This is a genomic window from Pedobacter folensis (genome assembly GCF_056490665.1).
Genome location: NZ_JBWJIF010000001.1, coordinates 576,715 through 634,385 on the forward strand (window position 1 = coordinate 576,715; position 57,671 = coordinate 634,385).

The following is a 57,671-nucleotide window of genomic DNA, read 5'->3' on the forward strand; positions in this document are numbered from 1 at the left end:
AAAATAAAACAGAACATGAGGTATATCAACCATAATGATATCCTAACCGATTTCAAAATTATTTGGTTAACGATTAACAGAATTGTCATCAACTAAAATAACATGTACGCTCCTCAAATAACTATAAAAGAAGAAGTTAATCTTAAAAAGAAGGTTTTCTTTGTACTTAGCTCATTAACTTCAGGAGGCTCAGAACGGGTGTTCTGGAACCTGGCTCAGGGATTTAATAAAGATAAGTTTGATGTGACCATTGTGATTTTAGATTCAACCGTGAATTGTTTCTCCATGGATTTGGCTGGCGTCCGTTTTATCGACCTGAAAACCAAAAAAGCATCAAAATCTTTTTTCGCGCTTTATAACTTGTTAAAAAAGGAAGCGCCTTATGCTGTTTTTTCCACTACCGATCACATTAATATTTTGGTCTCGCTGGTGGGGCGGTTTTTAAAAATTCCGATGCTTATTGCAAGGGCTTCCAATATTCCACACGAACAAAGATTGTTTGAAGGATTTAAATCGAGGTTTTACGAACTTTTTGCCAGCGCAAGTTACCGGGGTTACAAACAGATCGTTTGCCAGTCGGAAGAAATGAAACAATCGTTGATCGATACTTATAATGTCAATCATGAACTGATCAGGGTAATTGCCAATCCGGTATTGAAAACCAATAAGTTAAAGAAAGATAAAACACCTGATAAAATTTACCGGTTATTGGTTGTCGCCCGTTTTGCACTGGAAAAAGGCTTGGAAAGGCTGGTTGATATTATGGCACATTTGCCTGAAAATTATCACCTCGATTTTGTGGGCACGGGCGTACTGAAAGAACAGATAAATACCAAAATTAAAAACCTAGGACTCGATCACAGGCTTAAAATTTTAGGAGAAATTAAAAACATCCACGAAGTAATGGTTCAGCACGATTTAATGGTGCTGAGTTCTTACACCGAAGGTTTCCCGAATGTGGTTTTAGAAGCACTTACGGTAGGTTTACCGGTTGTAACCTTTAAAGTGAGCGGAATCCCCGGATTAATTATCGACGGTTTTAACGGTTTTGTTTTGGAGCAGGGTGATTTAGCAGGCTTTAGGCGCCGAATTATCCAGGCCTGCACCCAAGGCCAATGGAACCCGGCAGAAATCAGAAGAAATGTATATCAGAAATGTGCGCTCGATAAAATCAGTGCCCAATACGAAGAATTAATCAGTTAATCATCTAAAATATTATCGCTATGTGTGGAATATACGGCACAACCATACCTTACTCAGACGGAATTGTCCGCGAGAAAATGGCAAGAATCAGTTTTCGGGGTCCGGATTATACCGGCGTTCAACGTTACGATCAGATTATTTTTGCGCACAATAGATTGGCCATTATCGATCTCGATGCCCGTTCTAATCAACCCTTTTCGTATATGCACCTCCATATTGTTTTTAACGGAGAAATATACAATTACAAAGACATTAGAAGGGAGCTGGAACGGAAAAACTACCAGTTTAACACCAGTTCTGATACCGAAGTAATATGCGCGGCTTATCTGGAATATGGTGCCGGTTGCTTAACCCGTTTTAACGGGATGTTTGCTTTTGTAATTTATGATACCCGTAAAAATGAACTGTTTGGTGCAAGGGACCGCTTTGGCAAAAAACCTTTTTATTATGCACACGATCATTCATCGTTCGAATTTGCAAGTCAACCCTCACAAATCAATATAGATAGGAGCCTTAGTGTTAATGAGGAAGCCATTAATCAATATTTAATTTGGGGTTATGTGCCAGAGCCACAGTCTATTTATGCCGAGGTGAAACAGTTACCTGCAGCCCACTATTTTAAATACGATCTTAAATCCCATAAGCTTAAAATTACCGAATACTGGACTTTAGATTATGGCTGGAAGAATAAGTTTGAGGGCAGTTACGAAGAAGCTAAAGAAGCTTTGGCACTTATTTTAGCCGATGCGGTTAAAATCAGGATGAATGCCGATGTACCATTGGGCGTATTTTTGTCAGGTGGTATTGATTCTTCGTTAATTGCAGCTTTAGCCACAAAAGAAATCGACCATGTTAAAACGTTCTCCATAAAATTTAATGAGAAAGGTTTTGATGAAAGTGCTTATGCCAGTCAGGTAGCTAAACATTTGGGTACCGATCATTATACTATTGAGTGTAATTACAATGATGGTATTGAGTTGATTGAAAACTTTAACCGTTTTTATGATGAGCCCTTTGCCGATTCGAGCGCAATACCAACCATGTTACTCAGTAAAAATACCAGGAAACACGTAACTGTTGCATTGAGTGGTGATGCGGGCGACGAAGCTTTTTTAGGTTATCACCGTTACAAATGGATTAAACAGGTGAACAGTTTATTTTACGCGCCACATGGTGTTAGAAAAGCATTGGCAGGCTTAATTAACCAATCGCCAAGTTACCGCCATAAATTGATTGCCATGGGCATTTCTATGGAAGACGTAGAAAAATTATATGTCAAGATGTTTGGTAATATGGAAAACTCCTGGGTAAAACAACCCGATTTGGCGAAGTATAACCCATTGATGCATATTTTAACCAATCCATCTAAACCTTTGTTAGAACGCATTTCTGATTTTGATATCAAAACCTATTTAAATGGCGATATCAATACAAAGGTCGATCGCGCATCGATGGCCTTTTCGCTGGAATCGCGCTCGCCTTTAATGGATTATCGGGTAATGGAATTTTCGAGAAGCCTGCCCACAGCGTTTAAATATACCAACGGAAACCAAAAACGGATATTAAAAGATTTATTGTTCGATCACGTTCCGGCGCATATGTTCGACCGGCCAAAGGCTGGTTTTACCATGCCATTTCAGCATTGGTTCAGAAATGAGTTAAAAGATTATGTGATGGACAATTTATCTGCCGATAATCTGAAAAACATTCCAGGCATTCATTTGAAAAGAACACAGGAAATTATTAATGAGCATATGACCGGAAAGTGGAACAGGTATCCACAGATCTGGAAATTGCTGGTGCTCTCTCAATGGTTAATTAAAAATAAATCAACATCACATAAAGTTTCATTAGTAGCCTAACAGGATGAATGCAACAGTTAACCTCTTTAATAAAATATTCACCGCCGATAAATGGAACATTGGTTTCGTTTATCAAACACCTGAAGAGCTGATCAGTACAAAAAAACTTGGTGCGGCCATAAACTGGTTGCAGGAAGATAATATCGATTATGCAGCTGATCCTTTTGTGGTGAATGTAAATAATGCACCAAGAATTTATTACGAAGAACTGGATTTTTGGAAGGGGAAAGGCGAGATCATGATGATGGATGGATTCGACTTCAAAAATAAGAAGAAAGTGCAGGGCATTAAACCAGAAGCAATCCATTTATCTTATCCATATCTTATTGAAGAAAATGGCGGTTTGTACTGCATTCCGGAAACATCAGAAGCAAAAGAAATATCACTTTATCAGGTAGATCAGGAGTATCCAAGCCAATTAACCAAAATAAAAGTGCTGGTGAGCGGAAAGGCTTTTGTAGACAGTTCAATTATTTATCATCAAAATAAATACTGGCTTTTTACCAGTGTGTCCGGAGATCATGATCACCTCTACATTTACCATTCAAAAACTTTAGATGGTCAGTATACCGGGCATTATCAAAACCCGGTTCCTGTAGAAAAAGAATTTTGCAGGGCTGCAGGAAGTTTATTTAAAGTGGGCCAATCGCTGTATCGGCCAACACAAAACCCCATTAACCGTTATGGTGGTTCAATTATCATTAACGAAATTGAAACACTCAGCGAAAAAGAATTTAAAACCACCAATAAATTCGAAATATTACCCGATAAACCGTACAGCAGAGGACTCCATAACATCAGTTTCGCTAACAATATTATTGTAATAGATGGCAAGCGGAAAGTATTAAGCCTGATGATGCCATTCAAAAAAATAGTTCGAAATTTTAAACGATAAATCACCATTCGAAATGAGCATAACCAACAAAAGAATGATTTTCATTTCGTTAACCGATGCCCCCAATGGCGCTGAAAATGTGCTGCTGATGATGGCGACTGCTGTTAATGGCGAAATATACTTTTTAAAAAAACATGCTTTTACCGGACTTAAAATTTCTGAAGGCATTTATAAAAGATACCTGTCTAGGAAAACAATTTTCTGGGGTTTTGTAAAACTGATACCGCTACTCCGGAAATATAAAAAGGAAGATGTGGTCATGAGTACACACCCGTATCTAAATGCTTTTTTGGGCTTTTTGAAACGCATAGGTTACCTCAGATCTAAATTAATTGTACGCGAATGCACCTCTGTTTTTACCCGTTTCAGCGGAATTAAAAAACGCATTTATCAGATCATTTACCATTTGGGTTATCCGGCTGTAGATTTAGTGGTTTGCCAAACCGCCTTAATGAAATCACAGCTGTTTGATCATAACCGGTTTTTATCGGAGCAAAATATATTGGTTCAACCTAATCCCATTGATTTTAATAAGATCATTGCTAAATCCGCTCAGCCTTTAATTAATGGCGATGCCAAACTCGATTTTATCTGCTCCGCAGGAAGGTTAATCCCTGAAAAAGGATTTCCGGTTCTGATTAAAGCTTTTAAACTGCTTCAGCAGGAGCATCCAAAACTAAAATTGCTCGTGCTGGGAGAGGGAAAAGAAAGAGCATTATTGAGCAGTATGATTCAGGAGAACAATTTAAGCGATTCTGTTTTCTTAAAGGGACAGATAGATAACCCGGCTCCATATTTTAAACAGGCAAAACTTTGTGTGGTATCCTCGATAAAGGAGGGTTTCCCGAATGTACTGTTAGAAATGATGTCGGTAAACAACGCAGTAGTATCTACACTTTGCGCAGGTGGTATTAGCGAAATTCCGGCTATTGCCACAGTTGAAGTCAACAATGTAGAAGCCCTTGCCGAGGCGATGCGCAAAAAATTAAAGCAAAACCAGCATCAGGCTTCTGAAACTGCGATGCAATATTTATATAACCGCAGACCAGAAATATTTGCCCAATCTATTTTAAGCGCTTTACAGCGCCAAAACTAAGCCTAAAATATAAACAAACTTTTACCGCATAACTAATGGGATGCTTTGCTGTATCCTAAAAACAAACAAGCAAGCCTTTTCGGGGGGATTTTTAACTGTTTCTCAAACTTAAATTTTATGAAAATTTTAATTACCGGTACAGCCGGATTTATTGGTTTCCATTTAGCAAAACGCTTATTGGAAAGAGGAGATGTTGTTGTTGGCATTGATAACATCAACGATTACTACGATGTAAACCTAAAACACGCCCGTTTGGCTCAAACTGGTATTAACCATGCCGATTTGGTTTATGGTGTTCCTCAGGTAAGTGATAAATATGATAATTATACTTTCATTAAGTTGGATATCTGTGATAAAGAAAGTTTAGAAAATTGTTTCAAAACTTACCAGTTCGATGCGGTTTGCAATTTGGCTGCGCAGGCAGGGGTGCGATACAGCTTAACTAATCCAGATGCTTACATAGAAGCCAACATTAAAGGCTTTTTAAATATCCTGGAGTGCAGCCGTCATTTTAAAGTTGGCCATTTATTGTACGCCAGCTCCTCGAGTGTTTATGGATTAAATAAAAAAATGCCATTTTCTGCACACGATAATGTAGATCATCCGGTTTCATTATATGCTGCTTCGAAAAAAAGTAACGAATTAATGGCACATGCTTATAGCCATTTATTTAATTTACCAACTACTGGTTTACGTTTCTTTACAGTTTATGGTCCTTGGGGCCGCCCAGATATGGCTTTGTTCTTATTTACAAAAGCAATTTTAGAAGGCAAACCTATTGAAGTTTTTAATAACGGAGAAATGAAAAGAGATTTTACCTATGTAGATGATATTATTGAAGGTATTGTTAGGGTATTTGATCAGCCGGCACAGGCCAATCCAAACTGGAATAACCAAAATCCTGATCCTGCTACATCTGCAGCACCTTTTGCCGTGTTTAATATTGGCAGAGGCGCACCAGTAAATCTGTTGGATTTTGTAGAAGAAATTGAAAAAGAAACAGGATTAACGGCACAAAAAATATTTATGCCCATGCAAGATGGTGATGTAGCAGAAACATCAGCAGATATAGATGATTTAAAAAACCTGTTAAATTATGAACCTGCTGTTTCTGTGCAAAAAGGTGTAAAGAATTTTGTGAACTGGTTTACAACATTTTACCACCCAAATTTACAGTTGGTTTCTAAAACAGCTGATATTACCATTTAGTTTGTCATCACTGTGTAAACTAGTTGTATTATAAGTTTTATTTACCTGAATTATTAAACTGTCATTTTACTATCTGTAAGCAATTGGTTTACAGTATAAATAATACCGAATATTAAGCCTATTATTTAATTATCAGCGTTTTAACTGCATTTTATTAAATGTACTCATTTATCGCATATAGCGTTAAGTTGTAAATTTAAAAAAAATAAAAAATGCAGAGAACGACAAAATTGTTTAAAAAAGTGAGTTTAATTGGTTTAATGTTAACGACGATTATTTTCTTTAGTAATTGTAAAAAAAGTGTAAAGGCTGATGATGCATTGGCCGACAGTACAGAATTGTTTTCAGGCGATTCAACATCAGTATTAGCCGCCACCAGTGGCAGTACTGGTAAATTAAGCCTTTCAGGAGTAAAATCTGAGGGAGGTTATGCTTATAAAATTTCACAATCAATTTCAGGCGGTGACAATTCTACTTCAAAAGAGCAATCGATTTTAAGGTTATTTGAAAACGGAGTAGAAATTGGTCCTGCCCATAGTTTACACGATGATATCAGGAATTTAGGAAAAGGCAGGTTTAGCCATTGGGGTAGCACAGTAATATTTTCAGCATCTGACAATACCGATCCAAGAACTAATGGCCGTTCATATACTTATTTAATGGGCGGTACAAGTGCTGCTTTACCACCGGCAGAAACGGTAACTCCTCCTCCAACAAATACAACTATTAATGCAGCCTTAGTAGGTTATGCTTTGGTAAATGGTAAAACAACAGGTGGCCAGGGTGGTGTTGAAACTACGGTAACCACGCTTGATCAGTTAAAAGCTGCCGTTGGTGATAACGTTACACGTACTATTTATGTGAGCGGTACCATTAAAGGTGCTGGTAAGGATATCGTATATGTAAAATCAAACAAATCTATTATTGGCAGATCTGGCGCTGTTATCGAAGGTGTGAATTTATTCATTTACACAGTAAGTAACATCATCATCCAGAACATTACCTTTAAAAACTACGTAGAACAGGCAGCCGTGCAAATTAAAGATGCTGCTCACCACGTTTGGGTAGACCATTGCGATTTCTCTACAGACCGTAGCCATGGCTGGGAATATTGGGGTAAAGATATTTGCATTACCAGAGAATCTGATTATGTAACGGTTTCCTGGAGCAAATTTCACGATACCAATTTATCGGTGCTAATTAGTGGCGGTATTGAAGGTCACGAAGCTGATAAAGGTAAATTACACGTAACGATGCACCATAACATGTGGTACAACATTACAGAGAGAGAGCCATCAATGAACTATGGTAGTGTGCACATGTTTAACAACTATCACCTTAACAACTCTGGTTACTCTATCGGTACAAGAGCAGGTGGTATCGTAAGAACAGATAATGAGTATTTCTCAAATTGTGTTAAACCATTAACTACAAAAGTGGCAAGTGATCCGGAAGGATATTTTAGCGGTATTACCACCAATATTTACGATAAATGTGGTGCAAACAATATAACGACGGCAGTTTCTACCTGGGTTCCAGAGTATGATTACAAATCATTCCTTAACGATGCAGCAAGTGTGCCTGCTATCGTTACGGCAAATGCTGGTGCCAGATAGGTAAACCAAAACCTTCATATTTTTTCTGCAATAAGCCACCTGGATAGGTGGCTTTGCAGTTTAAATTAAAATTTTGACATGATGAATATAACTAGGAAAAAGATTTTTATCGTCTGCGACTCTTCCAGATCTCTGCTCGATTTCAGAGGGAAGCTGATCGAAAAGATGCAACAACATAACCAGGTTTATGTGTTTACACCAAAAATTGAACAAGAATCGGTTCGGAGTAAACTGAAAGCACTAAATGTAATTACCTACGAAAGTAAATTAGATGGTAGCAACGTTTCTATCTTATCCGATTTAAGGTTTATCTTTTCGCTGTATAAACTCATCAAACAAATTAAACCTGACATTTTTTTTCCTTATACCTTTAAACCCGTTATTTATGGTTCTTTCCTGGCTAAAATATGTAAGGTTAAATTAATCGCCCCCATGCTTACCGGATTAGGGTATAACTTTACCGACAACGCCTCCAGTAATAAACTCATTGTTAAAATAACGAGGCTATTATTAAAGCTGAGCCTGAAACCTAATCCGCATTTAAATATTATTTTTCAGAACAAAGACGATTCTCAACGTTTAGTTGATCTGAAAATCCTGAATAAAAAACACCAGGTTTATGTGGTCAACGGATCAGGAGTAGACCTAAGCCACTATCACTATTCCAAACCCAGTACTTCGCCCATAACTTTTTTAATGGTGTCGAGACTGATCAATGCAAAAGGCATTAAAGAATATTATGACGCAGCTAAACAGCTCAAACAGCGGTTTCCACAAGCCGTTTTTAAACTAATTGGACCATATGGTCCTAACATCGATGCTATAGCGCCCGATTTATATCAAAAAATTGCTGATGGCGATACCATTCAATATATGGGGCAGGTTGATGATGTGCGGCCAGATATAGAACGCTCTTCGGTCATGGTGCTTCCTTCTTATTACGGGGAAGGCGTTCCACGATGTGTACTCGAAGGAATGGCTATTGGAAGGGCAGTAATTACCTGCGACTCTGTAGGCTGCCGGGAAACCATTAATAACGATCCTGAGCAGGCCAATGGATTTCTTATTCCGGTAAAAGATGCGGGTGCGCTGGCCAATAAAATGGAATATTTTATTAATAACAGCGATGATATTATTGCTTTTGGAAACAAAGGACATGAATTTGCAAAAACAAAATTTGATGTGAATATCGTAAATGCAGAACTCTTTAAGATTATGCATTTACAGGCTTAACCACCCTTTGCACATCAAGAACTAACCAAATAAATAAATTAAACTAAACCTAAAATTGTGAACAATACATTTATTTACAAACGAGCCACTTTAGCCGACTTTAGGGAAGCTATAGAGGAGTATGGATGGGTTGTATATGAAAAGGCAATCAATCAGAAATTAATTTCAGAAATAACCACAGGTTTCGAAACTTCATACCTTTTAAGAAGGGAAATACAGGTTTTAAATGGAATTGATGAAAATATGGAAGGAACATTACATCATTTGCTGGAGAAAGATAATTTCGCTATCGAGCTTTTGAGTAAGTTGTACTGCCACAGGGAAATCCGCGATTTCTTGGGCGGAAACTATATCCTTAATGGAATAAACGGCGTAATTAACACCAAAAAGACCAAATCTTACATCCAGAATATCCATCGCGATGTACGTACATTTTCCGCTGAATCTAAATTTATGATCCAGATGATTATCGTGCTCGATGATTTTACCATATTTAATGGCGCCACGCATTTTTTGTCGGGCTCTCATAAACTGGATATCAAACCAGAAGAAAAACATTTTAAAGCTTTTGCTAAACAAGCCATTGCCAAAAAAGGAAGCATTATCTTATTCGATTCCAATATCTGGCATGCAGGTGGTATCAATTTCACCCGAAAACAGCGTAGGGCCTTAACCTTAGGTTTCACCAAACCTTACATTAAGCAACAATTCGATTATCCCAGATTTTTAGGATATGAATTCGGCGAAAAAATAGATAACGATTTAAGACAGATTATCGGTTATAATGCAAGGGTGCCGGCCAGTTTACAGGAATATTACAGGCCTGTGGAAAACAGGATGTATAAAGCGGATCAAGGCTAACAGATAAAACGATGGAAACAGGAACGCACTCAGCCAAAACCATTGGTGGCTATATACCGCTCGAATTATCAAAAGGAGAGCTTTATTATCCTGATTTAATTGCACTCAATACAGGCAGAAATGCACTGGAGTATGTGTTAAGGATAAGAAAATATACCACCATATATCTTCCATACTATACCTGCGAGGTTTTGTTAGAACCGCTCAGAAAACTAAATGTACATTATCACTTTTATCATATAGATGAGGATTTAGACCCAATTATAGATTTTGAAATAGGCGAACGTTGTTGCCTGCTTTACACCAATTACTTTGGCCTTAAAACAGAAACCGTTAAAAAATTAGCCAAAGAAATCAGGAATCTGATTGTCGATAATGCACAGGCATTTTTTTGTAAACCCATCAATAATTGCGACACATTCTATTCCTGCCGGAAATTTTTCGGTGTACCCGATGGTGCTTATCTTAATATCTCTACCACATTGGGTTTAAATTTAAAACAGGATCAATCAACAGATCGGTTCTCGCACCTGATTAAAAGTATCGATATCAATATTGAAGCAGGTTATACCGATTACATAGAAAACAATAAACAGCTGTGCAATAACGAAATCAAAAAGATGTCGGTATTAACAGAAAGCATTCTTTCAGGTATAAACTACGATGAGTGCGCCAATATCAGAAGAACAAACTTTGCTTACCTGGACGAACAATTGGGACAGGAAAATCTTTTGAGGTTAAACTTTTCGGCAGAAGATGTGCCAATGGTTTACCCACTTTTGGTGGAAGATCCATCTGTTAAACAACAGCTCATCAATCAAAAAATATTTGTGGCCACCTATTGGCCTAATGTTTACGAATGGGCGCATGCAGATAGTTATGAATACTTTCTGACTAAACATCTTGTTTCATTACCAATCGACCACCGCTATAACATAGCCGATATGAAAGTAATTGTTAAAGCTTTAAAACCGCTCATATGAATACTCAAATTTATTTAAGGCCATTAGAATTAAAGGATGCTGATGTGTCTTACAAGTGGAGAAACGATCCTGAAGTATGGTCGTATACTAAATTTGTGTTAAAAGATCCCATTACAGCCGAAATGGAAAAACAATGGCTGTTAAATAAACTCAATCTGGCTAATGAAAAACGTTTTGCCATCTGCGTAAAAAACACGAATGAATATATTGGCAATATTCAGCTGCTTGATATCGACAACGAAAGTGCAGAATTTCACCTCTTTATTGGGGAAAAGAAATACTGGGGAAAGGGGATAGGTTATAACGCCTCTTTAATGTTGTTAAAATATGCTTTTTATAACCTTAATCTGAAACACATCTTTTTAGAAGTACATTCAGATAACCTTGCTGCTTATTCCATTTATAAAAAAGTAGGCTTTCAACGCGTTTCGCAACAAGAGGATTTTATTAAAATGGTAATTAACTCTTCTGTTTTACTTGCTGCAAATTGACCTGTTTACTTTAAATCTACCCTAATTTAATAGCTCAAAATGAGAAAAATAATTACAATTGATGATAAACAAGAATGGTCTGCATATGTAAAGCGCGCTTTGCATTACGATTTTTATCACACCTGGTATTACCATTCACTAGATAAAAGTGGTTTACCCATGTTGTTTGTATATGAGGAAGGCGAAAATTACATTGCCTTTCCGCTTTTGAAGCGAAATATCCCCGGTTCCGACTTTTTCGATTTTACATCGGTTTATGGATATACAGGACCCATTTCAAACATGGATTTCAATGCATTGGATGATGCTTTTATGGAAAATTTTAAAAGTACATTCATTGCGTTTTTAGAAACCGGTCAAAATGTAACTGTGTTTTCCCGATTACATCCCTTTTTTAACCAGGAAAGGTTAATGGAGAAGTTTTCAGGCGTACATGCCAATGGAAAAACAGTAGCCATTGATTTAACCACAACCATTGAGAGCCAGCGGGCCGGTTACCGGAAAAGCGTAAAAGAAAAAATCAGGCGATTGCGAAAGCGCGATTATGAAGTCAGGATTTCTACTGATATTAATGATGCCAGTATATTTTCTGAAATATATACCGAAAACATGATTCGCATAGGTGCTAAAGACCATTATCTTTTTAATAATGCCTATTTCGTTGCGCTACTTTCTTCTGATGAATTTGATAGCAAACTTTTTTTGGTGTATAAAGATGGAATAGCTATATCAGGCGCCATTGTCGTTTGCACAAAAGAAATTATGCAGGTACATCTTTTGGCCACCAGGACCACCTACCTGTTCGAATCGCCAGCCAAATTATTAACTGATGAAATTACGGTAATTGGCAGGCAACTGGGGTATAAATATTTTAACCTCGGCGGTGGTGTTAATTTTAAAGAAGATAATCTTTTCGGCTGGAAAATGGGTTTCTCTAATTTATGCTTCGAATTTAATAGCTGGCGATACATTGCCAATGACGAATTATACCATACACTTTTAAACGAAAGATCACTCGATCCCTTTTCAAATATTGATTTTTTTCCACTCTACCGTAGTCCTGTAATTGCTTCATAATTAATTGTTATTTCTTTTTTAAAAAATGGATATGCTGATTGAAAATAATGCTACAGGCACTACTTTGCAATTAACTTTAAAACAAAAGGATGATTGGGTAAAGTACATTAGTCTGGCTGCCGATTATGATTTTTATCATACCTGGCATTACCATGCTATGGCAACCAATGGGACGCCTATTTTATTTGTGTATTGCGAAGGCCTTAATTTTATCGCTATACCTTTATTATCACGCGCAATACAGGATACCCCATATTACGATTTGCATTGCGTTTATGGTTATTCGGGCCCGGTTTCAAACCTGAAATTCACCGATATGAGCGACAGCTTGAAAAAGAATTTTCTAAATGCTTTTTCGGCCTTTTTACAAAAGGGGAGTTATGTTTCTGTTTTTTGCAGGCTTCATCCTTTTTTCGATCAGAATATACTGTTGCAAGAGGCCGATGGCATCTATGAAAATGGCAAAACGATTGCCATTAACTTACAGCAAAGTATAGAAGAACAACGGAAACAGTACAGGCAAACCACAAGAGATAGCATCAAAAAGTGTAGAAGGTTTGGTTATGTTGCTGTGGAAACCACTTCGCAGGAAGATATTGCTGCTTTTGCGAAGCTCTATCAATCGAATATGAACCGCATCAGTGCAACAGATTTCTATCTTTTTACTGAAGAATATTTTACAAAGCTGGTGCGGTCAACAGAATTCGATTGTAAGCTCATCCTGGTTTATTCAAATGATGATATTGTTTGTGGCAGTATCATAATGTGCACCAAAGGCATTATTCAGGGCCACCTGATTGCCACTAATGCAAATTACCTTAGAAATTCTCCAGCTAAATTTTTGGTTGATGAGATTAGTGAATTAGGCCGCAAATGGAACATGAAATACTATCATTTAGGAGGCGGACTTGGTTTTAAAGAAGATTCGCTTTTTGAATGGAAGCAGGGTTTTTCAAATATACTTTTAAACTATTACAGCTGGCGTTTTATTGCCAATAAACCTATTTACAATCAGTTAGTAGAAAAATCGGGCAACCAAATACATGAGGATGCAGATTTTTTCCCCCTTTATAGAATGCTACCACAATAAATTGTACACAATATTTAATGATTCTCAATTATGAAAAAGTTCTTTTTCCCAGATACAGCACACTCCAGGTGGTTAATTTTATTGATCGATCAGATGATCGTTGTTTGGACATTGTTCATATCCATCGTATTAACCAATACCTTAAGTTATACTGAAGTTTTTAACGCGGGCAATGCGGTTTATGTAGCGCTTTATTGTTTTATCGCAGCAGGTGTTTTCATTTCTTTAAGAATACACACCGGTATTATACGTTACTCCAATACCGAAGATATGCTGAGGGTTTTTCTTGCTGTTTTTGTAACCAGCTTACTCTTTGTCAGCGTAAACAAGATACTTTCGCAACGTTTTCAATTGCTTTGGCATCAGATGGATAAAGCGTTAATATTGAACTTTTTCATCTCCTCGTCGTTGCTTATTCTCATGCGTATTTTGGTAAAAGGGGTATTTTTCTTTTTTAAAGAACTCAAATCAGAAACCAAGGAGAATATTCTGATCTACGGATCGGAAAAAAAAGCAATCCTCATCAAAAAAGCAATAGAACAGAATGAAGATTCTAATCTCAGCATTGTTGGCTTTATTGATGATAACAGAGACCGCGTTGATAAATACCTCGAACAGAAAAAGGTATATCATTCTTGCTCAGTTGAACTGTTAAAAGAAAAACACAATATCAAAAAAATACTTTTTGCCGAAGATGCACTAAACACTTTAAACAAAAAGAAGATCATTGATATCTGTGTTAACGAAGGTATTAAGGTAATTATGGTGCCACCCTCAGATAAATGGCTGTACGGTAAGTTAGATTCGCACCAGTTACGCGATCTGAAAATTGAAGATTTATTGGAACGTGAACCTATTAAACTTAATAAAAAGAATATCCTGAAAGATTTAAGTGGTAAATGTATTTTAGTTACAGGTGCTGCGGGCTCCATCGGATCGGAGATTGTCAGGCAGGCCTTACAGTACAATCCCAAATCGGTAATTCTGTGCGACCAGGCGGAAACACCGCTTCACGATTTAAAACTCGAACTGGAAGATAATTTCCAGGCGGCGAACGTGAAGATATTTATGGCCAATGTGCAGAATGTGAACCGGATCAGGACACTATTCGAACTCTATAAACCTGAAATTGTTTTCCATGCTGCGGCTTACAAACATGTGCCCATGATGGAAAATAACCCCGCTGAAGCCATTTTAACAAATGTACTGGGGACTAAAAATATGGCCGATATCTCAATGGAGTTTGGCGTAGAAAAGTTTGTCATGATTTCTACCGATAAAGCCGTTAAGCCAACCAATGTAATGGGTGCATCTAAACGTTTGGCCGAAATTTATATTCAGTCGCTAAATAGCCCTGAGATTATTTCGACAGGTGAAATTACTACACAAGCTTCGCGTACCCGTTTTGTAACCACCCGTTTTGGAAATGTTTTGGGTTCAAATGGCTCTGTTATCCCAAGATTTAAAAGCCAGATTGAAAAAAGAGGCCCCATTACCGTCACCGATCCTGAAATAACCCGTTACTTTATGACTATTCCGGAAGCCGTACAATTGGTGATGGAAGCCGGTGCAATGGGAAAAGGAGGAGAAATATATCTTTTCGATATGGGCAAACCGGTTAAGATTGTTGACCTGGCTGTAAATATGATCAAATTAGCGGGTTTAACCCCTTATGTGGATGTCGATATCGTTTTCACTGGTTTGAGGCCGGGAGAGAAGCTGTATGAAGAACTCTTGCTCATGGAAGAAGAGATTATCCCTACACATCATCCAAAAATTAAAATATCACAAAAAGTAGCCTACAATTATTTGTACGTTAATCAGATTATTAAAGACCTGATTGTATTGAACAACGATGGCAATGATTTGAATATGGTGAAGAAAATGAAAGAAATTATACCCGATTATATCAGTAATAACTCAAGGTTTGAAGAGTTAGATCTGTTGGTTGCCAATTAATTACCGTAAAAATACCCTAATACAATTATTTTACTTTTGTTCCCGAAATAATTGTTAAATTGCATTAAATAGTAGAAGTCGTCCCAGATTGTTGATCGAATTTAAATGTTTTATTTTAAATTAAATTAACTGCTATGAGTTTAAATGTAGGCCAGGTTCTCGAGCGTGTTGTACGCAGAGACAGAATGGGGATAAGTGAGTTATCCCGGAAATTAAATGTAAGTAGAAGAACTATTTACAATTGGTTTGATCAGAAAAGTCTAAATCCCGAAATTATCTGGAAAGTAGGTACCGTAATTGGTCACGATTTTTCTGTTGAGTTACCCGAAACTTTTTCTAAAAACAGTCACTATATTCATGAAGCTTTTGATGCACATACCGAGGATCAAACCAAAGGTGATGCGAATTCGGTATACTTCTGGATGAATAAATACATCAAGTTACTTGAAAAATACAACGAAATATTAAGCCATAACAATATAGAAAAGAGTGTTTCTGAAACCGTTGCACATCATACTATGCCAAGAAATAACAACAGGTCTATTTCTTAAGCCATTGCTGGTATTTTAATTTATTTTAAACCAATATCTTCTTAGGGTTTACCATTCCGGTGAACGCTCCCTTTTTTTATAGTATCTCTCTAAATAATTCGCCATAAGCACAATTTATGGTGATGGATTTCTATTCACTAATTTTTTGAAATCATGAAAATAATTAACGCATTAACTCTACTGTTACCATTGTTTGTTTTTCAAGGCGCCAAAGCACAATCGCAGGTGTATGGTGGTACAGGCATTCGGTATTCAGTTGGTATCGAAACAGGTTTAGCGACTGGTTACTTAGCTAAAAAGTACGAAGCCCCGCTTGGTGTATCCGTTCAGGCCGAATTTCCCATTACCGAAAGCATTTTATATGCCTCGGTAAATACAGGGTTCAACAACATTTTTGTATCGGGCAATTACTCCCGTTTGGTTGACGACTTACAGCTTGTACCAGTTAAAGCAGGTTTAAAATATTTCTACAGAAGTAATCTTTACCTGCAGTCGGAAATCGGTTTTTCCTTTCTTTTAAACAAAACAAACTGTGTTGAGGGGAAAAAAGCCGCATTTGTATACGCACCGCAGGCGGGAATGATCTTTTATCTGCACAACAATAATTACATCGATGCCGGATTACGCTATGAAAGCAATGGCAAATTCTATCACTGCGATCATACAAACAACTTTGTAGGCTTCAGAATCGCCTGGGGCTTTAGTTTATAAAACGGGTATTCCTTAGTAGTCATCTTTAATAGCTTCATAAATGAAAGCAAGTATACAATACAATACGATGAACGGATTGTGGATCCTTTTTATTGATTGTAAATATGAGGATTCTCCGAAATACATCAGGATGATTACGAAAATTATAATCAAAATGTTATCTGGAACGATCATTCCCGGTAATCGCCGGAGGGTTAGATCGGGCAGGCACTACCTCATCCATGAGCATGTTGTAGAATTACATACTGACGAATGGTTTCCATTGGTACTGGCAAGCGAGCGAAAAGAACTTCTGGAAGGAATTAAATCCATTTTTATGGATATGAGCGGGAAAAAATAAGTCGCTCAATCAGCTAATCAGCCAAAAATTACGGGAAGGTTGCTCCGAAAGGAGTGGCCTTTTCTTGTTTTGTGACTGTTGCAAATGGTAATACGGCAAGAGCAGATCAGCCGTATTACCATTAACTACTTAGTATTCGATTACTACCTTACCAATCGTTTTTCCGCTTTCTAATAAGCGGTGTGCTTCTTTGAGGTTTTCAGCTGTGAAGCCTTTCAGCGTGGTATTTAAAGTGGTTTTAAGCATACCATCATCAAAAAGTCCGGCAAGTTTATTTAAAATATGATGCTGTTCTTCCATGTCGTCGGTTTGGTACATCGAGCGGGTGTACATGAATTCCCACGAAAAGGTAACACTTTTATTTTTTAACTTATTCAACGCAATTGGAGTGGCTGAACCCGTAATCGAAACGATATGGCCTTGCGGTTTGATCAGTTCTGCAATGGCATCCCAATAAACATTTAAATCAACAAAATCGAGTATAAAATCTACTTCCTGGTAACCTGCTGCACGTATTTCTTCCACCAGGTTTTTATGGTCTACCACCAAATCGGCTCCCATAGCCAGGCACCATGCTTTGGTTTCGGCACGCGAAGCGGTAGTAATTACCTTTAGCCCGCTTATTTTTTTTGCAAGCTGTATTGCAACTGAACCTACACCACCGGCACCTCCAATAATGAGTATGGTTTTTCCCTTATCTTTTTGATCATTAATGCGGATACGGTCGTATAACGATTCCCATGCTGTAAGTGCAGTTAAGGGCATAGCGGCGGCTTCGGCATTGCTAAATGTGTTCGGCTTTAAGCCTACAATCCGTTCATCAATCAATTGATATTCGGCATTACTACCACTGCGGGTAAGATCGCCAGCGTAATAAACGGCATCACCCGGTTTAAAAAAGGTAACCGACTCTCCAACAGCTTCTACTATTCCGGAAGCATCCCATCCAATCACCTTCGGACTTTCCAAAACTGTATCTTTAGCACTATTCTGGCGTATCTTATAATCAACCGGATTTACACTGATTGCATTTATCTTCACCAGGATATCTCGTCCGCCTGGTTGCGGAACAGCTGTTTCAAATTCGATAAAACTTTCTTGCTCTGTAATGGGTAATGAGGTTTTAAATCCTATAGCTTTCATAGTTTTTTTATATGGATATACAATTTTTATGATTCTTACAAGGCAAATATAAACTGATATTATGTTATTATTCAGTATAAATTTGCTTTTAATTGGTAAATTTGCGCTACGCTTAACACATCATGAATAGAGAAACTTTACACGAACCTTTTGAAATTGTTTATAAGAAGTTAGACGAATGCCCAAAAGAAGGTCATAAACATTTGTTTTTCGAATTGGTATACATTTTATCGGGTACTGGAAAACAATGTATCAATAATAATAAATTTGATTATTATGCTGGCCATATGTTTCTGATTACGCCGGAAGATTGCCATTCGTTTGAGATAGAAAGCACTACCGAATTTTTCTTTCTGCGTTTTGGAAATGTTTATATCCGTTCGAAAGAATTCCGTACCGATGATGTGCAGCGGATGGAATATATTCTGCAGAATGCCAGTCATCAGCCTGGTTGTATTCTTAAAAACTTTTCAGACAAACCGTTTATCCGGTCGCTTATTGATGCGATGATGGCCGAGTATGTAAACCGCGACCTGTATAACAAGGAGTTGATTGCAAAAATGGTAGATACGATGATTGTGATGGTCGCACGGAATATTGCCAAATACCTGCCTGCTGCCATTAAGGAAGATGCCGAGGAGAAAACCCTGGCCTTATTAAACTATATTCAGGCAAATATTTATCATCCTGAGAAGCTAAGGGCTGAAAAACTAAGCAGCCAGTTTGGTATTTCTGAGCATTACTTTGGTAAATATTTCAAGAAACATACCCACGAAACCCTGCAGCAATATATTGCCAATTTAAGGATTAAACTTATCGAAGCACGTTTGCGTTTCAGTAATATGCGCATCAACGAAATTGCCTATGAGCTGGGCTTTACAGATGAAAGTCATTTGAACAAATTTTTCAAATCGCAAAGGGGATTAAGCCTTAAAGCGTTCAGGAATTCGCTTGCGGCTTAAATACAACTGCCAGTTGCTAAAAAGCCACAATAAGTAGCGGAATTACAACTATAATGATCGGCTGATTTGCGGAATCTGGCTAATTGGGGGGCTACATTTGCAATGTCGAATGATTAAAAAAGACAGTACATATGGATGCAAAAATGATCGGTAATAAAATTGCCGTAGCACGAAAAAAAATAAATATGTCTCAGGCCGGACTTGCCGGACATGTATTTGTAAGCCCGCAGGCCGTTGGAAAATGGGAGCGGGGAGAATCGATGCCAGACATTATCACCTTGAACCAACTCGCCAAGATTCTGGATGTAGACCTCAATTATTTTTCAGCAAACCCGGCTGCTGCAAATGCCATTAGTGAAAAGGAACAGGAAAAGGCAACGATAAAGGGTTTAACAGATTCACATCAGCCACAACTGCTGACTAATTTCAGTGGGAATGATCTTGCCAGTACCGATTTTGCAGGCGTTATAGCACATCAGCTGAAATTTAACGGGAGTAATTTACGCGGCTCAGATTTTAGCGGCGCCGACCTGACGGGAAGTTCGTTTCTGGGTAGTGATGCCCGTGAAGCCAATTTTACAAGTGCAAACCTTACCGATTGCAGCCTGTCGGCTACTGATTTGACGGCTGCTAATTTTGATCAGGCCATTTTGCTGCGTACAAAGTTTTATGCCTTAGAACTGGCCGGAGCAAAAATCAGCAATACCAAACTAAAGGAGGTAAAACTGAGCAAGACTGATCTGAGGAAGACCGTTTTTGAAAACTGCATATTTGATGGCGTAGACTTTGACTATTCCGATTTGCGTGGACTCAGTTTGGACGGGCAGACTTTTACAGGCGTGCTGTTTCACAATGCAGCGCTCAACGATACTACATTTAAAGGTGCAACATTTAAAAATGTATCTTTTCGCTCTACCTTCGCCCTTACCAATAAATATTACCGGGCCATTAAAACGATCTGCTTTGAAGGGGCAACGATGGATAAATTAACCTATGCTTCACTCAAAGGTTTGGGTGCTGATTTATTTAAGGTTAACCTGATGTAATATCAGTACATCTGGCTTCTGTAATGCTTAAAGCTGCAAGTTTATTTGATTTTTTATAAGTTTGGTATGAGGGCTGGGAAATTTGAGCATGGTGTTATCAGAATTTTCGCTAGCGTGAGGCTATCTCAATCCATCAGCGTTTATCTTATTAGATCTGCGGGATAGATATTCATAAATTTCCCGCAGATTACGCTAATTGTGCAGGTAAATACCTTACTAGCGCAAGTCTTAGTGATTTGGAATGTGGGCTGGCTGACTTGTGCTTTCATGCTACTGATCTAGTCAAAATCTGATTAGCATCTTAGCTTTTATATAAATTGATGATTTGTCATAATCCTTTTATATTTAAGTATGAGTACAAAATATAAGTTCAATGACCCAGCAGCCATGTATTTTGTGTCTTTCGCTGTGGTGGGTTGGATTGATGTTTTTACACGGGCCATTTACAGCGATCTTTTTTTGGAAAGTTTATCTTATTGCAGAAAGGAAAAAGGCCTTAATCTACATGCATGGGTAATTATGAGTAACCATGTTCATTTAATTGTAAGTTGCAAAGAAGGATATTTACTACCTGATATCATGCGCGATTTAAAGAAGTATTCTTCATTTAGAATTTTAAAGGAAATAAAAGAGAGCAGCATCGAAAGCAGGAAAGAATGGATGCTCTACCTGTTTTCAAGGGCCGGGAAACAAAATAGCAATAATAAAAATTTTCAATTTTGGAGGCAGGATAACCATCCTGTTGAATTAGATCCGCATGAAAATATGTTTGAAGAAAGGATCAATTACCTTCACGACAATCCAGTTAAGGCAGGTTTGGTGGTAAATGCCGCTGATTATCTATACAGTAGTGCGGCAGATTATGAAGGGGGCAAGGGATTAATTGAGATTGATGTTTTGAGTTAACGAAAGCACAAGTCAGGCCATGACTGAGGCTCTTGGCACTAAGACTTGCGCTAGAATGGGTATTGTATTAATGAAAGCACAAGTCAGGCCATGGCTGAGGCTCTTGGCGCTAAGACTTGCGCTAGAATGGGATGAAGCAATCTTATCACACCAGGAAAGATTGCTTCCCCGAAAAGACGGGGCAGGCTATCGTTCCTCCTCGCAATGACGACTGATTTTACAAGCTGTCAATCAAAATCAGTTAACCCTCAGGTATTTCCGGTTCCACCAGCTTGATCAGTTTTTCTAACGATTCCTGCCAACCCAGATAACACATTTCGGCAGGTATAGCTGCTGGTATATTTTCCTGTAAAATTTCCAATTCTGTACCTACAGAAGTCTTTTTTAACCGAATCGTATTCGTAAGTGTTCCAGGCAGGTTAGGATCGTCAAACTTATCGGTGAATATAAGCAGCTCATTCGGCCGAACTTCGAGGTACTCTCCACCGAAAGAATTACTGTTGCCAGTGGTGAAATTCTGAAACGACATTTTAAAAGTACCGCCCACCTTTACCTCCATCTGGTGTACTGTACCCAGGAAACCGTAAGGCGGCATCCAGGAAGCGAGTGCTACTGGCTCAACGAAAGCGCGATATACTTTTTCTGGAGATGCTTTAATTACCCTGTGCAATGAAACTTGGTTGTTAGACATAAAATAGATTTTTTCTGATCCTACTCATCTGGCTTTTCGGTTCGCCCGTTTTTTTTAGTGGTTGCTGCTCCACCTTCTTAACAAAGATGGAAGTAAAAAGTTAAAACGGATAGGGGCTAATGCGACTTTATTAGGGGTTACTTGCGATACCGATATTGGGTAGGATTAACGTATGAATGCATCATTTATGATAAACTACCTTCGGCGATAAAACTTGCGCTGGAATGCGAAAGTTAATTTTTCTCCGCTCTCTGCCGCGGGGCATCAAAAGTATGCAAAAATGCTTTGTCAATCCGGCAAGGGGCCTTTTACACAATCCCTAACACATCAAAAAAACAGCGGCACTTTGTTTTGTGCAGCAAGTGCTAAGTAAAAGGTTTTGCAGAACGTGCACAAAACCACTGCGTTTTAGGTTTGGAATGGGGTAAGGGGAGCTGTATTACATCTGTTTTTTTGATTTTCCTGGCCCTTGGGATTGACGATGTTCTTCGACAAAACCTGTGGTTTATTAAAGCAAGCTAGCAAAACGCCTAAAAGATGCATCTTCCTATTGTTTACCCGCGTCCTCAAATTTGATGACCTTTGTTAATGACTTATCAAAATAAAATACAGCCTGTCGATCGACCTGAAAACCGAAATTATTGTTAGCCTTAAAATGATGTTCCATTTTCCATCCATTGAAGAAAGGCTTATAATGGGCTCTTATAAATTTGAGTTTTTTTGAATAGAAGTCGGCGCTGTCATTGTACATTCTTTGGGTGTCGGATGCTGAGAGCATCTGTTTCCACAATTTTTCTTTTTTAATTTTATCGGTAGTAGCATCTGTGCGGTAGCCAATATCAGCCACCCTTCCAAAAGCAGCAGTTCCCTGGTCTAAATAATAAGAAACACTGTCCTGTAATACTTTGTATTGCGCTTCATCGTGGTAGCTGGAATAGGAACTGTCGAGTTTTCCGAATATGCCAGCCTCGTAACGATAAGTATGGTTAGTTGGCGCATCAAACATGGCCGTAATCAAAGCTTCTGCTTTATCTTTCGGCGTCTTGGGTGCAGTATGGCAAGCCGCTAAAAAGAGCAGTGCGATGACTAACACAAGTAGGGTATGTCTTAATCTAAACAAAACGTTTTCAATAGGTGGTGTAACTCAAACATACAAAAAAAACTTTCAGGAAGTTTAGCTTTCTGAGTCGTCTTAGCAGCAAGTTATAATGTCAGCTGCCTATTGCCAAAATATTTTTCAGGCTTCATATTCAAGAAAAGCTGTAAAATCCTCACCCAAATTTCACAATTAACGGCACAATTCACCAGAATGGCGTGATTGCCCTTTGTGTTATAGTTATATTGAAGATAAAAAAGCCTTATGAAAAAATCCATGTTAATCTTATGCACGGTAGTACTGATGCTATCGGCATGTATAAAATTCCCCGGCGAACCTGTAGTAACGATCAGGAATTATAAAATTGATTTTAAGATTGGGGGACTCAACCATACTGTAGGTGAAGCAAATGTTGGCTTCCCAACCGAGCCCATTCAAAATTTCATCCAACAATTAAGCATTGTAGCTTACAACACACAAACCGGTGCCGAAGTAGCGCGGCAAACCCAGCTGCCCGGCGCACCGAACTTTGGGCAAATCAGTTTCGAACTTCCCAGTGGTACTTATAATTTTGTAGCCATTGGCTCGCAAACCGAGTTTGGTATTAATCAATTTTACGAAGCCGATAAAAACTCGCCGGTTTATGCTGCTTATGCACAAGCAAATTTTCAGTATTGGCAACCGTCTTTCTCTTCTTTAGATAAACGTTATAAAACATCAGATACCTTTTTTGCCAAACAAACAGGGGTATCCATCACAAAAAATCAAACTTTAGAGGTAATGATGGAACGCATTGTAGGATTGTTAAATGTGATTGTAACAGATAGATCAGATTACAGTATTGAAATTACCAGCGAGTTCAGCGGCTTCAGGTTTGATACCGCAGTACCTTTTAGTACAATAGAAAATGATTTTTCATCTGCAGTGAAACATAGTAAAGATGGGCCAATCAGCTTTTATATCCTTAAAAACCAAACTCCTGTAAACTTACACTTAGGGGTAGGTGCAGAACCAACTTTTCAGATTCTTGTCGCTAAAAACAAGCGCACAACCGTTAGGGTACAATGGGAAACCAAAACTTATACTACTACCGTAGAATAATTACACTATATGGTCTTGGCTTTTCGCTGGGACCATGTTACCTAAAATTGGTTTATCCCTTAACACTTACTAGCGCAAGTCTTAGTGTGCCTGGCGTGGGGCTGGTTGACTTGTGCTTTCACAACACCTTAACTAATTGAGATTTTTAGCGCGATTAATGTACTGGTATATCTAAAGCACGTTTGGGCGATGGCTTATGCCCAGGATGCTAAGATTTGCACTGAGCAGTAGTTCTGCGGAATTGCACGAAGAAGTCTTTATCCTTCAAGATTTTTCAGTAAGTTTATCTTAAACGCACAGTTTCGCAAAGCTCGGGAACATTGTATGTAATAATCGATTTTTTTTATAGTAGTATGAAGATGTATATTTTAGTTAAAAGAGAGATTCCTGATAAAATGGTACCGGTAATAACCGCACATGCCTCCCTCGCTTGTTTTAGAAAGTTTGAAAATACAAATGACATGCAGACATGGATTAATGGAATATTTAAAAAAGTGGTGTGTGTCGTTTCAGAAACTGAGTTCACGAATGCTAAAAAAGAACCAGACCATATCGTGCTTACAGAATCAACATTAGATAATCAGGAAGTCTGCATAGCGTTTTCGCCCAGAGCAGAATATTCCAAGATGTTTAAATTTTTCCGAATGTGGACACCACAAAACAGCTAAAAAGTAAGCATGATCAAGAACCAGATTGATGAATGAATGGTATAAGGAAGTATTTGTTATTAGCCCGATTATAAATTTCGTTTGTTACTTTCGATGGTAATAAATTCCGGTAAATAATTAGGCGTACAGCCTTTTGATACCATTTCACCTTTATAAAGACCTGTTTTCTCTCCGAGCGTAATACACCGGTTTCGGTATTGTTTATCATAAATTCCAATCCAGCCCGCTGTGAAATTCATTGCCCATTGAACTTCTGGTTCTTCTTTGGCCAGGTTAGCTTCTATTTTACTTAATAATGCTGGTGTATTCGCAGGCGGTGTTTGTCCTACCCACCTCAAGCGGCCCTGATAATACCAGTATACACGTCTCTGAAGCGCAGAATGACTTTTTTCCCATGATTCGATCAGGGCAATTGTTTTCTTGTCTTTAACAAGCTGGTTAGCCATAAACCAGTCCATTAGCTGGTTTCGCTCATCGAATGCATGCGTTTGCATATCCTGATCAAGCGTATTAATAAGATCTGGTGAAACCTGTTTGTTGTCCATAATCAGGATGGCCAGTAATCTGGGAAGCAAACTCCCTGTAGACCATAGCTCCATAGCCAACTCATGATCCTTTTTGATCTCCTTAGCAATATTTCTTAAGTCTCCAAGCTTAGTTTTGGTATTTATCTGATCCAAAACATTCTTTGTTTTTGAAGCATATTCCATAACAATCCATTTTTATTGTTCAAAATAATTAAAAATCTGAACTTAATAAAGTGATTTCGGCTACAAATGTAAGTATTGGTGTAAGGGGTGCTGTAAAAAACTCAATTAATGACATTCGTTACATGGGGAGTTTCTGGAAACGAAAAAAGCCTGAAATCTTATAATTTCAGGCTTTAAATTTTCGGCGGAAAGCGAGGGATTCGAACCCCCGGACCTGTTACAGTCAACAGTTTTCAAGACTGCCGCATTCGACCACTCTGCCAGCTTTCCGGAGGCAAAAGTACGAACTCCGGTTAAATCTGCAAACTATGAATGCTTTTTTTTTATATAAACTTGATAATTACTTAACACAGAGGGAGAAAAAATTATTTCTTCTGTATATTTTCCTCAATTGGCTCCGATTTTTTGAACAAATTGAAGGTAGGGCGGATAATTTTTACACTTCTTTTGCTGACATCAACGCTGGCATTTAACTCAAAACCGATCAATAAAATTAAAGAATTGAGGTAAAGCCAGATCATCACCACGATTAATGTTCCGATAGAACCATACACCTTGTTGTAAGAACCAAAGTGATTAATATAAAAAGAAAAGCCCCAGATGGTAATGAATGCAAGTATAGTGGCCAGCCAGGAGCCAGCACTGAACAAGCGCCATTTTTTAGTATGTGAAGGGCCATAACGGTATAAAATTGAAATGGTAATAAAGTATAAGATGGCTAGTAATGCCCAGCGCGTAAACTTTACCGCGAAAACCAGAAAACTGTCTTTAATGTGCAGTTCGTTGGTAATCTTATTCAGTAAAACTTCACCCAAGGCCATCGCACTGATGCAGATGATGATCGAAAAGCAGATAATGATTGTTAAAACGAGTGCAATTAAACGTTGTTTTATCCATCCTCTGGTTTCGATAATCAGTGATGATTTATTAAAAGCCTTCATTAAATTTTTAACGCCATTGGTGGCAAAAAATATGGCCGATAAAAAACCGAAAGATAATAAGCCTCTGTTCTGGTTTTTAATAATGTCCTTTAATGTGGTTTCGAAGGCATCAAAAGCATTATGTGGTAATACAAGTTGTATCAAATTTAAGAGTTGATCCTGGAAACCTTTGATTGGAATAAAGGGAATTAAGGTAAACAGGAAGATGATGCCAGGAAAGATGGCCAGCATGAAACTGTAAGCCAGAGACGATGACTTGTTTACCAAAGCATCTTTTCCGATTTCACGAAAGAAGAAAGTAGCTACAGTGTATAATGGGAGTGGGCTAAAACCAGGCAAAACACATCCCTTCGTCCATTCGATAAACCTAGAATAGAGTTTAAGATGTAATAATTGCCGGTGTAACCATTCCATTGTATTTGTTAATTAAAAAACACCGATAATTTTTTCATAAAATTTTCGGGTGGGTTTGTTGGTTTATTTTTCTTCATATCGACAAAAACCAGGGTAGTTTCCCCGATATTGATCAGTTCTTCTTTTTCGTTATACAATTCGTATTCGAAAAAGATCCTGATGCCGGGTAAGGTTTTGATGATTGTTTTTACTGTAATTTCCTGATCGTAAAGGGCAGGTTTAATATATTTACATTTTAATTCCAGAACCGGCATCATAATACCATCGGCTTCCATCGAGCTATAACTCATACCCAAACTGCGCAACATTTCTACCCGGCCTACTTCGTAATACTGTGCGTAATTGCCGTAATACATATAACCCATCTGATCGGTTTCGCCATATCGAACCCTGATTTTCGTACTGTGGCTATACATTATTTAAATATATTTCTTTTGTTTAAAGCTTCACGGTATTTCTTCGCATTGATTTCGTGCTGCGCTTTGTTTTCTGCAAAATTATGGTAGCCAGAAAAATCTTCTTTGGCACACATGTAAATATAATTGTTGTTGTCGCGGTTTAGTACAGCATCAATGGCATTAATACTCGGCATCATAATCGGTCCCGGAGGTAAACCTGCATATTTATAAGTATTGTAAAGCGATTGTACCTGTAATAATTTTCCGGTTACCCTTTTCACGGTGAAATCGTTATTGGCGAAAATTACCGTTGGATCAGCTTGTAACAGTATCCCTTTATTCAAACGGTTTAAATACAAACCTGCTATAATGGGCATCTCTTTGTCGTAAAGTGCCTCTGCATCCACAATAGAAGCTAAGGTGTATACCTGTACCGGACTCAGGTTTAAACTTGCTGCCTTTTGTTTGCGGTCAGCTGTCCAGAATTTATCATATTCCTTATGCATGCGCTCGAAGAAATCAACCGGCGAAATATTCCAGTACATCTCGTAAGTGTTCGGGATAAACATGGCATAAACATTATCCTGGTTAAAACCATATTTGCTAATCAGTGCTGAAGAATCTAAAACATTGATAAAGCTTAACGAATCGGCTTCCAGGTTGCTGGCCAGGTATGCCGCAAAATTTTCCTTCTTACGGATGTTATGGAATTTTAATTTAACAGGATCCTGATTTCCGGCTTTAATTAAGTTAATTAAACTGCGGTTGGTCATCCCTTTGGTTAAACGATAACGTCCGGGTTTAACACTTGTAGCTAAATTCATTTTTCCGGCAGCTGCAGTAAAAGTAGAGATGCTTTTTACCAGGTCTTTCTTTTTAATCTCTGCAACCAAATCATCATAACTGCTTCCGGTTTTGATATATAAATATTTTTGATTTTCGGTAACGTTAGGGGCAAAGTAAAGCCTGTAAATATTTAATGCAAAGTAACCAGCAATTAAAATAACAGCAAGTGCAATTACAATTGCCACTTTTTTGCCAGTACTCATGTTCTTTTTTTCTACTTCAGTCATTTGTAATGTAATACGTGTTTATTGTTGTTTGTTAGATAGTGTAATGTTAATCTTGGTTCCTATAGCCACCTTGGTTAACGAATCAACCAGCATAGGATCTTGTTTAATAATAATAGCAGCAGCACTATCGGTAATAGGTCCATCGTAAATAATGGTACCTAAACTTAGGTTCGAACCCCTTAAGCTAAATTTAGCTTCATCCATGGTTAATCCCATAAGCTGTGGAATATCTACTTCTTCATTTCCGCGCCCATCACCTAATACCAGGTTAATCCTCGAACCAACAGGTACAATTTGTCCGGCTGCTATCGGCTGACCGCCAAAAGAAGCTTCCAGAACCACATCGCGACTTACATCCGGTTTATAGGTCGTATCTCCAAGTTTTAATCTCGAACTCTCTATAATGGCTTGTGCTTCACGTAAGGTCTTAAACGCAATATCCGGGAATTTTGTATTTGGTGTTTTTCCGGCATTAATGGTTAAGTAAATGGTACGGTTATCTTTTACAAAGGTATTGGGGTCAGGATCCTGGTCAATCACAATCCCGGCAGGTTGATCCATAATAAAAACAGAATCTACTTCATATTTTAATCCGGCATCTTCGAGTTTTTTAACGGCCTGCTCAAAAGATAAGCCCTTTACCATCGGTACATTTAAACCTTGTCCGTGTTTGGTGTAATATCTTAAACTAAAAAAAGCGATCAGCAGTAACACAACAACGGTTACTATTGCAGCTAAAATGTTGTTCCTAAACGACTTGGTTTTTAAATAATCTATAAATTTAGACATGAATCTTAAATTTGGGTTATGCGTACAAGCTCAAATGTAACTATTTTAATGATTGATTGAATTATAGAATCGATTTCCCCATTCCATCATTCGCTAATTTCTTCATTCTAGCATTGAATAAATTCTCTCAATCAATATCACTAAAGCACAAAGATATTTATATTTTTGAGGATATATTTACATTCAATTTCTATTTATAAAAGGATTTTTAACATGAAGAAAACGATAGCATTGTTAACTGGCGGTACCACAGGCGAATGGGTTGTTTCGGTGAAAAGTGCGGCCACTATTGCCCAGAATATCGACCCGGATTTATACGATGTATATAAGATTATGCTGAACGAAAAGGGCTGGTTTTATGAACCTGCTGATTCTGTTAAAATTGAAATTGATAAAAATGATTTTTCCTTAACACTGGAAGGCCGAAAAATTAAGTTTGATGGTGTTTTTATTGCCATACACGGTTCTCCTGGCGAGGATGGCAAATTACAGGGCTATTTTGATATGTTAGGTATTCCATATACGGCCTGCGATGCATTAACTTCATCAATCACCATGAATAAAGGTTATACCAAAGCCGTTGTAGAAGGCATAAATAACCTGTATACAGCAAAATCTGTTCAGATTTTTAAGGGTGGAAACCATAATTTAAATCAAATTAAACAAGATTTAAGATTGCCTTATTTTGTTAAACCCAATAGCGGGGGCAGCAGCATTGGCATGAGTAAAGTGAAACATGCTGATGATCTTGAAGAAGCGGTTGAAAAAGCATTTAAGGAAGATACTCAGATCTTAATTGAAGAGTTTGTGAACGGCAGGGAGTTTTCGATCGGCGTTTTTGGCGCGGAAGGAAAAATTATTGTTTTGCCAACAACAGAGGTTATTCCGGCAAATGAGTTTTTTGACTTCGAAGCAAAGTATACTCCAGGCGCGACGGAAGAAATTACACCGGGCCGGATGAATGAAGAAGAGCTAAGTCGTGTGCAGCAGGTGGTAAAAGATGTATACAAAAAGCTAAACTGCAGGGGAGTAGTGCGTGTCGATTACTTTCTGGAAGAAGGAACCGGTAAGTTTTATTTTATCGAAATCAATACTATTCCTGGTCAAACGGCAACCAGTTTTATTCCGCAACAGGTAGCTGCAATGGGGATAACATTGAAAGAGTTTTATACCCGTTTAATGAAAGAAACCTTAGGGTAGTTTTCATAAATCTTGTCATTAGCGTCATACCCAACTGCGCGGGAATGATGAACGATTACGCGGATTAAACTACTATAAGCAACAATGAATATCCAAAAACTGCTTGATAAAGGCTTAAAAGTTAAAAGTTACCTGAAAGATTCGGTTATTTATGAGCCGGATATGCAGCCCCGGTATGTGTATTTTATCAAATCGGGTGAGGTGAGGATGGTTACCGTTAGCGATGAAGGAAAGGAATTTATTCAGGGCGTTTTTAAAACGGGGCAGTATTTTGGCGAACCCGCGTTATTAATAGACCGGCCTTATTTAGCTTTTACCATTACCAATAAAGATTCGCAGCTAATTGCTGTCAATAAAGAAGATTTCTTCGACCTGATCAAAAACGAGCCTGATTTTAGCATGGATTTGATCCGGACCTTAAGTCACCGCCTTTTTTATAAATCGATGATGCTGGAAGAACTGGCCAGCGAAAAGGCTGATCATCGCTTGTTAACAATTATCAATTACCTCCTTAACGATATAGCCACAGGTGAAAATTTAAAGGTAACGCGACAAGAATTAGCCGATATGACTGGTTTACGGGTAGAAACAGTAATCCGTGGCACTAAAATACTAGCCGAAAAAGGACTGATCAAAACCTTAAAAGGAAAAATAGTAAAGGTTTAGTGTTTTTTGTATTAAGCAAGAATCAATGAACTAATGACTAATTACGAATGAACTGATGAACCAGTGAACCAGTGAACCCATTCTGGAACATGATGTAGATCATAATTAGTCTTTAATTTTAGACTTACCTTTGTACAATTAAATTAGAAGATTATGGCTGAGTTATCTAAATTCCAGGCTTTTATGCAGTGTAAATGTCCGCGCTGCCGCAAAGGTGAGATTTTTACCGGGAGCGCTTATTCTTTCAGACTGCAAAAAACAAATGTTAGCTGTCCGCATTGTAACTTAAAATTTGAGCGTGAACCAGGGTTTTTCTATGTTGCGATGTTTGTAAGTTATGCAATGAATGTTGCAGAAATTATTACGATTGGAGTAGCATCGTATGTTTTGGGCTTACCCTTAATTTATGAAAATCTGTGGTATTATGTTGGTTTAATCTTAACCGGTGTTTTATTGTTATCACCCATTAATTACCGTTATTCGAGGGTTATTCTGCTTCATTACCTTACACCAGGCTTGCATTATGTTCCGGGAAGTGGGGATTAATCCTAAAAAATCATTTTAAAAAGATCTTCCAGCGGGTAAATATCTAAAAAACAAGCAGTAAGATTAAAGAAGAAGTGAACGAAAACGCCATACCACAATGTTTTGGTTCTTATTCTAAGCCAGCCAAGAAATAAGGCAAATGGCAATAGCCAGAATACGGCGATGAGACTGAAATGGATAATAAAAAATAAGATGGAGGAAATATAAACCGCTTCTTTTTCGTCAACCACGCTTAGTAATTTCTGCATTAAATATCCTCTATATGCCAATTCTTCAAATATGGCAGGATAAAGGGCTATGGAGGCAAACATTAACCAGGTACCATATTTGTGGAAGGCGAATATGGAGTAATATTCCATATCCTTTTTAAAAACAAACTCATTTAAATGGTCTACCACAAATGTGACGGTAATGGAAGCCAGAATAGTGGCTGCTATTAAGCCCATTAGTTTCCAAATAGAGAAACCAGGCCATTTTAATATGTTTTTATTTTCCGTCCAGCTGTTAAAAAAGAACAGGAGGGCAGCAATACCCATTATAGCATCAAAGCAAAACAGCGTAGTTAAAGAATGTTCTTCGATGAACAATGATGTTGCGCAACACAATATCTCTATAGTAAAAAACAGGCCAACTTGTTGTATACTTGGCCACTTTTTACTGTGAATAACTACCTCATTATAATTTTGGGCGGTTCCGCAATGGCTACAGAATTTATGGCCTAAAGGAACTTCATTTTGACAATGACCACATAAGTTATCTGAAATCTGCAGCTCCTCCAATTTATTCGATATTAAGCTCTTTTTTTATTTTATCGGCTTCCAGCACTGCTCTAATACCTTTAATTAAATAAACAATGATAGCAACCTTGAAAATAATACCCTTAAAAATAGTAGTCGGGTCGGCAATTAAATTTAAGATCTGAATAATTACATAAAGCGATAGGCCAGAAACCATAGCCGTAATAGGTTTGGTTTTGCCTAAAACACCAAAAGCCACAAATGCGCCCACAAGAATTACATTCATGATGGATAAGATAAACTGATCTTCCGGTGCTGCAGTAAAGAAAATAACAACAGCTGATATAGCATTAATACCGGCAATCCAAAACAGCGAATTACACGCGCTTTCTACCGACCTTTTCAAGTCACTAAGATCTATTTCCTTAACGGTTCTGTTTGCAATGTGATGATCTTTTTCTTCTTTGGTTCCCTGAAAAGGGAAACCACAGTTGTTGCAGTAAGTATCTGAAGGAACAAATGGCCTGTAGCAGCTGCTACATAAGCTGTCATTTTGGTTTTCCATAATATGAGCGTTAATATTTTTTTGTAAATATAGAACTGAAAAAAAAAAATCCAAAAAAAACGGGAAAAATATTTCCCGTTTTATAGTATCTAAAAAGCTATTTCTTCATTGGGTGTTGAATATATTCTGATAATCGGACAACCTTTCCGTTTTTCAATTGAATATCGTTAAATAAGGCCACAGTATCGGTTTTGCCATCTTTTGTAGTAGAAACCTGGCTGTACCACAAGCTTACCCATTCTTCACTTTTATCTTTGTTCACTACCGATTCCATATCCTGCATTTCGATTTTAAAGCCTTTCATTTTATTAAACTCACCCTGTACTTCTTTAAGGAACTGCGCTTTTGTACCTTTAAATTGGTAACCATCTACGGCTAAGGACATACTGTCGGCAAGCACCTTGCTCATACTGGCCGTATCTAAATTTTCGAATGTTTTAATCAGCGTCATGGCGGTTACTGCATTTTTGGTATCGGGGTTCATTTCCCAATTTTGCACCTGTTTAATGGTATAGGGATACTTGGTGCTGTCTGCTGTTGCAGTATCAGTAGTTTTAGCTTCCTTGTTCTCACATGCTGCAAAAAGTAAGGTAGCCACGATTAGGGTTGATAATTTCTTCATGATAATTAGTTTATTGGTTACTTAAATATAACTAATTACTTGAATATTAAATAAATGTGAATTGTTTTTGTACGTTACTTTACATAGCGAAATAGTAGGGATCAGGCAGATAGCGGCGCCGAACGTTTTCGTTTTATTAAACCAATTATAAGATTGATGATGGGTAATAGCTGGACAAGCAGGAACCCAAGCACCATTGCAGCACTGCTTGCATTAAATCCTTTTGAATAATCTAAAGAGTCTGCATTGGTTAGCTCAACAAGGGAGAATGACCTGTTGAAATTATAAGCGGAATAATAAGCACCAAAAAAGAATAAAACAGACAACAAAATGTGAAACCAGCTCAGCTTATTTGAAGCTAAAAATGGTCTTAATAATTTATAGTATAATGCGAATATGAATAAAAATATAGCAAACCACCTGATGAGTGGAATATTATCGATCATATAATAAGTGGCGTGAATATTAAAAGCAAGATTGGTTGCCGGTACCAATAAGGAAGTAGCCAAAAGAAGGGTGGCAAGTAAAACCAGGAAGTTATAGGTTTTGAAGATTATTTTCATTTTTTTGAGCTGATGGTTTATTTAGCTAAGTATGCAATGGTTTGGCGACCCATTTCCCGTGTTTTATATTTGTTTTTATTAGAAAATGAGCGTTCAATAGTGCTTCGGAAACGGTAGTCCCGTTATTCGCTATAGCTCCGATAAACCTGTGAAACAAGCAAACACACAGTAAAAAGGCAAAAAATAGTGCTTAAATCGGAGGCTGCCGCTTCTACCGGGTTTACAGAACAGGGGTTTGTATAAAATACATCAATTTTTCCTGCTAAGCTAAATAATTATTTTTAGCAAATCGTCCTCGTTTGTAACGAGGATGAAGGAGAAAGGCGATTTTATCGCCATTAAACTGCTCATTTCGCATTATGAATGCGGATCTCGCCAATCCTCGTTGCAAACGAGGACTATTTAACTTGCGACCTTATTTAGACAATCTATATTTATCGTCCTAGTTTGTAACGAGGATGAAGGAGAAAGGCGTTCTTATCGCCATTAAACTGCTCACTTCGCATTACAAATGCGGATCTCGCCAATCCTCGTTACAAACGAGGACTATTTAACTTACGGCCTTATTTAGACAATCTATATTTATCGTCCTCGTTTGTTAACGAGGATGAAGGAGAAAGGCGATTTTATCGCCATTAAACTGCCCATTTCGGATTATAAATGCGAATCTCGCCAATCCTTATTGCAAACGAAGACTATTTAACTTACGACCTCATTTATACAATCAACCAAAGCCTTCACTTTTATTTCGGAAGTGAGCTCGTAGCGATATTCATCTTCTATACTGCCCATTTTGGTTTCGGTATTTCTGAATTCCATTTTACTCGGCACAAATTCTTTGGCAGAGGCATGGAATTGTGTGGCACCGGTTTGATCAATGAGGTTTTTGATGTTGTTTTCATTGATCCCTGCACCAGGCATAATGATAATCCGGCCATTGGCTTTTTTTACCAGCTGCGCTAGTTTTTCTGCCCCTAAAATGGCAGAAGAAGCGCCGCCAGAGGTGAGTACCCTTTTTATGTTGAGTTCGATTAAATCTTCCAGTGCCTGATCCATATCGTTACTCATATCAAATGCCCTGTGGAAAGCTACCTCCATAGGTTTGGCCAGCTCAATCAGTTCAGCGCATCTCTCTTTGTCGATAGTGCCATCTGGTTTAAGTATTCCGGTAACTATACCTTCACAATTTAATGATTTGCAGATTTTTATATCTTCTTTCATTAATTCAAATTCAATTTCCGAATACAAAAAATCGCCTCCGCGCGGACGTATAATGGGCCAAACTTCGATAGATAGGTTTTTCTTGGCCAATGAAATCTGGGCATAACTTGGTGTGGTACCACCTTCTGCCAGGTTATCGCAAAACTCTACTCTTTTCGCCCCGCCATTCTGGGCAGCCACTGCCGATTGATACGAATTAGCACATACTTCCAGGCAACCCGTTGCCACTTCACTCATGATATTAGATTTAAATTAATTTATATTATTCTTGCGGACCTGCCGGCCCTAAAACTACCCATCCCTTCGGGGATTTGTAGGTGTTAAGTAATTGCACCGACTTTCCGCCATCCGGATACCAGCATACTTCTGTAATTACCCAGTGGGTTTCGTCAACCTTTTTACGCTCAGGAAAAGCATTTTGGACAGTTGAAAAGTCAGGAAAGCCGTGTTCTTCGATATTATTGATGAAAGATAGTTTAAGTACTTCGGCGGTTTCATTGATTATATCCTGATCAATCTCCATTTTCATCACAGAAAGTAAAGATTTAGCTTCTTCATCAAAATCCTTACAGGCAATAGCGGCATCAATATCTTTATCGTTATATGCATTTTCGATGGCCAGAATAGCGCCCTCAGGTGTTTCTAAATTTGCTTTGAAATGATCAACGCCTTCATCAATATATAAACCTATACTGTTATCAAATGCTGCTTTTTCTTTTTCTGCTACACCATCTCTAATGGCCCGTATGGTATATCCGCCAATTAACCTGCCGTTTTCGACAATCATCCAATCTGAAATTAAATGACGCTCTATTCCGATTTTTTGGTTGAATTTTACGGATCTAATGTTTACCGGTTCGTTGCCAACGGTGCCAAATAAGTTACCTTCATCGTCAAAATTTGGGTCTGTTAACCAAATATGTTCACCCTCATCACCATCTGTAATGAGTACTTTAATGGAAAAATAGTTTTGGTAAGGTTGTGGGTTTTCTAAACTTTCTTCGAAATACCAAAGGGTTAATCTGGCTTTTTCGATCGCCCAGTTCATCCGCTCGTCTTCATCGGGCACATAAACCATATCAGGCTCGCCCTTGCGTTCCGCTACATTTTTCTTTCCGAAAATTTTAGATAATAATCCCATTTACCGGTTTCCTTTTTGTTTATCGTTTGGGAAAATTCAACATATTAATAATAGCTTTTGCCTTTGATTAAAAGATCCTGTTTTTCTGCGTTACACACAGCATAACTAAAACCTTTCTGAATGGCATAAGCACCGTATTCCCCTTTTTTGTTAATGGCTAAAAATCCCACCTGTATGTTTTTGGCAGTTTCAGGTTTCTTTTTAATGATGCGCATTACCGCTTCTTTACAGGCGGCTTCGGGGGTATAACCCTGACGCATTAATTCTACCACCAGGAAAGAGCCAACATTTCTGACCACTTCTTCACCTACACCGGTTGAGGTTGCACCACCAACTTCATTATCGACATAAAGGCCAGCCCCAATAATCGGACTATCACCAATCCTTCCATGTAATTTATAGGCCATACCACTGGTTGTACAGGCGCCCGAAATATTCCCTTTGGCATCAATAGCGAGCATGCCAATGGTATCGTGGTTATATTGGTTTCCCGGAAGTTTTTGCGGTGCAGCCTTTTGGTAGAGCTGATTTTCGATATTCATTACCGGCGCATATTTTGCCGTTTTTAACCATTCTTTCCATGCTTTTTCACTGGCAGGCGTAAGCAGGTTTTCCTTTTTAAAACCTTGCTCTAGCGCAAACTGCAATGCACCATCGCCAGCTAACATTACATGCGGTGTTTTTTCCATCACTTTACGCGCTACCGAGATAGGGTGTTTAATATGTTCAAGCGCTAACACAGCACCACAGTTACCCAGTTCGTCCATTATGCAGGCATCGAGGGTTACGTGTCCATCGCGGTCTGGTAAACCGCCATATCCAACCGATTGGTTGTGTTCATCAGCTTCAGGCACCCAAACCCCTTGCTCTACAGCATCTAACGCGCGTCCGCCGGCCGATAATACTTTCCAGGCATCGGCATTTGCAGCAATTCCAAAATCCCAGGTCGAAATGACAATGGGAAAATTTTTTGCTGCTGTTTCCTCCTGCGGAATAACATTGGCGATACTACTTTTATCAATGGCCAGCAATCCAGCCGACAGGGCTGATGCTTTTATAAATTTACGGCGGTTAAACATTTTGATGGTTAATGGTTTGAATGGGTTAATCGTTTAATTGCTCGAACGCTATTTGAATATTGGTTATTTTAATTGTTAGGTTGTTGTGATTGCTGACTGGTTGAAATGATCGCTCCAGTTTGATTATTGCCATTTGAATATTGATTATTAACTTAACTAATCGTAAACCGGTCTGCATCCTTTAAAAATGGAAATTGCCTTCTTACTTTAACCAGTTCTTCGTAATTGATGCTGAAGGTATATAAATCTTCATCTTCAGGTTTATAGTACACCGTATTGCCATAAGGATCTAAACACATGGATAATCCACTGTGGTAAATCTGATTTCCATCATGCCCAACACGGTTAACTGCAATTACATAACTTTGGTTTTCTATCGCCCTGGCTGGAATTAATGCCTTCCAGTGTGCCGATCGTTTATCTGGCCAGTTGGCCACCAAAAGTAAGATGTCGTATTCCTGATCCACATTGCGCAACCAAACCGGAAAGCGTAAATCATAACAAATGGCCAGTCTGATTTTCCAACCCTTCAGTTCGACAATAAGTTTTTCTTTACCTGGACTAAAGTGCTCATCCTCATCACCCATGCCAAACAGGTGGCGTTTGTCGTAATGCTGGTTTTTGCCATCTGGTTCCATCCAGATCAGACGGTTAAAATATTGATTGTTTTCTTTTATAATAATGCTTCCCGTAACTACGCAATTGTACTGGTGCGCCATTTTCTGCATCCACTGCATCGTTTTTCCACCCATTTCTTCCGCTAAGGCTTCAGAATTCATGCTAAAACCTGTATTGAACATTTCGGGTAAAACAATAATATCGGTTTTCTCCCTTACACCCATCGATAGTCTAAGTGCCAGATTTAAGAGGTTTTTCTCAATGTTTTCCCAAAAAAGATAGGCCTGAAAGACTGTTACTTTCAGGTTTTCTATTTGAGTATAAACAGGTGCTTCCATTTTTATTTAGTTGGGATGGTTAAACGTTTTTTAATTTCTCGGCCGCTAAGGCAAGTGTGGCGTTTTCTTTAGCAAAGCAGAACCTGATAATTTTATGATCGATTCCTTTTTGGTAAAATGCAGAAACCGGAATGGTGGCCACTCCAAATTCTTTAATCAGTCTCATGCTAAAATCGGTATCCTTTTCATCGCTAATGCTGCTGTAGCTTACGCATTGAAAATATGAACCGTTGCAAGGCAAAAGTTTAAAACGGCTTTCGGCCAGGAGGCTTCTGAAATAATCTCTCTTCTGTTGAAAAAAGCTGCCTATTTCAGTATAATTTTTTGGCTCTTTAATGTAATGGGCAATAGCTTGCTGCATGGGACTATTAACGCTGAAAACATTAAATTGGTGTACTTTTCTAAATTCTTTGGTTAATTTCTCCGGAGCTAAACAATAACCGAGCTTCCAGCCTGTAGCGTGCAAAAGCTTACCAAAAGAGGCTATGATGAAGCTTCTTTGTTTTAATTCAGGGTAGAGCATTACACTTTGGTGTTTTTGTTCATCGTAAATTAAATGTTCGTAAACTTCGTCGCTCAAGATTAAAATATCGGTACCACTGATGAGCTTAATCAGCGATTTCATATCATCTGACGATAAAATACTACCCGTTGGATTTTGTGGTGTATTTAAGATGATCATTCTGGTTTTGGCCGTAAATAACTTTTTAACCATATCCCAGTCAATGGCATAATTTGGCGGGGCAAGTTCATAGGTTTTAACCAAACCGCCTAAAAGTTTAATGGTAGGTGCGTAGCTATCGTAAGCCGGTTCGAAAATAATAACTTCATCGCCTGCATTAATAATGGACGCCAATGCGGTAAAAATCGCTTGTGTTCCACCTGCTGTAACCGTAATTTCGGTTTCGGGATTGTATTTGATGTTGTATAAGTTTTCAACTTTCTCTGCGATGGTTTCTTTTAAAAAAGTAGAACCAGGCATAGGGGCATATTGATTAAAACCATCCTGCATGGCTTTATTGACCAATTCAACTAGTTTTGGATCGCAGGCATAGTCAGGAAATCCCTGAGAAAGATTAATGGCATTGTGTTCTGCTGCAAGTTTACTCATCACCGAAAAAATGGTGGTACTTACGCCAGGGAGTTTAGATTGTATATTAAGCATCTTATAAGCGAAAATAGGAAAAAAAAGCTTAAAGCGTAAAAAGCTATGCTAAATGCCCGGTTACTGAACCCCATGATTGCAATAGTGCCCGATTAAAACTTTTTCAGGGCCATTAAACCCTTGCGCTAAATTAACGTCATAAACAGCGCAATACCAGGGTGGCTGTGCACGAATTTTAGGCCAAGAAATTTTGTATTATTTCAAATATATTTCTTCTTATTTAAAATTATTCCAGATAAAGCCCTTTCTTTGCATTTTAAAATCTCAATTATCCATTAAATATGAAGTTTAAACACTTAACCGCTGCCTTTTTATTGGTAATAAGTGCCTCTGCATTTGTTAGCCCGAAAAAAGCTTTAAGAACATTTGTTTCCAACTACGAAAATGTATTGGGCACATCTTTAGAATTAAAATTTAAAACAGTTAGCCAGGCTGATGCAGATTTAGCCGAAGCATGTGCATTAAACGAAATAGATAGGCTTGATGATATTTTAAGTGCTTATAAAGCAAACAGCGAGTTTAGCAGATGGATGAATAATGGCAAACAAACCACCAAAGTTTCATCAGATTTGTTTGAGGTTTTAAAGCAGTTCGAAAATTATAAAGTGTTAACCAATGGTGCCCTTGATGCATCAGCTAAAGTTATTGGTGATGTTTGGAAAAAGGCAGCTGCCGAAGGCCGTTTACCATCTGCCACAACATTACAAAATGCAGTTACTTTAGTGAAGCAAAAACATTATGTATTAAATGAGCAGGATAAAACGGTTACACGTTTGGATGATGTGCCATTAGCTTTAAATTCTTTTGCAAAAAGTTATATCATTAACAAAGCGGCTGAGAAAGCTATTCAAAGCCCAGGAATTGAAAATGTGGTCGTGAATATTGGTGGCGATATGGTAATTAAAGGAAATCAGCCCGAAGCTATTGAAATAGCCAATCCTAAAGCTGATGCCGAAAACGATGTGGCGCTAACGACGATTAAAGTATCAAACAAGGCTGTGGCTACCAGTGGTAATTATCGCAGAGGTTTTAATGTCAATGGAAAATGGTATTCGCATATTGTTGATCCACGTACCGGAAATCCTGTTTCAGAAATAATCAGCGCAACGGTTATCGCCTCAGATGCCAGCGAAGCCGGTGCTCTAGCGACTTCTTTTAATGTACTTTCTCTTGCCGAGATTAAAGCAATGACTGCGACTAGAAATGATATCGCATACCTGTTGATTACTAAAGAGGGTAAAGAAATCAAAAGCAAAGAGTGGGCTAACTATGAGCTTGCTTTAAATAAGCCGGCAACTGTTTTAGAAAAAGTAAATAAAGCTGATAAACTTTGGAACACTAAATATGAATTGGTGGTAAACTTAGAAATTGCCAATATAGAATCTACTGATGGTAAACGTGTTCGTCGCCCCTTTGTGGCTGTATGGATTGAAGATGCAGCTAAAACACCTGTACGTAATCTTGCCATTTGGTATAATAAACCACGTTGGTTGCCAGATTTAAAATCATGGAACCGGGCCAATGGCGAAGAGTTTAAAAAAGGAGCAGAGGGAAAACTGAGTTCAACGAGCTCGGCTACACGTGGTCCCGGTAAATATAGCTTATCATGGGATGGAAAAGACGATAGCGGAAAATTGGTAAAAGCAGGTACTTACACCGTTTTTATTGAAGTGGCCCGTGAACATGGAACTTACCAGGTAATTGCGCAAGAAATGAAATTTACTGGCGCTGCAAAAAAAATAGAATTAACGCCAAATACAGAACTAACATCAGCATCCCTTGACTACAGAAAAATCGGAACCGCAAAAAAATAAGATCACGGTTGCACCTAGCGGCCTGGGGAAAAAGCAGGTTAAAAAAGATAGCGGGAAGGGCAAGGGTAAAAAACGTTTAGCTGGTTTATCACGCTGGCTACATATTTACTTATCGATGGTGAGTTTTACGATCCTGTTGTTCTTCGCTGTATCGGGCCTGACTTTGAACCATGCAGATTGGTTTACTTCAGGCAAGGAGGTGGTTACAAAAGATTCCGGATCAGTAAACTTAAAATGGGTAAACCAGCCTGATACCAATAAAATCAACAAATTACAGATTGTTGAGTTTTTTAGGAATAAACATGCGGTGAAAGGCGCATTAAGTGATTTTAGGATGGATGACAGAGAACTGAGCCTTACCTTTAATGGCCCGGGTTACCTGACTGATTCCTTTATCGACCGCGAAACCGGTAAATACGAATTAACTACAACCAGGTTTGGCGCTGTGGCCGTGATTAATGATTTGCACAAAGGCAGGGATTCGGGTAAAGCCTGGTCGTGGATTATCGATATTTCGGCTGTGCTGATGACCCTGGTGTCTATCTCCGGAATTATTTTAATCTGTTTCATCAAAAAGAAACGACTAAGCGGTTTTATCATCGCAGCAGTAGGTACGATTATTTGTTATTTAATTTACAAGTTATTTGTACCATAGCTTAACCACGAAGACACTGCGGGCATTTAGATTATTTCTATATGTCCTTGATGTCTTTGTGGTATATATTTAATGCGCTATAACTGCCGAATCAGATGATGCATCCACTTCAGTGGTAATAAACCTTCTTCCGATTAACAAGCAACATAAAGCGATAAATGCAGCTGCCGTCATTACCAAGGGCATAGGTACAACCGAGTGTTCGCTAAATAAACTTACCATTACCGAGGCCAGAGCGCCTAATCCCATTTGCAAGGCACCCATCAAGGCCGATGCACTACCCGCATTTTTGGTGAATGGCGCCAGCGATAAGGCAGCAGCATTTGGATTAATTAAACCTAAACAAGCCAGGAATAAGGCGATAAAACCGATTGTTGTGTATAAATTTAACCAGTTATTTAAAGCAAACACCAAAAAAATTAAGCTGAAAATACATTGTGCAATAAGCGCATAGGTAACAATGTTTTTGCTGCTAAACCATTTCAATATCAGGCTGTTTACCTGGCTCGAACCAATAAACGATACCGATAACAGGGCAAATATCCATCCATAACCAGTTTTACTCACTTCATATATTTTCATAAATACCTGAGGAGATGAAGATACATAGGCGAATAATCCCGAAAAGGTAATCGAACTGATCAGTGCATAGGTATAAAATTGAGGCTCTTTTAAAACGGTGAAGAAATTGGTTAAAATCGGTTTTGGTTTTAAAGAGTAATTCGGATCGGGTTTATAACTCTCCGGCAATTTGAAAATTGTAGCGAGAAGCATTAAAACCGCCATCAAGCCTAAAAATACAAACACATATTTCCAGCCTAAAGCCGAAATTAAGTAACCACCTGCAGTTGGGGCAAGCATGGGCGAAACCGCGATCACCAGCATTAGGGAGGCAAATACTTTCGGGCTTTCTTCTACAGAAAACAGATCACGAACCATAGCAACAGAGGCTACGGCCGTAGCACAACTTCCAATGGCTTGTACAAAACGTAAAACAATTAACTGGTTCACATCAGTTACGGCCAAACAAAGAAAAGAAGAAAGGATATAAAGTGCCAAACCAAAATATAGCGGTTTTTTTCTTCCAAATTTATCCAATAGCGGACCATACAATAACTGGCCGGCAGAAATCCCGATAAAAAAGCTCGATAATGATAGGGCTACAGTCGATTCATTACTGCTTAAATCCTTTGCAATATCAACAAAACCAGGTAGGTACATGTCGATAGAGAAGGGCCCGAGAGCAGCCAATGAACCTAAAATGAGTATGAGGTAGAAATGTTGTTTTTTAGCCATGAAGATTACCAGATTTTGATGGCGCAAAGATTGGGAGATTTAAGTTGTTAACCTATTTTTACGGTCGAACGATTGTAAAAATCATATTTTTATTGCCCATCATTTAAAGCTACCCGTAAAAACCTGCCTGCGTAATCTTTGTGTTATCTATGTTAAAAATATGATGATCGCTATGCTAAATCTGCTATTTATTTATAGATTTATAGTCTATGACTTTTAAGACCAAAGAAAGCCGTTTACTACTCATTCTGGGTAGCTTTTTTGTAGCCAACGCTATATTATCAGAGTTTATTGGAGTTAAATTGTTCAGTGTTGAAGAAACGCTGGGCTTTAAAAAGTTCGATATCAATTTACTCGGTGTGCCGCATTTATCCTTTGTAATGTCGGCAGGGGTATTAACGTGGCCAATTATTTTCATCATGACGGATATCATCAATGAATATTTTGGTGTTAAACAAGTTCGGTTTTTATCCATTCTTACGGCCATATTAATTTCATTTGCCTTTATTGTCGTGTGGGGATCTATGCATTTAACTGCCGCCGATTTCTGGGTGCATCAAAACATAAATGGAGAAGACCTCAATATGAATAACGCATTTGCCGGGATATTCGGACAAGGGATGTGGATCATTGTAGGATCGATTACGGCCTTCATCATCGGACAAATGGTTGATGTGTTGATATTCCATAAAATTAAAAGAATAACAGGGGAGAGGGCACTTTGGTTGCGTGCCACGGGCTCTACTTTAGTCTCTCAGTTTATTGATAGTTTTGTGGTCATATTTATTGCATTTTACATTAACCCGCAATATCATTACAGCTGGCAACAGGTGTTTGCCATTGGCCTGGTGGGTTATACATATAAATTTGTTGTGGCCATTTTAATGACCCCTATTTTATATATCGTACATGCGATAATAGATGGTTACTTAGGAAAAGACCTCGCCCATAAGCTGATTAAAATGGCTGGTAGGGGATAAATATTTAAAACAATAACCAATATACATCCGATTTATGAGAAACATTTTAATGCTACTGGCAGTAGTTGGACTATTATCCTGTTCTACTAAAAATGAAAAGAAGAAAGATTCAGACCTTGATATTCAGGGCACCTGGCAGCTATTATCAGCTACAACCATCGAAAACGGAACCAGCCAGACAACAGATTATTCGGGCAAACTGAAAATGATCAAGATGTTTAACAACACTCATTTTGCATTTTTAAAACATAGCCTTAATCCTAAAGATACAAGCAGTTTTGACGCCGGTGGCGGAAGTTTTGTATTAGATAAAGACGATTATACCGAGCATTTGGAATATTATAAAAACAAAGATTGGGAAGGCAAGACTTTTAAATTTAAACTTGCCATTAATAAAGATACTTTGATTCAGAAAGGTGTTGAAAAGGTAGAGAAAGCTGGCGTCGACCGGGTAATTATCGAAAAATACATTAAGGTAAAGTAATGAAACGCAAAAGGTCGGACTCGCTCCGACCTTTGTACTTAACAACAAAACAAATAAAAAAATTAACCTTAAAAATAAATTATAGGCTTGCCAACTCCTGGGCAAAAACATTTTCACTCAATTGCTCTTGTTTGTAAATCTGTCTGCCGGTGTAGGCAACAAAAACAGATTCATCTAAAAGCAAGTCGCGGTTTTTAATTAAACTTTCCAGCTTAACCGTTCCAACCACATATTTATAACTGCTTGCAGCATAACGTTCGCTGATATTGTCGAATTCCAATAGGGTAATCAGATCCTCATCAGCATAACGCAGATAAATTTCTAACAGAATATCTTCCGTATGTTTTACGCCGTTTTCTGAGTGGTATTTTTTATACTCGTAACGGTAATCGTAACGCAAGGCGGCAATATCAGATAGTACTGCAGCACCAGTAGGATGGCCGCCCGCACCTTTACCATAGAAAAACTGTTTATCAGCAAAAGCCGCCTGAACAGCAACTGCATTGTATTCGTTTTCTACGTTGTAAAGGAAATCATCCTTAGCTACCAGTTTAGGTAGTACATAAGTCACAATGTCTTTTGTATTCACTTTACGAGCAGTAGGAACCAGCTTAATTTTAAAGTTTTTCTCACGCGCATATTTAATGTCGTGGTTAGAAAGGTTCTGTATACCAATGTTTAAAATGGCATCAGGATTTACAAACAAACCATAGGCATGTGCTGTTGCAATGGCCAGTTTATATTTTGGATCGTAACCACCCACGTCTAAAATCGGATCGGTTTCTGCGAAACCTAAATCCTGCGCTTCCTTTAAAGCCGAATCGTAACTTTGGTTTTCGTTAAATATTTTCGATAAGATGTAATTAGATGAGCCATTGAAAATCCCACTCAAAGCATGGAATAATTCATTATCATAGTATTCTTCTAAATTTCGAATGATTGGAATACTACCACAAACAGCGCCTTCATACAGTAATGAAGTACCATGCTCTTGTTGTAAATCTACCAGCTCTTTCAAATGCGTGGCGATCATTTTTTTATTGGCAGATACTACATTTTTACCATTTTTTAATGCGGTAGTTACGATTTCATAAGCCGCATCTGCGTCATTAATTAATTCTACAATCGTATTGATCTCTGTATTATTCAGTATTTCGTTGCGATCAGTGGTAAACAGATCCTTATTAAGGGTACGCTTCTTTCTTGGGTCTTTTATCGCGATTTTAATGATCTCCAGGTTCAGGTTCTGGCTTTGGATGATATCCAATAAACCTTGCCCTACAACGCCGAAACCAAATAAACCGATTTTTAAATTTTTACTCATTATTTTAGACTTGATTATACAGATAGATGGATTACACCGATTAACTGCATGTTATATTATTTTTTGTTTTTTATTGCGCAAATTTTAGCGGTTCTCGTTGTTTTTGCCCTAAACCCTAAACCCTAAACCCTAAACCTTCCTAAGCCGTATGCTGTAATTTGATAATTTTTTTATTCCTGCTTTCCTTAATAAAGTTTCCGATTACGTTAGTCAGGGCATCTGTTTCGATCAAAAATCCATCGTGTCCATAATCCGAATGCAAGGCACAAAATTCTGCCCCAGGGATGTGATCGGCCAGGTATTTTTGCTCTGACAGGGGAAATAACACATCGTTTTCAATACCAATGACTAATGTATTTGCCGTAATTAGTTTTAATGCATCGGCGATACTTTTACGGTTGCGGCCCACATTATGACTGTCCATTGCTTTGGTTAAGTAATAATAACTGTAAGCATTAAAGCGGTTGATCAGTTTTTCTCCCTGATAATTCTGGTAAGAAGACGACCTGAAATTATCTGTCTTATCGTTTACACTTTCTACCTGTGTACTCCCATAAGCGCTGTAGGTTCTATAACTTAAAAGTGCAATGCTACGGGCAGTTTTTAAACCCTTGCTGCCACCATTAGGCTGGTTGGCATAAAAAGTTCTGTCGGTAGTAATGGCTAAACGCTGACTTTCGTTAAAAGCAATTCCCCACGGAGAGTGTGCTGCATTGGTGGCAATCAAAATCAGGTTTTCGATTTTATTCGGTTCGGAAATACTCCACTCCACAGCTTGCTGACCACCTAACGAACCACCGATTAATAATTTTATATAATCAATACCTAAATGCGATGCCAATAACTGGTGTGCCGATACTAAATCGCGGATGGTAAACTGAGGAAATGAAAGATAATAAGGCAAACCTGTTACGGGATTGGTACTTAATGGGTTCGAGCTACCATAATGCGAACCTAAAACATTGGCACAAACGATATAATGCTCTTCCGGATTGAACAATGAGTTTTGACCGAATAAACCTTCCCACCATTCAAAAACATCAGCATTGGCGGTAAGTGCATGGCAAACCCAAATCACATTATCTTTATTTGCATTTAATTTGCCATAAGTTTGATAAGCAATCTGCAGGTTACGGATTTTTTTTCCGCTCTCTAATTTGAACTGTTTATTATAGTGATATGTTGATGTTGTACTCATTGTTTTGTTGTATTCGGAATATTAACGGTTAGGCTTGTAAATGCGCTGTTGGAGCGGTAGCTTTAATGGTGGCGAACGCTTGTTCGAAATCGGCTTTAATATCATCAATATGCTCAATGCCGACTGAAACCCTTAAGGCATTTGGTTTAACACCCGCTGCCAATTGTTCTGTTTCGCTTAATTGCTGGTGTGTTGTGGCTGAAGGCTGAATGATCAATGTTTTGGCATCACCTACATTGGCCAGATGCGATACCAGTTTTAAGTTATCAATTACCTGTGTTGCGTTTTCTTTGCTTCCGGCCAACTCGAACGATAATACTGCCCCAAAACCATTGCTTAAATATTTTTTAGCCAGGTTGTTGTATTTGCTGCTGGCCAAACCAGGGTATTGAACTTCTTTAACCAATGGATGGTTTTCTAACCAGGTGGCTAATTCTAATGCATTATCTACATGGCGCTGAACGCGGAGCGATAAAGTTTCTAATCCTTGTAATAAAAGAAAAGAATTGAAAGGGGATAAGGCCGGTCCAAGATCTCTTAATCCTTCTACACGGGCCCGGATAATAAACTGGATATTGCCGAATGGTCCGCCGATGCCAAAAACATCGCTAAAAACCAAACCATGATAACCTTCCGAAGGCTCAGAGAATTGTGGGAATTTTCCATTGCCCCAGTTGTAATTTCCACCATCAACGATTACACCGCCAATACTGGTACCGTGGCCACCAATCCATTTCGTTGCCGATTCGACCACGATATTGGCGCCATGCTCTAAGGGTTTAAACAAATAACCACCTGCGCCGAAAGTATTATCGACCACCAATGGCAGATCATATTTTTTTGCAATGGCCGCAATTTTTTCGAAATCAGGAACACTAAACGCCGGATTGCCAATGGTTTCTAAAAAGATCGCTTTGGTTTTATCGGTAATTTTGTTTTCAAATTCTTCAGGCACATCCGGATTTGCAAAATCGACATGTATACCCAAACGTTTGAAAGCTACTTTAAATTGATTATAAGTTCCACCGTAAATGTGAGATGAAGAAACGATACTGTCTCCAGCTTCCAATATGTTGTTTAAGGCTATAAATTGAGCGGCTTGTCCTGAGGCTACGGCCAAAGCAGCTACACCACCTTCTAAAGCCGCAATACGTTTTTCGAAAACATCGTTGGTTGGATTCATGATCCGGGTATAGATATTTCCAAACTCTTTTAAAGCAAATAAATTAGCCCCATGTTCGGCATTTTTAAAGCCGTAAGAAGTGGTTTGATAAATAGGAACCGCTCTTGATCCAGTTGTAGGATCTATTTCCTGACCAGCGTGTAATTGTAAAGTTTCAAATTTATATGATGTTGACATAATTTCTATTTTTTTTTTGGTGTGATTTAGATAGGTGGAAATTAGGGTAATCCTAAAACCTAACAGGGCGTATCCCGATTTCGCGGGACCTTCCAATTTGAAAGAAACAAAAAAGGAAGATTTTTAAATTACTGTATGCAACAGCACATACAAGTAATCGCACGCATCTCGCAACAAATAAAAGAAATAGAAGTCCGTTCTACCTTTTTAAGGTTAGCACTGGGTTCGCTTAGCGATTGAAGATTTAATGTTTTCATCAGTTCTAATTTATATCTCCAAATAACACCATGTTATCCGGTCAGGAATTGGCACCTTCTCTTTCTGAGGGTTGCCAGTGGGTCATCGAGCCAGTCTCTCGCCACTTCTTTATAAATCAACCTGTGAAGATTGACTTTTATTTAGCTTTCTGCCAAATAATATTCCAAATGTCTGAATTTAATTTTAATCCACAAAATAAAATTTCGAAATTACATTAACGCACTGAAAATGAATGGTGTATTTTTATGGTGTGATGACAATGCGAAACTTTTAATAAGAAATTAACGCTTAAAATTCTAAGTTTGTGTTACCTATCTAAATTTAATCATGATGAAAAATACAAAAGCCCTATGTTTAGGCCTGCTCTTTACTGTAATAGGTTTAAGCAGCGCAAACGCCCAATTCGGAGGTTTAAAAGACAAACTGTTAAAAGTAGGCACTGCTCAGGGTGCTAAAGCCTTAGGGGTAGACAAGTTTTTAAAACAGCCCGCTGCCATTACCACCAGCTTTGAAGATGTAAACAGAGAAGGCGAAAAGCTACCTGATTTCATTAATTCATTAAATTTAAAGGCCCAGCCATTATATTTATTGCCTAAAAACCCAGAGGGTGGTTTTGTACTTTGCGAAGGTTTATACGAAATGACCAATAAAAGTTATTGTTTAAAAGCCGGAACTTTTGCGCCATCAAAAGGCGATGGTTATATGTTTGCACCAGTTTTAGGTCCGAAGGAAGAAATTGTGGTTTCTATTCTGAAAAGCGCTGAGAAACATCCTGATGTAGACCAACATGATATCCAGGCTTTACTCTGGACGATCATTGCCAGAACAAAATTTGCCGATTTTAATGGACAAGTTAAAGTAACTGCCATTAAATTATTAACACCAAAACAACTTACCCAATTAGAAGGTGGTGCATTAGGCATTTTACCCTTCGATGTAATGGAAAAGGCCAAAGATCAATTGCCTGCAGGTGTGAGGGCCGTTTTTGAAGCAGAAAATAATATCCGCCAGTTAGTCGCTTCTGGAAATTATACCTACGCAGATATGGAAAAATATGCGATTATAGCGGGTATGGCGCCACCAAGAAGCGATGTGCCAAGTGGTATCTGGACCAAACACCCAGACGGTTATTATGTGCGTTATTTCCCTTCGGGTTATTCGATTACCAGGGTGCAGGTTTATGTACCAAAAGAATTACTGGCTGGCGGAACAAAACTGATATATGATGCTGCCGGTGATATTGCCTGCCCGGCCAATACAGGATCGCAACGTTTGGCACAGACTAATGAGCCGCTGGAAGCAAATTATTCGTTGAAGTTGACTACTATTTGTAACCCTAAATAAGATATATAAATCCTATAAGGACTTAAAGACCTTATAGGATTATATTTTAACCCAGCGCCTGCGCTAAATCAGCGATAATATCATCTGCATGTTCTAAACCTACAGAAATACGGAGTAAATTTTTAGGCGTTTTACTATCAGGGCCTTCCACCGAATAACGGTGCTCGATTAAACTTTCAACACCTCCTAAACTGGTCGCCTGCGCAAATAACTGAACTTTGTTGACCACTTTATGGGCAGCTTCAACATCTCCTTTAACCAGGAACGACATCATCCCACCAAAATCTTTCATTTGTTTCTTTGCAATATCGTGCTGTGGGTGACTTTCTAATCCAGGATAAAAAACAGCTTCAACATTTGGATGTGCGTTTAAATAGTCAGCGATAATCTTTCCATTTTCACAGTGTCCTTTCATGCGGTAAGCCAGTGTTTTAATACTTCTGGTTAATAGAAAACAATCGAAAGGAGAAGGCACCGCACCACCCGTTTGCTGGATATTTTTGATTTTCTCCCAAAGCTCATCTTTTTTGGCCGTTACCAAAATTCCGCCGAGTACATCGCTATGCCCGCCCAGGTATTTGGTGCTGCTGTGCATCACAATATCAGCCCCTAATAAAACCGGATTTTGTAAAATTGGAGAAGCAAAGGTGCTATCGCAGGCCAATGTGATGTTTTTCGCCTTCGCGATCTTAGCAATTTCTTCGATATCGGTAACTTTTAATAAAGGATTGGATGGCGTTTCAATCCAGATCAGTTTGGTATTAGGTTTGATGCTCGATTGTATCAGATCTAAATCGGTCTGGTCAATAAAGTCAAATTCCAAACTATCGTTAAAAATAGTAAGCAATTGTTTTTTAATTCCCCAATACATATCATCTGGCGCAATAATGTGGCTGCCGGGTTTTAAGGCCTGGAATAAAACCAGACCACAGGTGTTCCCCGAAGAAAAAGCCGCTGCATCTTCGCCATATTCTAATTTGGCTACAGTGTTTTCTAAAGCAGACCGGTTTGGATTGCTTACCCTGCTATACATGTGTCCGCCCGGATAGCCGCCTTCTGCATCACGAAAAAAAGTTGTCGACAGATTAAGAGGAGGTGTGACATCGCCTGTAATGCTTCTTACAAGATTAGAAGCGTGAATAGCAAGGGTTTCGGGTTTCATGGTCATTAATTTTGATCGAAGTAATATCGGGATGTAATTTAATAATTTGGCGCTAATTTAAGGTTCGTAATGGTTTTGGCAAGATTTATGTAACAAGTTTGACGAAATTTAAATTAAACAAAAATGAAAAGATTATTTATAGCTATCGCAATAGCATGTTCTACTTTAGTAATGTTACAAAGTTGTAATACTGCAAAAAGAGTAACAGCAGGTGTAACAGGTAGCAGAGGTACAGTGGTTCGCGAATGGGTAGTGAGTAATGTAGCTTTAGAAGGATTGCCTGATGGCGCTGTTCAAGGTTTGTTTGGAGAGAAATCTTACAAATGTTTCCAGGGAAGTACATGGAATTTAACCAATAGCGGAAATGGTTCTTATACCTTGCCAGCATCAAGCGCTTGTGGTTCGGTAATGCAAACCATTTTCTGGTCGGCAGCACCTAAAGATCAAACCTTCCAGTTTAAGAAAATATTTGAAGGCGATAAAGCCAAAAATGTAACAGAAGGTTACCGTTTAGTATTAACTGATCTTTCTAGCACACAAATGATCTTAAAATCGCCAATCGAATTTGGTGGCAAAACTGCAAACATCGTTTTAACATTTGTACCTGCAGCAAAATAATTAAATTTACCTACGAAAAACATACAGTGAAAGCACTTCTGAAAAGAGGTGCTTTTTTTGTTTACCGTCTTTTAGGATTGCCACGGAAACACGGATTTACACGGAGTCTCTTGGACTGTTTTATAGTAGGTTTTTAACCACAGATTAACACAGATATAAAATTAGAATCAGGTTTTGTCTTACATATCAGGCCGTCAAGCGGGGAAACATCAATTTATACTGGAGTTTGACAGTTATTTTTCTGTGCCTTCCGTGTTTCCGTGGCTGATATTATTAAGCTTAAGTGAGTTTTTAACTGGATACCCAATCAAAATCTGTGTTTATCTGTCCTGATCTATGGCTAATTATAGTAGTTGGTACCTGAAATCGCGGTTTGTTACAAGAAAATGATTTTCAAATCGCCTCATTATTGTATTTTTGTTCAAAATAAATCGGGAATGAATACAACTGAGCAAGTTGAAAAAATATTAGCTGATACCAATTTATCAACTGAATTACAAAACATAGCACACAAAGTTCTTCACGGAGAACGCATTACCTTTGACGAAGGCGTTTACCTCTACGAACATGCCGAACTGGGCTACCTGGGGATTCTGGCTAATTTTATCAGGGAGCAAAAACACGGTGATAAAACCTATTTCAACCGGAATTTCCATTTAGAACCGACCAATCTTTGTGTTTACGATTGCAAATTTTGCTCGTATTCCCGTTTAATCAAACAAAAAGAAGAGGGATGGGCTTTAACGATGGAGCAAATGCTCGATATCGTTAAAAAATATGATGGAGAACCGGTAACTGAAGTACATATTGTAGGTGGCGTACTTCCTCAATATGATGTGGCCTTTTATGCTGCCTTATTTACAGCAATTAAACAGCATCGTCCTGATTTACATGTGAAAGCATTAACTCCTGTGGAGTATCATTATATTTTTAAGAAAGCTAAAATCGATTACGCAACAGGTATGCGTTTGATGAAAGAAGCCGGATTAGAATCGATACCAGGTGGCGGAGCCGAAATTTTTCACCCTGAAATCAGGGAACAGATTGCTAAAGACAAATGTACGGGCCAGCAATGGTTGGATATACACGAAGAATGGCATAAACTAGGTATGCGCAGTAATGCCACCATGCTGTATGGCCATATCGAAAAATATTGGCATCGCGTAGATCACATGGAAAAACTACGTGAATTACAGGATCGCACAGGTGGTTTCCAGACTTTTATCCCTTTAAAATTCAGAAATCAGCATAACCAGATGAGCAACGTGCCAGAATCTTCAGTGATTGAAGATTTAAGGAATTATGCCATCGCCCGTATCTATATGGATAACTTCGATCATATTAAAGCCTATTGGGCCATGATTAGTCGCGAAACTGCGCAGTTATCCTTAAATTATGGTGTTGACGATATTGACGGTACTTTAGATGATACCACCAAAATATACTCGATGGCTGGTGCTGAAGAGCAAACACCCGCAATGAGCACCAAAGAACTGGTTAATTTAATAAAGCAGGTAGGCAGAAAAGCGATAGAACGCGATACTTTATATAATGTGGTGACCGATTTCGAGCATGTAGTTTTCGAAGAAGAAAAGAAACCGCAGTATTATAAGCTGCCAGTAGTGAATTAGGATTGTTATGAGGATAGGATTTAACAACTTTTCGCAAAATCCAGAAAATCAATAACTAAAAACGTTAACCCTGCAATCTTATAACCCTAAAAATCCCATTTTAATGGTCAAAGAAATATACATCATACGCCACGGCGAAACGGAACTTAACAGACAAGGCATAGTACAGGGCAGAGGTATAAATTCTGACTTAAATGATTTAGGCCGGGCACAGGCTGAAGCCTTTTATCAAACGTATAAAGACATCCCTTTTGATAAGATTTATACTTCCGATTTAAAACGTACCTGGCAAACTGTTCAAAAATTTATAGATGCTAAATTACCCTGGGAAAAACTTTCAGGCTTAGACGAGCTGGCCTGGGGCATTTGGGAAGGACAACCCAATACGGAACTTGCACGCGATGCTTTCCGTGAGATGTTACAAAGCTGGCAGGACGGAGATTATACGGCTCATTTCGAAGGTGGCGAAAGCGTTCAGGATGTTTACGAACGTTTAAAACAACCGATGGAAGTTTTAATGACCAGACCTGAAGAAAAAACAGTTTTACTGTGTATGCACGGCAGGGCAATGCGCGTTTTCTTATGTTTGTTACTAGGCAAACCATTAAGCGAAATGACTGAATTTCCACATCAGAATACCGTGCTTTATAAAGTGGGTTTTGAGGATGGAAAATTTACTGTTCTTGAATTTAACAGTGCCATTCATTTAGATGGTTTAATAATTGAATAACTTTCTCAGTTCGTCATCCTGAACTTGTTTCAGGATCTTTTAGCACAGATGCTGAAATAAATTCAGCATGACGGCAACAATTAAAAGTAAATAACACCTTGAATAAGATTAAAATATCGGCAGTTGCCTATACCAATACCAAAGCTTTTATCTACGGATTAACACATTCGGACATTATAAATAAAATCGATTTAAGTTTAGATATCCCTTCAGATTGCGCAGCCAAAGTGATTAACGGTCAGGTTGATATCGGCTTGATGCCAGTAGCGGCAATTCCTTTAGTTCCCAATGCCAATATTGTGGCCGATTATTGTATCGGAAGTGATGGAGGGGTGAACTCTGTATTCATTTTTAGTGAAGTTCCGGCCCAGGAAATTAAAACGGTCAGATTGGATAGCCACTCGCGTACATCAAACAATTTGGCTAAAGTATTGCTTAAGTTCCACTGGAAAAAGGAAGTGGAGTTTACGACTGATCCTACTGCAAAAACGGATGCTTTTGTTTTAATCGGCGATAGAACCTTTGGTAAAAAAGACGATTTCGCTTATGCCTACGATATGGGTGAGGAATGGAAAAACTTTACCGGATTGCCTTTTATGTATGCGGCCTGGGTAGCCAATAAAGAAATCTCACAAGAATTTAAGGCCGAATTTAATGCGGCTTTAAAATTTGGACTAGAGCATAGAAAAGACGTTTTACAGGAATTACCTGAAGTGCAGAATTTCGATCTGGAAGATTATTTATACCACCGGCTTCAATTTGATGTTACGGATGACAGAAGGAAAGCTTTAAAATTGTTTTTGGGATATATTGAGGAATTACATTAAAGCGAAGTTACAAGGTGATTGAACGAATCAAAAGGAAGAAATGCCTTACAGCATATCCGATATTTCCGCAAAGAAATTATAATGGGGAAATTGAAGATTACGATTATTTCTATCCGGAAACCTTCGCCAATTATATTCTAACTATCACATCAAAAACTAGTAAAAAACATGTTAAGGCATTAGGAGAAGAACTTAATCATCTTTTAAAGGGTTTAAAATCAGATTGTTTTATATTCTTGGGAGATGAGAAGTTAGCATGGAGATTTCGAGCAGGAAAATATAAAAACTTTAAAAAAGGGATGCAATTTCTTGAAAATGAAGGTATAGGTAAGGATTTTAAAGGAGGCTTAATCATAAATAAGCAAAATTTGCCTCAGTTCATTAAACATCTTGCTGATCTGGTGGGAACAAATGGAATTGTTCAATATGTTTATTTTACCGACAAATCTCAAAGTGTACTCGGTTCAATTTGCAAAGAAGGTAACCTTCACATAAGTACAATGAATGAGGAAAGCGATGAAACATTAAAAAAAGTTTTACTCAGTACTAAATTTAAATTTTTAAATGGAAAATGTTATAATCAATTTAGTAATAAAGGAGGGCGACCAACATTATAATAAAAAAGCAATCTAGTCAGATTGCTTTTTTATTATAAAAGTATTTTGTTTAATAGACCCTGAACTAAATTACCTTTGGTGAGTTCTCTAGGACTCTGTTCAGGGTGACGAACGGATTAATGCGCTTTCATTTTTCCAGCCACTTTTTCCAATGTACTTTTTAACTTCGTTAAAGCGCCTGTAATGGCTAAATCGTAAGTATTACCCATATTGGTCACGGCAATGGGATCTTTTCCGGTAATTCTGGCTTCTAATAAACATCTTTTATCATCTAAGCCATCTTTACTGCCATTTTCATCTGATAAATGGACCTCCAGACGTGTAATTAAATCGCTATATCTGCTCAAACCTTCATTTAACTGCGTTTGAATTTTTTCATCGTATTCCTGGTGGATAGTTAAGCTTTTGTCGGTATTCAGTTGGATCGTCATAATTAAAATATTAGTTGTAAATTATATAAGATTAACACACAACTTCGGGAAACGTTTTGAATTAGGGTTAATTGTTGATAATATGGTTAACTGTTTAAACTGTAAAAAGGGTTAATTGTTGAAGCAAGAAAATTATTATGCAACCGGGTAACAGACCATTGTATCTAAACCTGATAGGAGCGAGCACGAGTGTAACGAAGTAAAGCGGATAGCAGGACTACAAGATCCGAAATGCACAGCACCCTTCATTTTCTAGACCTAGTTAACTGTTTAAACTGTAAAAAGGGTTAACTGTTGAAGCAAGAAAATTATTATGCAACCGGGTAACAGGCCATTGTACCTAAACCTGATGGGAGCGAACACGAGTGTAACGAAGTAAAGCGGATAGCAGGACTACACATCCCGAAATGCACAGCACCCTTCATTTTCTAATCCTGGTTAATTATTTAAATTGATGCACAACTATGCCAACCAATAACCGATTCGATGCGTTACTCGTTTAAGCAAAACGACCAAGCTTGCTAACAATCTTTTAACTTTTCAACAAAACAGCTGTAAAATGCTTATTCGTGTTATCTTTATGGCTTTTGTAAATTAATTTCAGTTTTGGCTAAAGACACGAATAAAGAAACCCCGTTAATGCAGCAATACAACGCGATTAAAGCGAAGTATCCGGGCGCACTTTTACTATTTAGGGTTGGCGATTTTTATGAAACCTTTGGCGAAGATGCCATTAAAACGGCACAGATTTTAGGCATCGTATTAACCAGAAGAGGTACCGGCCCTAATGGCGGTGCTTTAGAACTGGCTGGCTTTCCGCATCATTCTTTGGATAACTACTTATCTAAACTGGTGAGGGCAGGACAACGCGTGGCCATTTGCGATCAGCTCGAAGATCCTAAAACTACAAAAACCATTGTTAAACGTGGTGTAACAGAATTGGTTACGCCTGGAGTAGCTTATGGTGATAATATTGTAAACCAAAAATCGAACAATTTCCTAGCCTGTGTTTTTTTTGATAAAACACAACTGGGGGTTTCATTTTTAGATATATCAACAGGTGAATTTCTGATTGCACAAGGTAACAGCGATTATATTGATAAACTTTTGCAGGGCTTTAAGCCAACAGAGGTTATTTTTCAGAAATCGAAACGCCAGGCCTTTACCGAGAATTTCGGCGATCGTTTTTACACCTTTGGTTTAGACGAATGGCCTTTTACAAGCGATTTCGGAAACGAAACGCTTATGAAACACTTCGAGGTTTCTTCGTTAAAAGGTTTTGGTGTTGAACGGTTGCAGAGCGGAATTGTAGCGGCAGGTGTAATTTTACACTATCTGGGCGAAACCGAGCATCGTAATCTTCAGC

The 57,671-nt window shown here is 38.2% G+C and carries 59 protein-coding genes, 1 tRNA gene and 1 riboswitch (2 of these 61 only partly in view); of the genes, 36 read left to right on the plus strand and 24 right to left on the minus strand.

Annotated elements, in window-relative coordinates:
- The 17 genes from AC04QZ_RS02225 to AC04QZ_RS02305 all read left to right on the plus strand — a co-directional run.
- Nucleotides 1-96, plus strand: partial view of a sugar transferase gene (locus AC04QZ_RS02225; protein WP_478356393.1) — the final stretch only. It extends 507 nt beyond the left edge of the window; only the last 96 of its 603 coding nucleotides appear in the window; the start codon falls outside the window, past its left edge; the stop codon is at nucleotides 94-96.
- A 6-nt stretch (nucleotides 97-102) separates the two neighbouring features.
- Nucleotides 103-1,203, plus strand: coding sequence for a glycosyltransferase (locus AC04QZ_RS02230; protein WP_478356394.1), 1,101 nt, complete (start codon nucleotides 103-105; stop codon nucleotides 1,201-1,203).
- 20 nt (nucleotides 1,204-1,223) lie between these two features.
- A complete protein-coding gene (gene asnB, locus AC04QZ_RS02235; protein WP_478356395.1) occupies nucleotides 1,224-3,065 on the plus strand; it encodes an asparagine synthase (glutamine-hydrolyzing) in 1,842 nt (613 codons plus the stop codon).
- 4 nt (nucleotides 3,066-3,069) lie between these two features.
- Nucleotides 3,070-3,960 (plus strand): glucosamine inositolphosphorylceramide transferase family protein, encoded by an 891-nt coding sequence (locus AC04QZ_RS02240; protein ID WP_478356396.1) that lies wholly within the window; start codon nucleotides 3,070-3,072, stop codon nucleotides 3,958-3,960.
- A gap of 13 nt (nucleotides 3,961-3,973) precedes the next feature.
- On the plus strand, nucleotides 3,974-5,056 hold the full coding sequence (locus AC04QZ_RS02245) for a glycosyltransferase (protein ID WP_478356397.1): 1,083 nt from the start codon (nucleotides 3,974-3,976) through the stop codon (nucleotides 5,054-5,056).
- Nucleotides 5,057-5,173: 117 nt separating this feature from the next.
- Nucleotides 5,174-6,265, plus strand: a complete 1,092-nt coding sequence (locus AC04QZ_RS02250; RefSeq protein WP_478356398.1) for an NAD-dependent epimerase — start codon at nucleotides 5,174-5,176, stop codon at nucleotides 6,263-6,265.
- 212 nt (nucleotides 6,266-6,477) lie between these two features.
- Nucleotides 6,478-7,881 (plus strand): pectate lyase family protein, encoded by a 1,404-nt coding sequence (locus AC04QZ_RS02255; protein ID WP_478356399.1) that lies wholly within the window; start codon nucleotides 6,478-6,480, stop codon nucleotides 7,879-7,881.
- Between the two features lie 78 nt (nucleotides 7,882-7,959).
- The gene (locus tag AC04QZ_RS02260) at nucleotides 7,960-9,114 is read left to right on the plus strand and encodes a glycosyltransferase family 4 protein (RefSeq protein WP_478356400.1); all 1,155 of its coding nucleotides are present in this window, start codon (nucleotides 7,960-7,962) and stop codon (nucleotides 9,112-9,114) included.
- A 57-nt stretch (nucleotides 9,115-9,171) separates the two neighbouring features.
- Nucleotides 9,172-9,975, plus strand: coding sequence for a phytanoyl-CoA dioxygenase family protein (locus AC04QZ_RS02265; RefSeq protein ID WP_086546025.1), 804 nt, complete (start codon nucleotides 9,172-9,174; stop codon nucleotides 9,973-9,975).
- 11 nt (nucleotides 9,976-9,986) lie between these two features.
- Nucleotides 9,987-10,958: a hypothetical protein gene (locus AC04QZ_RS02270; RefSeq protein WP_478356401.1), complete on the plus strand. Its 972-nt coding sequence runs from the start codon at nucleotides 9,987-9,989 to the stop codon at nucleotides 10,956-10,958.
- On the plus strand, nucleotides 10,955-11,449 hold the full coding sequence (locus AC04QZ_RS02275) for a GNAT family N-acetyltransferase (protein WP_478356402.1): 495 nt from the start codon (nucleotides 10,955-10,957) through the stop codon (nucleotides 11,447-11,449). The genes AC04QZ_RS02270 and AC04QZ_RS02275 overlap by 4 nt, the downstream gene beginning before the upstream one ends.
- A 39-nt stretch (nucleotides 11,450-11,488) precedes the next feature.
- A complete protein-coding gene (locus tag AC04QZ_RS02280) occupies nucleotides 11,489-12,526 on the plus strand; it encodes a GNAT family N-acetyltransferase (protein WP_478356403.1) in 1,038 nt (345 codons plus the stop codon).
- A gap of 31 nt (nucleotides 12,527-12,557) precedes the next feature.
- On the plus strand, nucleotides 12,558-13,616 hold the full coding sequence (locus AC04QZ_RS02285) for a GNAT family N-acetyltransferase (protein ID WP_478356404.1): 1,059 nt from the start codon (nucleotides 12,558-12,560) through the stop codon (nucleotides 13,614-13,616).
- 30 nt (nucleotides 13,617-13,646) lie between these two features.
- Nucleotides 13,647-15,575: a polysaccharide biosynthesis protein gene (locus tag AC04QZ_RS02290; protein ID WP_478356405.1), complete on the plus strand. Its 1,929-nt coding sequence runs from the start codon at nucleotides 13,647-13,649 to the stop codon at nucleotides 15,573-15,575.
- Between the two features lie 134 nt (nucleotides 15,576-15,709).
- On the plus strand, nucleotides 15,710-16,126 hold the full coding sequence (locus AC04QZ_RS02295) for a helix-turn-helix domain-containing protein (protein ID WP_086546030.1): 417 nt from the start codon (nucleotides 15,710-15,712) through the stop codon (nucleotides 16,124-16,126).
- A gap of 153 nt (nucleotides 16,127-16,279) precedes the next feature.
- Entirely contained in the window at nucleotides 16,280-16,837 is a 558-nt protein-coding gene (locus AC04QZ_RS02300; protein WP_478356406.1) for a hypothetical protein, read from the plus strand.
- Nucleotides 16,838-16,877: 40 nt separating this feature from the next.
- Nucleotides 16,878-17,177, plus strand: a complete 300-nt coding sequence (locus tag AC04QZ_RS02305; protein ID WP_086546032.1) for a hypothetical protein — start codon at nucleotides 16,878-16,880, stop codon at nucleotides 17,175-17,177.
- Nucleotides 17,178-17,306: 129 nt separating this feature from the next.
- Here the strand turns inward: AC04QZ_RS02305 and AC04QZ_RS02310 are convergent, their stop codons facing one another.
- Nucleotides 17,307-18,320, minus strand: a complete 1,014-nt coding sequence (locus AC04QZ_RS02310; protein ID WP_478356407.1) for a zinc-binding alcohol dehydrogenase family protein — start codon at nucleotides 18,318-18,320, stop codon at nucleotides 17,307-17,309.
- A gap of 122 nt (nucleotides 18,321-18,442) precedes the next feature.
- Here AC04QZ_RS02310 and AC04QZ_RS02315 point away from each other — a divergent pair, with 122 nt between their 5' ends.
- From AC04QZ_RS02315 to AC04QZ_RS02325, 3 genes are all read left to right on the plus strand, one after another.
- A complete protein-coding gene (locus AC04QZ_RS02315) occupies nucleotides 18,443-19,282 on the plus strand; it encodes an AraC family transcriptional regulator (RefSeq protein ID WP_478356408.1) in 840 nt (279 codons plus the stop codon).
- Nucleotides 19,283-19,413: 131 nt separating this feature from the next.
- Nucleotides 19,414-20,328, plus strand: coding sequence for a pentapeptide repeat-containing protein (locus tag AC04QZ_RS02320; RefSeq protein WP_478356409.1), 915 nt, complete (start codon nucleotides 19,414-19,416; stop codon nucleotides 20,326-20,328).
- Nucleotides 20,329-20,679: 351 nt separating this feature from the next.
- The gene (locus AC04QZ_RS02325) at nucleotides 20,680-21,234 is read left to right on the plus strand and encodes an REP-associated tyrosine transposase (RefSeq protein ID WP_478356410.1); all 555 of its coding nucleotides are present in this window, start codon (nucleotides 20,680-20,682) and stop codon (nucleotides 21,232-21,234) included.
- Between the two features lie 241 nt (nucleotides 21,235-21,475).
- Here AC04QZ_RS02325 and AC04QZ_RS02330 read toward each other — a convergent pair whose 3' ends face one another.
- The gene (locus AC04QZ_RS02330) at nucleotides 21,476-21,925 is read right to left on the minus strand and encodes an SRPBCC family protein (protein WP_478356411.1); all 450 of its coding nucleotides are present in this window, start codon (nucleotides 21,923-21,925) and stop codon (nucleotides 21,476-21,478) included.
- Between the two features lie 547 nt (nucleotides 21,926-22,472).
- Entirely contained in the window at nucleotides 22,473-23,018 is a 546-nt protein-coding gene (locus tag AC04QZ_RS02335) for a hypothetical protein (protein WP_478356412.1), read from the minus strand.
- Between the two features lie 267 nt (nucleotides 23,019-23,285).
- On the opposite strand from AC04QZ_RS02335, the gene AC04QZ_RS02340 reads away from it, so the two are divergent.
- Nucleotides 23,286-24,122, plus strand: a complete 837-nt coding sequence (locus tag AC04QZ_RS02340; protein WP_478356413.1) for a FimB/Mfa2 family fimbrial subunit — start codon at nucleotides 23,286-23,288, stop codon at nucleotides 24,120-24,122.
- Between the two features lie 353 nt (nucleotides 24,123-24,475).
- Nucleotides 24,476-24,790 carry a hypothetical protein gene (locus tag AC04QZ_RS02345; RefSeq protein ID WP_478356414.1) on the plus strand — a complete coding sequence of 105 codons (315 nt, stop codon included), beginning with the start codon at nucleotides 24,476-24,478 and terminating at the stop codon, nucleotides 24,788-24,790.
- A 68-nt stretch (nucleotides 24,791-24,858) separates the two neighbouring features.
- Here AC04QZ_RS02345 and AC04QZ_RS02350 read toward each other — a convergent pair whose 3' ends face one another.
- From AC04QZ_RS02350 to AC04QZ_RS02375, 6 genes are all read right to left on the minus strand, one after another.
- Complete coding sequence (locus AC04QZ_RS02350) at nucleotides 24,859-25,500, minus strand: DNA alkylation repair protein (RefSeq protein WP_478356415.1); 642 nt, start codon at nucleotides 25,498-25,500, stop codon at nucleotides 24,859-24,861.
- Between the two features lie 185 nt (nucleotides 25,501-25,685).
- Nucleotides 25,686-25,770, minus strand: a tRNA-Ser gene (locus AC04QZ_RS02355).
- 95 nt (nucleotides 25,771-25,865) lie between these two features.
- Nucleotides 25,866-26,855 carry a YihY/virulence factor BrkB family protein gene (locus tag AC04QZ_RS02360; protein WP_086546041.1) on the minus strand — a complete coding sequence of 330 codons (990 nt, stop codon included), beginning with the start codon at nucleotides 26,853-26,855 and terminating at the stop codon, nucleotides 25,866-25,868.
- 8 nt (nucleotides 26,856-26,863) lie between these two features.
- Nucleotides 26,864-27,271, minus strand: a complete 408-nt coding sequence (locus AC04QZ_RS02365) for an acyl-CoA thioesterase (protein WP_478356416.1) — start codon at nucleotides 27,269-27,271, stop codon at nucleotides 26,864-26,866.
- The gene (mltG, locus tag AC04QZ_RS02370) at nucleotides 27,271-28,326 is read right to left on the minus strand and encodes an endolytic transglycosylase MltG (protein WP_478356417.1); all 1,056 of its coding nucleotides are present in this window, start codon (nucleotides 28,324-28,326) and stop codon (nucleotides 27,271-27,273) included. Before mltG ends, AC04QZ_RS02365 begins: the two co-directional genes overlap by 1 nt.
- Before the next feature lie 18 nt (nucleotides 28,327-28,344).
- A complete protein-coding gene (locus AC04QZ_RS02375) occupies nucleotides 28,345-29,115 on the minus strand; it encodes a PASTA domain-containing protein (protein ID WP_086546044.1) in 771 nt (256 codons plus the stop codon).
- 213 nt (nucleotides 29,116-29,328) lie between these two features.
- Here AC04QZ_RS02375 and AC04QZ_RS02380 point away from each other — a divergent pair, with 213 nt between their 5' ends.
- The 3 genes from AC04QZ_RS02380 (at nucleotide 29,329) to AC04QZ_RS02390 (ending at nucleotide 31,527) form a co-directional block, all read left to right on the plus strand.
- Nucleotides 29,329-30,315 (plus strand): D-alanine--D-alanine ligase, encoded by a 987-nt coding sequence (locus AC04QZ_RS02380; protein ID WP_478356418.1) that lies wholly within the window; start codon nucleotides 29,329-29,331, stop codon nucleotides 30,313-30,315.
- A gap of 84 nt (nucleotides 30,316-30,399) precedes the next feature.
- Nucleotides 30,400-30,981, plus strand: coding sequence for a Crp/Fnr family transcriptional regulator (locus AC04QZ_RS02385; RefSeq protein ID WP_478356419.1), 582 nt, complete (start codon nucleotides 30,400-30,402; stop codon nucleotides 30,979-30,981).
- A 153-nt stretch (nucleotides 30,982-31,134) separates the two neighbouring features.
- Complete coding sequence (locus AC04QZ_RS02390; RefSeq protein WP_086546047.1) at nucleotides 31,135-31,527, plus strand: DUF983 domain-containing protein; 393 nt, start codon at nucleotides 31,135-31,137, stop codon at nucleotides 31,525-31,527.
- A gap of 2 nt (nucleotides 31,528-31,529) precedes the next feature.
- Here AC04QZ_RS02390 and AC04QZ_RS02395 read toward each other — a convergent pair whose 3' ends face one another.
- From AC04QZ_RS02395 to AC04QZ_RS02435, 9 genes are all read right to left on the minus strand, one after another.
- A complete protein-coding gene (locus tag AC04QZ_RS02395; RefSeq protein WP_478356420.1) occupies nucleotides 31,530-32,114 on the minus strand; it encodes a lysostaphin resistance A-like protein in 585 nt (194 codons plus the stop codon).
- 193 nt (nucleotides 32,115-32,307) lie between these two features.
- Nucleotides 32,308-32,829, minus strand: coding sequence for a hypothetical protein (locus AC04QZ_RS02400; protein ID WP_478356421.1), 522 nt, complete (start codon nucleotides 32,827-32,829; stop codon nucleotides 32,308-32,310).
- A gap of 97 nt (nucleotides 32,830-32,926) precedes the next feature.
- Nucleotides 32,927-33,451: a hypothetical protein gene (locus tag AC04QZ_RS02405; protein ID WP_478356422.1), complete on the minus strand. Its 525-nt coding sequence runs from the start codon at nucleotides 33,449-33,451 to the stop codon at nucleotides 32,927-32,929.
- A gap of 101 nt (nucleotides 33,452-33,552) precedes the next feature.
- On the minus strand, nucleotides 33,553-34,014 hold the full coding sequence (locus AC04QZ_RS02410; RefSeq protein WP_478356423.1) for a hypothetical protein: 462 nt from the start codon (nucleotides 34,012-34,014) through the stop codon (nucleotides 33,553-33,555).
- Between the two features lie 699 nt (nucleotides 34,015-34,713).
- The gene (locus tag AC04QZ_RS02415) at nucleotides 34,714-35,472 is read right to left on the minus strand and encodes a copper homeostasis protein CutC (protein ID WP_478356424.1); all 759 of its coding nucleotides are present in this window, start codon (nucleotides 35,470-35,472) and stop codon (nucleotides 34,714-34,716) included.
- Between the two features lie 25 nt (nucleotides 35,473-35,497).
- Nucleotides 35,498-36,376, minus strand: a complete 879-nt coding sequence (locus AC04QZ_RS02420) for a YegJ family protein (protein WP_478356425.1) — start codon at nucleotides 36,374-36,376, stop codon at nucleotides 35,498-35,500.
- Between the two features lie 44 nt (nucleotides 36,377-36,420).
- Entirely contained in the window at nucleotides 36,421-37,455 is a 1,035-nt protein-coding gene (locus AC04QZ_RS02425) for a glycosylasparaginase (protein WP_478356426.1), read from the minus strand.
- Nucleotides 37,456-37,607: 152 nt separating this feature from the next.
- Nucleotides 37,608-38,411, minus strand: coding sequence for an amidohydrolase (locus tag AC04QZ_RS02430; protein WP_478356427.1), 804 nt, complete (start codon nucleotides 38,409-38,411; stop codon nucleotides 37,608-37,610).
- Between the two features lie 19 nt (nucleotides 38,412-38,430).
- Complete coding sequence (locus AC04QZ_RS02435) at nucleotides 38,431-39,576, minus strand: methionine aminotransferase (protein ID WP_086546051.1); 1,146 nt, start codon at nucleotides 39,574-39,576, stop codon at nucleotides 38,431-38,433.
- Nucleotides 39,577-39,857: 281 nt separating this feature from the next.
- Between AC04QZ_RS02435 and AC04QZ_RS02440 the strand changes: the two genes are divergently transcribed.
- Nucleotides 39,858-41,390 carry a DUF2271 domain-containing protein gene (locus tag AC04QZ_RS02440; protein ID WP_478356428.1) on the plus strand — a complete coding sequence of 511 codons (1,533 nt, stop codon included), beginning with the start codon at nucleotides 39,858-39,860 and terminating at the stop codon, nucleotides 41,388-41,390.
- Entirely contained in the window at nucleotides 41,356-42,045 is a 690-nt protein-coding gene (locus AC04QZ_RS02445; RefSeq protein ID WP_478356429.1) for a PepSY-associated TM helix domain-containing protein, read from the plus strand. The genes AC04QZ_RS02440 and AC04QZ_RS02445 overlap by 35 nt, the downstream gene beginning before the upstream one ends.
- Nucleotides 42,046-42,114: 69 nt before the next feature.
- Here AC04QZ_RS02445 and AC04QZ_RS02450 read toward each other — a convergent pair whose 3' ends face one another.
- Nucleotides 42,115-43,341 (minus strand): multidrug effflux MFS transporter, encoded by a 1,227-nt coding sequence (locus AC04QZ_RS02450; protein WP_478356430.1) that lies wholly within the window; start codon nucleotides 43,339-43,341, stop codon nucleotides 42,115-42,117.
- Nucleotides 43,342-43,550: 209 nt separating this feature from the next.
- On the opposite strand from AC04QZ_RS02450, the gene AC04QZ_RS02455 reads away from it, so the two are divergent.
- Both AC04QZ_RS02455 and AC04QZ_RS02460 read left to right on the plus strand, forming a co-directional pair.
- On the plus strand, nucleotides 43,551-44,321 hold the full coding sequence (locus AC04QZ_RS02455; protein ID WP_086546054.1) for a queuosine precursor transporter: 771 nt from the start codon (nucleotides 43,551-43,553) through the stop codon (nucleotides 44,319-44,321).
- Between the two features lie 34 nt (nucleotides 44,322-44,355).
- Nucleotides 44,356-44,805, plus strand: a complete 450-nt coding sequence (locus AC04QZ_RS02460; protein ID WP_478356431.1) for a hypothetical protein — start codon at nucleotides 44,356-44,358, stop codon at nucleotides 44,803-44,805.
- Nucleotides 44,806-44,884: 79 nt separating this feature from the next.
- Here AC04QZ_RS02460 and AC04QZ_RS02465 read toward each other — a convergent pair whose 3' ends face one another.
- From AC04QZ_RS02465 to AC04QZ_RS02475, 3 genes are all read right to left on the minus strand, one after another.
- Nucleotides 44,885-46,129 (minus strand): homoserine dehydrogenase, encoded by a 1,245-nt coding sequence (locus AC04QZ_RS02465; protein ID WP_478356432.1) that lies wholly within the window; start codon nucleotides 46,127-46,129, stop codon nucleotides 44,885-44,887.
- A gap of 139 nt (nucleotides 46,130-46,268) precedes the next feature.
- Complete coding sequence (locus tag AC04QZ_RS02470; RefSeq protein WP_478356433.1) at nucleotides 46,269-47,327, minus strand: homoserine O-acetyltransferase family protein; 1,059 nt, start codon at nucleotides 47,325-47,327, stop codon at nucleotides 46,269-46,271.
- A gap of 28 nt (nucleotides 47,328-47,355) precedes the next feature.
- On the minus strand, nucleotides 47,356-48,687 hold the full coding sequence (locus AC04QZ_RS02475; protein ID WP_478356434.1) for an O-acetylhomoserine aminocarboxypropyltransferase/cysteine synthase family protein: 1,332 nt from the start codon (nucleotides 48,685-48,687) through the stop codon (nucleotides 47,356-47,358).
- A gap of 264 nt (nucleotides 48,688-48,951) precedes the next feature.
- Nucleotides 48,952-49,062: riboswitch (SAM riboswitch) on the minus strand.
- A 210-nt stretch (nucleotides 49,063-49,272) separates the two neighbouring features.
- Here AC04QZ_RS02475 and AC04QZ_RS02480 point away from each other — a divergent pair.
- On the plus strand, nucleotides 49,273-50,289 hold the full coding sequence (locus AC04QZ_RS02480; protein ID WP_478356435.1) for a hypothetical protein: 1,017 nt from the start codon (nucleotides 49,273-49,275) through the stop codon (nucleotides 50,287-50,289).
- A gap of 46 nt (nucleotides 50,290-50,335) precedes the next feature.
- Here the strand turns inward: AC04QZ_RS02480 and AC04QZ_RS02485 are convergent, their stop codons facing one another.
- On the minus strand, nucleotides 50,336-51,451 hold the full coding sequence (locus AC04QZ_RS02485; RefSeq protein WP_478356436.1) for a trans-sulfuration enzyme family protein: 1,116 nt from the start codon (nucleotides 51,449-51,451) through the stop codon (nucleotides 50,336-50,338).
- A 123-nt stretch (nucleotides 51,452-51,574) separates the two neighbouring features.
- Here AC04QZ_RS02485 and AC04QZ_RS02490 point away from each other — a divergent pair, with 123 nt between their 5' ends.
- The 5 genes from AC04QZ_RS02490 (at nucleotide 51,575) to AC04QZ_RS02510 (ending at nucleotide 55,874) form a co-directional block, all read left to right on the plus strand.
- Nucleotides 51,575-52,069, plus strand: coding sequence for a hypothetical protein (locus AC04QZ_RS02490; RefSeq protein ID WP_478356437.1), 495 nt, complete (start codon nucleotides 51,575-51,577; stop codon nucleotides 52,067-52,069).
- A gap of 437 nt (nucleotides 52,070-52,506) precedes the next feature.
- Complete coding sequence (gene mqnE / locus AC04QZ_RS02495; protein ID WP_478356438.1) at nucleotides 52,507-53,700, plus strand: aminofutalosine synthase MqnE; 1,194 nt, start codon at nucleotides 52,507-52,509, stop codon at nucleotides 53,698-53,700.
- 103 nt (nucleotides 53,701-53,803) lie between these two features.
- Nucleotides 53,804-54,430: a histidine phosphatase family protein gene (locus tag AC04QZ_RS02500; RefSeq protein ID WP_478356439.1), complete on the plus strand. Its 627-nt coding sequence runs from the start codon at nucleotides 53,804-53,806 to the stop codon at nucleotides 54,428-54,430.
- A 98-nt stretch (nucleotides 54,431-54,528) separates the two neighbouring features.
- Nucleotides 54,529-55,257 carry a menaquinone biosynthetic enzyme MqnA/MqnD family protein gene (locus AC04QZ_RS02505; protein WP_478356440.1) on the plus strand — a complete coding sequence of 243 codons (729 nt, stop codon included), beginning with the start codon at nucleotides 54,529-54,531 and terminating at the stop codon, nucleotides 55,255-55,257.
- A gap of 14 nt (nucleotides 55,258-55,271) precedes the next feature.
- Nucleotides 55,272-55,874, plus strand: a complete 603-nt coding sequence (locus AC04QZ_RS02510; protein ID WP_478356441.1) for a hypothetical protein — start codon at nucleotides 55,272-55,274, stop codon at nucleotides 55,872-55,874.
- Nucleotides 55,875-55,990: 116 nt separating this feature from the next.
- Here the strand turns inward: AC04QZ_RS02510 and AC04QZ_RS02515 are convergent, their stop codons facing one another.
- Nucleotides 55,991-56,305: an HPF/RaiA family ribosome-associated protein gene (locus AC04QZ_RS02515; RefSeq protein ID WP_478356442.1), complete on the minus strand. Its 315-nt coding sequence runs from the start codon at nucleotides 56,303-56,305 to the stop codon at nucleotides 55,991-55,993.
- Nucleotides 56,306-56,944: 639 nt separating this feature from the next.
- Here AC04QZ_RS02515 and mutS point away from each other — a divergent pair.
- Nucleotides 56,945-57,671, plus strand: the start of a protein-coding gene (gene mutS / locus AC04QZ_RS02520; protein WP_478356443.1) for a DNA mismatch repair protein MutS. 1,853 nt of this gene lie beyond the right edge of the window; 727 of the gene's 2,580 nt are visible here — the first part of the coding sequence; its start codon is at nucleotides 56,945-56,947; the stop codon falls past the right edge of the window.

Bases quoted from the DNA above. Each gene is read 5' to 3' on its own strand.
- AC04QZ_RS02390 (WP_086546047.1), top strand. From the start codon at position 31,135: ATGGCTGAGTTATCTAAATTCCAGGCTTTTATGCAGTGTAAATGTCCG.
- AC04QZ_RS02480 (WP_478356435.1), top strand. From the start codon at position 49,273: ATGATGAAAAATACAAAAGCCCTATGTTTAGGCCTGCTCTTTACTGTA.
- AC04QZ_RS02295 (WP_086546030.1), top strand. From the start codon at position 15,710: ATGAGTTTAAATGTAGGCCAGGTTCTCGAGCGTGTTGTACGCAGAGAC.
- AC04QZ_RS02415 (WP_478356424.1), bottom strand. From the start codon at position 35,472: ATGAGTGAAGTGGCAACGGGTTGCCTGGAAGTATGTGCTAATTCGTAT.
- AC04QZ_RS02470 (WP_478356433.1), bottom strand. From the start codon at position 47,327: ATGAGTACAACATCAACATATCACTATAATAAACAGTTCAAATTAGAG.
- AC04QZ_RS02270 (WP_478356401.1), top strand. From the start codon at position 9,987: ATGGAAACAGGAACGCACTCAGCCAAAACCATTGGTGGCTATATACCG.
- mltG (WP_478356417.1), bottom strand. From the start codon at position 28,326: ATGACTGAAGTAGAAAAAAAGAACATGAGTACTGGCAAAAAAGTGGCA.
- AC04QZ_RS02380 (WP_478356418.1), top strand. From the start codon at position 29,329: ATGAAGAAAACGATAGCATTGTTAACTGGCGGTACCACAGGCGAATGG.
- AC04QZ_RS02425 (WP_478356426.1), bottom strand. From the start codon at position 37,455: ATGTTTAACCGCCGTAAATTTATAAAAGCATCAGCCCTGTCGGCTGGA.
- AC04QZ_RS02350 (WP_478356415.1), bottom strand. From the start codon at position 25,500: ATGGAATATGCTTCAAAAACAAAGAATGTTTTGGATCAGATAAATACC.
- AC04QZ_RS02330 (WP_478356411.1), bottom strand. From the start codon at position 21,925: ATGTCTAACAACCAAGTTTCATTGCACAGGGTAATTAAAGCATCTCCA.
- AC04QZ_RS02420 (WP_478356425.1), bottom strand. From the start codon at position 36,376: ATGGGATTATTATCTAAAATTTTCGGAAAGAAAAATGTAGCGGAACGC.
- AC04QZ_RS02230 (WP_478356394.1), top strand. From the start codon at position 103: ATGTACGCTCCTCAAATAACTATAAAAGAAGAAGTTAATCTTAAAAAG.
- AC04QZ_RS02340 (WP_478356413.1), top strand. From the start codon at position 23,286: ATGAAAAAATCCATGTTAATCTTATGCACGGTAGTACTGATGCTATCG.
- AC04QZ_RS02490 (WP_478356437.1), top strand. From the start codon at position 51,575: ATGAAAAGATTATTTATAGCTATCGCAATAGCATGTTCTACTTTAGTA.
- AC04QZ_RS02280 (WP_478356403.1), top strand. From the start codon at position 11,489: ATGAGAAAAATAATTACAATTGATGATAAACAAGAATGGTCTGCATAT.
- AC04QZ_RS02365 (WP_478356416.1), bottom strand. From the start codon at position 27,271: ATGTATAGCCACAGTACGAAAATCAGGGTTCGATATGGCGAAACCGAT.
- AC04QZ_RS02435 (WP_086546051.1), bottom strand. From the start codon at position 39,576: ATGCTTAATATACAATCTAAACTCCCTGGCGTAAGTACCACCATTTTT.
- AC04QZ_RS02440 (WP_478356428.1), top strand. From the start codon at position 39,858: ATGAAGTTTAAACACTTAACCGCTGCCTTTTTATTGGTAATAAGTGCC.
- AC04QZ_RS02450 (WP_478356430.1), bottom strand. From the start codon at position 43,341: ATGGCTAAAAAACAACATTTCTACCTCATACTCATTTTAGGTTCATTG.
- AC04QZ_RS02325 (WP_478356410.1), top strand. From the start codon at position 20,680: ATGAGTACAAAATATAAGTTCAATGACCCAGCAGCCATGTATTTTGTG.
- AC04QZ_RS02385 (WP_478356419.1), top strand. From the start codon at position 30,400: ATGAATATCCAAAAACTGCTTGATAAAGGCTTAAAAGTTAAAAGTTAC.
- AC04QZ_RS02290 (WP_478356405.1), top strand. From the start codon at position 13,647: ATGAAAAAGTTCTTTTTCCCAGATACAGCACACTCCAGGTGGTTAATT.
- AC04QZ_RS02485 (WP_478356436.1), bottom strand. From the start codon at position 51,451: ATGAAACCCGAAACCCTTGCTATTCACGCTTCTAATCTTGTAAGAAGC.
- AC04QZ_RS02300 (WP_478356406.1), top strand. From the start codon at position 16,280: ATGAAAATAATTAACGCATTAACTCTACTGTTACCATTGTTTGTTTTT.
- AC04QZ_RS02305 (WP_086546032.1), top strand. From the start codon at position 16,878: ATGAAAGCAAGTATACAATACAATACGATGAACGGATTGTGGATCCTT.
- AC04QZ_RS02275 (WP_478356402.1), top strand. From the start codon at position 10,955: ATGAATACTCAAATTTATTTAAGGCCATTAGAATTAAAGGATGCTGAT.
- AC04QZ_RS02360 (WP_086546041.1), bottom strand. From the start codon at position 26,855: ATGGAATGGTTACACCGGCAATTATTACATCTTAAACTCTATTCTAGG.
- AC04QZ_RS02255 (WP_478356399.1), top strand. From the start codon at position 6,478: ATGCAGAGAACGACAAAATTGTTTAAAAAAGTGAGTTTAATTGGTTTA.
- AC04QZ_RS02250 (WP_478356398.1), top strand. From the start codon at position 5,174: ATGAAAATTTTAATTACCGGTACAGCCGGATTTATTGGTTTCCATTTA.
- AC04QZ_RS02245 (WP_478356397.1), top strand. From the start codon at position 3,974: ATGAGCATAACCAACAAAAGAATGATTTTCATTTCGTTAACCGATGCC.
- AC04QZ_RS02320 (WP_478356409.1), top strand. From the start codon at position 19,414: ATGGATGCAAAAATGATCGGTAATAAAATTGCCGTAGCACGAAAAAAA.
- AC04QZ_RS02475 (WP_478356434.1), bottom strand. From the start codon at position 48,687: ATGTCAACATCATATAAATTTGAAACTTTACAATTACACGCTGGTCAG.
- AC04QZ_RS02240 (WP_478356396.1), top strand. From the start codon at position 3,070: ATGAATGCAACAGTTAACCTCTTTAATAAAATATTCACCGCCGATAAA.
- AC04QZ_RS02465 (WP_478356432.1), bottom strand. From the start codon at position 46,129: ATGAGTAAAAATTTAAAAATCGGTTTATTTGGTTTCGGCGTTGTAGGG.
- AC04QZ_RS02500 (WP_478356439.1), top strand. From the start codon at position 53,804: ATGGTCAAAGAAATATACATCATACGCCACGGCGAAACGGAACTTAAC.
- AC04QZ_RS02375 (WP_086546044.1), bottom strand. From the start codon at position 29,115: ATGTCTAAATTTATAGATTATTTAAAAACCAAGTCGTTTAGGAACAAC.
- mqnE (WP_478356438.1), top strand. From the start codon at position 52,507: ATGAATACAACTGAGCAAGTTGAAAAAATATTAGCTGATACCAATTTA.
- AC04QZ_RS02430 (WP_478356427.1), bottom strand. From the start codon at position 38,411: ATGGAAGCACCTGTTTATACTCAAATAGAAAACCTGAAAGTAACAGTC.
- AC04QZ_RS02285 (WP_478356404.1), top strand. From the start codon at position 12,558: ATGCTGATTGAAAATAATGCTACAGGCACTACTTTGCAATTAACTTTA.
- asnB (WP_478356395.1), top strand. From the start codon at position 1,224: ATGTGTGGAATATACGGCACAACCATACCTTACTCAGACGGAATTGTC.
- AC04QZ_RS02515 (WP_478356442.1), bottom strand. From the start codon at position 56,305: ATGACGATCCAACTGAATACCGACAAAAGCTTAACTATCCACCAGGAA.
- AC04QZ_RS02455 (WP_086546054.1), top strand. From the start codon at position 43,551: ATGACTTTTAAGACCAAAGAAAGCCGTTTACTACTCATTCTGGGTAGC.
- AC04QZ_RS02410 (WP_478356423.1), bottom strand. From the start codon at position 34,014: ATGAAAATAATCTTCAAAACCTATAACTTCCTGGTTTTACTTGCCACC.
- AC04QZ_RS02315 (WP_478356408.1), top strand. From the start codon at position 18,443: ATGAATAGAGAAACTTTACACGAACCTTTTGAAATTGTTTATAAGAAG.
- AC04QZ_RS02405 (WP_478356422.1), bottom strand. From the start codon at position 33,451: ATGAAGAAATTATCAACCCTAATCGTGGCTACCTTACTTTTTGCAGCA.
- AC04QZ_RS02345 (WP_478356414.1), top strand. From the start codon at position 24,476: ATGAAGATGTATATTTTAGTTAAAAGAGAGATTCCTGATAAAATGGTA.
- AC04QZ_RS02400 (WP_478356421.1), bottom strand. From the start codon at position 32,829: ATGGAAAACCAAAATGACAGCTTATGTAGCAGCTGCTACAGGCCATTT.
- AC04QZ_RS02260 (WP_478356400.1), top strand. From the start codon at position 7,960: ATGATGAATATAACTAGGAAAAAGATTTTTATCGTCTGCGACTCTTCC.
- AC04QZ_RS02310 (WP_478356407.1), bottom strand. From the start codon at position 18,320: ATGAAAGCTATAGGATTTAAAACCTCATTACCCATTACAGAGCAAGAA.
- AC04QZ_RS02460 (WP_478356431.1), top strand. From the start codon at position 44,356: ATGAGAAACATTTTAATGCTACTGGCAGTAGTTGGACTATTATCCTGT.